Genomic DNA, 56,215 nt, shown 5'->3' with positions numbered 1-56,215 from the left:
CCGTAGGACCGATATCCAGGCTGGCGCAGACCTCGGGAACCGACTGTCCCTCGTCCAGCACCATGCTCGCCGCCTTGAGTTTGAACTCACTGGAATAAGATTTACGCATAGCCAAAACACCTCAGATTTGGGCGCCATCATAGCGCCCGATTGAAGTGTCCAAAATCATTAGGCCAGTTCAGCTTGCTCGCGATAGCGGACCGTCAGGCACCCCTTGTGTGACTGACTAACCGTCATCGCGAGCAAGCTCGCTCCCACAAGGTTTGCGGTGTTCAAACGCTTAACTGATCGGCATTAGGGCTTGCCCGCGATAGCGATGTGTCAGTCGACATCATCTTCGAATGTGAGTCCGTCATCGCGAGCAAGCTCGCTCCCACAGGGTTAGCGGTGATCTCCAGGTTTTTGGGTTTCCTGGACGGTCACAGTAGCAGTAGTCCCCGCCCTCAGTTTGTCTTTACCGGCATAGCCGGCATCGATCTCGATCCGCACCGGCACCCGTTGCGCCAGTTTGATCCAGGTGTAACTGGGGTTGATATTCGCCAGCAAGCGGCCACCGGGCAGGTTTTCCCGGTCGGCAATGGCGAAGGCAATGCTCTGCACTTTGCCGCCGAACGTTTCGCCACTCATCAATTCGATCTTGACCCGGTCGCCCTCCCCGATCCGCGGCAACTTGGTTTCTTCAAAGTAACCGCTGACATAGAACGAATCGCTGTCCACCAACGCCAGCAATGGACCGCCGGCCGAGGCGTAGTCGCCCTCGCGGGTCAGCAGGTTGGTGACATAGCCGGTCACCGGGGAAACGACGTGGGTACGCTGCAAATCGAGTTCAGACTGGGTCAATGCCGCGATGGCCAGTTGCACGTTGGCCTGGGCCAGCACCAGATTGGCCTGATTACGCAGCAAGTCGGCCTGGGCCACCGACACATCGGTGTTGGCTTTTTCCCACTCTTCGCCGGAAATCGCCGAACGATCCTTGAGCGTGCGCCGCCGTTGCTCTTCGCTCTGACGTTGTTTGAGCAACGCTTCGCTGGCGGTAATGGTCGCCTGGGCCTGCCCGAGCGAGGCTTTCGCCACCTCTACGGCACGTTTGGCATGCTCCACCGCCAGGGTGTAACGCGCCGGATCGATCTCCAGCAGCGCCTGGCCTTTATTCACATGCTGGTTGTCCTGCACGGTCAGGCTGACGATTCGCCCCGAAACGTCGGCGGATAAGGTCACCACATCGGCACGCACCCGGGCATCCCGGGTCCAGGGGGCGCGGGTGTAATGCTCCCACGCGAACCAGCCCAGGATAACGGCCAGCAGTACCACCGCCAGCGTCGTGAGTCGGGAAAGGATGTTCTTCAAGGCATCAGGCTCCCATCACCAGGATCAACGTGGCGCAGACGCAGACGTATAGCGCGCCTTCGAACAACGCTTCGTGCCAGACAAACTGCAGCACACCGAGGCGCCGCAACGTCCAGTCCAGCAGCAGGAAAATCGGCACGCCCAGCAGCAGCGCCTGAGCAATCGGGGGCAGGTAGGCACCACCCACTTCCAGATCAATGGGCAAGGACAGGGTCTCCTTCAAGGCCTGCGGGTTGAAAGTAGCCGCGATAGCGCTCGACGAACGACACCACGATCAACAGCGCCACACGCATACGGAACACCGACCACAAGTGCTCATGAACATCGGTATGCAGGGCATCCAGTTCGTCGCCCAGGGTGTGGAGGCTATCGAGCACCTGCGCCACTTCGACCCCGGGTCGACCGGCGACCAGCCTCCCAGTTTCCCGCACTGTCGAAAACAGGCGACTTTGCAGATCCGGACTCAGCAGAGCGTTGTTTTGCCCCTGCTGCCTGAGCTGATTCAAGGCGATACCCAGTGCCATGCAGGCCAGGCTGACCTGGAACCGCTCACGCGATTGTGGCTCCCGGGTCGCCGGCAGCAGCCCCAGCATCATGGTCAGGCGATCGACCATACGGCTCTCGAATGCAAACTGCTGCTCATCGGTCGCCGAGGTTTTCAGCAAGGCGTACACCTGTTCGCAGCTCTCTTTATGGAGCCGGCGCATGCGCAAATCCGGCATGAACGGAAAGATCAACGCATACACACTCAACGCCAGCACGGTCGCGCAGGTATAAGCCCCGGCAAACTCGAACCACTGGCTCGCGGTGTTCTGGCCAATCCCCACGTTCAACGGGCCGAGCAACAGAAAAGTCGTGAGCCCCAGGCCAATGCCGGTACCTGTAGTGGCGGGACTGGCCAGACCCACCGCAACGGCGTAGAGCAAGGGCGCCAGCAACAAGGCAAGCATCTCGAAATTGCTGATCATCGGCACAAACATGAACTGAAGCAGTGCCGAGGCCAACAGCGCCAGCCCGAACCCCCGCGCATAGCTTTGAACGGCCAGCAGCGGCCGGGGAAACGTCGACATCAGCGAACACAGGATGCCCACCAGCACCATCCCGCCTCGCGCACCGTCCCAGCCGGTTTCGATCCAGATAAGGCCGGCGATCAACAGCGCGGAAAAGGCCCGGACGGCATTCATGGTTGCCAGGGTGAAGTCCAGGTGCAGCGGGTTTTCCCGCCCGCGAAACATGCTGCTGGCGGGTCGCCCGCTCTGGATGGCATCACTCAACTCCAGAATCTGCTCAAGCTGCTGCAGCAGGCGTGCCTGCTCCCAGCGCAATGACCAGGCCAGCGAGCGCAAGGTGGCCGGCAGCGGCTCGCTCAATTGTTCGGCCCTGTAGGCCAGCTCATCAAAGCGTTGTTGCAGCGACGTGAGATGATGGCGCTTTTCACTGGACAGCGAACGCCCTTCCCGCGCCAGTTCATCGAGAAAGGCCAGTTCTTCGGCGCGCAGCCGTTGAATTTCTTCAGGTAGCTCGCCTTCCCAGCGCTCGGTCAACAACAGCCGCTGGTGGCGCAAGGCGGTCAGCCGCGCGGTCAACAACACCAATTGATTGCCCAACAGTTGCACCAGTCCGTTGGCACTGCGCAATCGCGGCGCATCGTAATACATGTGCCGGCGCACGCCCTCCAGGCCGCTGATCTGCCCCAACAGCTGCATTTGTCGCTGCTGGAAATCCGCTTCGCTCTCTTCGGTGCGGATGACGGCGCTGGCATGGGTGGCCAGCAACCGGGTGATTTGATCGATCCTGGCGAAGTAGTCCCGTGCCACAGCTTCCGGCCGGGCGGTGAGCAGGCTGACCACGCACACACAGGCAACCGCCAGCAAGGTTTCGGTGAGGCGGGTCACCGCCAGCAAAAAGGTACCGTCCTGATCGGGAATCGCCAGCAATGCAATGACCACGGCGGTGTAGCCACTAAGCACGAATGCTCCGGAGCTGGTGTAGCGCAACAGTGTGCCACCAGCGGTGCACAGCGCCAGCCACAGGGCCAGGGTGGTGATGAACGGCAGCGGTGCCTGCGCAAATATCGCCATGATTGCCACCGCTACGACCGCCCCCATGGTGGTACCGATGACTTGGCCAAAACTGCGCGCCAGCACCATGCCGCCCAGTGGCTGGCTGATGATGACCACGGCCATGATCGACCACTTGGGTTGGTCCAGATCGAACAAAAACGCCAGATACAGTGTCAACAAACCGGCCGCGATGGTTCGCAGGGCAAACAGCAACACCCCGGGCCCGGGGTTGAGCATGGCCTTGAAGTACTGCAACAACGCTTGCATGGGAACACTCGTGGTGACACCTCCAGCAAGCGTAGTCACTGCTGCGGGGCCTCGACAGGTTTTACTGTCGACACCGTTTGCAAGCCCATTGAATCGTCAGTGAACGTCGTCAAGGTTTGACTCAAAGCCTGGCCTGACCGAAGCTGGCGACCTTTGCAAAAGCTCGCCAGCTTCCGGATTCCTGCATGCCCAAGTCCCGCCGCAATCTGTTCATCAGCCTCTTCGCCCTGCTCGTCATCGGCCTTGCGTGGGTTTCCCTGCGCGATACCGAGCCGGTGGTTCCCGAAGCCATACAACATGGCTACAGCGAAGCACTGGCGGCTGCCCGGGGTGGTCAACCCGGTGCCGCACGGGTGCTCTATCAGCAATTGGGCCGCCCGGACCTGTCCCCCAAGCGTCGTGTCTGGTTGCATGCCGAGCTGCCCAACTATCCAAGCTCGGTGGCCCTGAAACTGGCGGCTGTCGACCTGCAGAACGAGTCGCCCGAGGTCCGTATCGCTGCGATCAGGAGTATCAGCGGCCTGGTACCGAGCGGCCAGCGCAGTCTGCTGCTGGGGCCATTGCTCGATGACAGCGAACAAAGCGTGCGCCTGGCCGCCATCAACGCGCTGCTGGGTTTGTCCCCGGATGAACTCGGCTTGTATTTCGGGCCGCTGGAGCAAGCCATCGATGCCTGGGAGCAAGTGCTCAAGAGCGAGCCGCAAAGCGCCGAAAACCAATACCAACTGGCCCGGCTGCACCTGCACAACGCCGAGCTCAAGCAAGCGCAACAGGCGCTGGACAACACCCTGCGCCTGGCACCGGACAACCTGCCGGCGCTGGTGCTGCAAATCGAAGTGCTGGATAAACAGGGCCAAAACGACGCCGCCCGGCAGTTGTTGGCCAGGCAACTCCAGGCACAACCCGATTCGGCCTACCTGCAACATGCCCTGGGGCTCTGGCTGCTGCATCACGAGCAAAGCGAATTCGCCCTGCTCGGCCTGTCCAAAGCCGTTGAACTCGAGCCCAATAACCGGGATTACCGCTACGACCTGGCCACCACATTGCACAGTGAGCAAGAGCTCGACGCGGCGCAGAAACAGTTGCAGGAAATCGTTCAGCGCCATCCGAACGATCGCAAGGCACGGGTGCTGCTGATCAATTACTGGAAGGAAAGCGGCCAACTGCAAAACGTGCAGATCCTGTTGGCCCAACTCGAACAGATGAACCCCGATGATCCGTCATTGCAACAAGGGCTTTGACCCCGCCTGAAATTTCGTTGAACCGTCGTCCCGGCCCAGGGTCAAGTGAACAGGCAGCCCGTTGCGGCAGTGCGCGGCGGGTTTCTCGATCCGGGCATGCAGATGATCACCAAGCCCTTTACCTTCGATCTGTTGACGGCGGAGGTGCGGGAGATGACCGGCGCCTGAATGCTTAAGAAAGCATGTCCTGCATCAGCTCCTGCAATTTATCCAGATCGAAAGGCTTGTCCAGGATCGGCGCCGTGCGGGTGATCGGGCTGTCGGTCTCACGGATTTCCTGGGCATAGCCGCTGATGAAAATCACCTTGAGTTCCGGTCGCAGCTTCACGGCGGGTTCGGCGATCTGCACGCCGGAGATGCCACCGGGCAGGCGGAAGTCGGTGATCATCATGTCCAGGTGCGGTTTGCTCGCGAGGATTTCAAAAGCCTGCTCGCCGTTTTCGGCCTGCAATACGCGGTAACCCTCGCCCGACAGATAAGCGGACAGCACCATCAGAATCGAGGGGTCGTCCTCGACGACGAGTACTACATCTTGTGCATCTTCGCTCATGGGAAGCCTTTGCTCGGTCAATTGCTGCTGATACGACCGTCGGGTCGATCAGAGGTTGCGTTTATCTGGCTGTTTTCCTGCAGCGGCAGACAAACGCGAAACAAGGCGCCTTCGCCAATCCTGCTCTGGACCGTAATAGTACCGCCATGGGCGGTGACAATCTGTTCTGAAATAAACAATCCCAGGCCCAGTCCGGCACCGGTATGTTTGGCCGATACCCGTTCGAACTGCTGGAAAATCCGCTTCTGGTTTTCTTCGCTGATACCGATCCCCTGGTCCTGCACGTCCACCAGCGCCCGGCCCTCTTCACTGTAGACTCTCACCGCGACCAAGCCCTTGGCCCCGTAGCGCAAGGCGTTGGTCAACAGGTTGGAAATCACCTGTTCAATACGAAACTCATCCCAATTTCCGATCACCGGTTGCTCGGCATCCAGCGTGACCGACGCCTCGGCGGCGTCGATCTGTCGGGAAAAACTCTGCAACAACTCGCTGACCAGTGCCGAAAGATCGAAGCGCGTTGGCCGAATCGACAGCTTTCCGGTGCGGATGCGCGAGACATCGAGCATGTCTTCGATCAAGCGTATGAGGCTTTTGATCTGCCGCTCGTCGCGGTCGACCATGGCGTGCATCTTGTCCAGGGTGAAGGCGGCGGCGTTGTCCCTGGCCAGGTGCCTCTTGCGCAGCTGGGTTTCAAGGATCAGGCCGTTGAGCGGCGTGCGCACTTCATGGGCGACCATGGACATGAAGTCATCGCGCATGCGCACCGCCTGCTCCAGTTCCAGCTGAGTATCTTGCAGTTGCTTGAGCAGGGTCTCCTGTTCGCGGCGACTTTGCTCAAGGGCCAGCACTTGTTCCTTCATCGCCTTGCTCTGGCGATACAGGTCGACGAACACATTGACTTTGCTCTTGACCGCGAGGATGTCCAGCGGCTTGTACAGGAAGTCCACGGCACCGCTTTCATAGCCCTTGAACGCGTAGTTCAGTTCACGCCCGGCGGCGCTGACAAAAACGATCGGGATATTCCTGGTTTTCTCCGTTCCACGCATCAATTCGGCCAGCTCGAAGCCGTTCATGCCGGGCATCTTCACATCGAGGATGGCCATGGCGAATTCGTGCTGCAACAGCAGGGACAAGGCTTCGTCGGCACACAGCGCCTTGTACACGATGCAGTCCTCACGCTTGATCAGCGCTTCGAGCGCCAGCAGATTATCCGGCAGATCGTCGACGATCAGCAGTTTGGCCTGGATATTACTCAGCATGCGATTCGTTCCAGCTCGACAGGCAGACGGCTGATGCCACCGGCGGAGGCACCGATCACGATCGCTTCGATCGCCGGCAAGTTCGTTGCACTGTTCATGATTTTCGGTAAATCCGTTCTAGTTTGACCAGCGGCTCGAACTGATGGCCGAAGGCTGAGAATTCCGGGGTTTCCTTGCTGCCCAGCACCAGGAAACCGCGATGGCAGAGGGACTCATGAAACAGTCCTAATGCCCGATCCTGAAGCTTTTTATTAAAGTAAATCAGTACGTTACGACATGAAATTAATTGGGTTTCTGAAAATACGCTGTCCGTTGCCAGACTGTGATCGGCGAAGGTCACGTTCTCGCGCAGGGTCTTGTCGAAAATCGCGTACCCATAGGCCGCCGTATAGTAGTCGGCAAAAGAACACTGGCCACCGGCCTGCTGGTAATTAGCAGTGTAGGCGCGGACATTCTCCATCGAGAAAATTCCTTGCCTGGCCTTTTCCAGCGAGCGCGGATTGATGTCGGTGGCGTAGATGATCGTGCGGTCGAGCAAGCCTTCTTCGCGCAGCACAATGGCCATCGAATACACCTCTTCACCGGTGCTGCATCCGGCGATCCAGATCTTGAGCGAAGGATAGGTTCGCAGCAGCGGTACCACTTCTTTGCGGATGGCCAGGTAGTGCGAAGGGTCGCGAAACATCTCGCTGACCGGAATGGTCAGCAATTGCAGCAATTGCATGAACGCGGTGGGGTCGCGCAGGACCTTTTCCTGTAGCGCCGAGATGGTATTGCACTCGAACTGAGTCAACGCATGGTTGACCCGGCGCTTGATCGAAGCACCGGAGTAATCGCGAAAATCGTAGCTGTACTTGAGGTAGATCGCCTCGATCAGCAAGCGCAATTCGATATCGCTGTTTCGCTCCACTGAAAAATTGCGCTCCACTAGATACGTTCCACCTTCGGTAACCACACACGAATCAGCGAAAACAGGCGGTCCAGGTCGATGGGCTTGGCCAGGTAATCGTTGGCGCCGGCCTGCCGGCAGCGCTCCTGGTCGTCCTTCATGGCCTTGGCCGTCACCGCGATGATCGGCAGCTTGCGCCAGCGCGGGTCCTTGCGGATTTCAACAATGGCTTCGAAACCATCCATCCGCGGCATCATTACGTCCATCAACACCAGATCGATGTCTTGCACCTCATTCAATCGTTCAATCGCTTCGCGGCCGTTGCGACCAATGACCACCGCTGCGCCTTTTTGCTCCAGCGCACTGGTGAGGGCAAAAATGTTGCGCACATCGTCATCCACCAGCAGCACCTTGCGGCCCTCGAAGACCTTGTCGCGGCTGCGAGCGACCTTGAGCATCTTCTGCCGTTCATGGGACAACCGCGATTCGACTTTGTGCAGAAAAAGCGTCACCTCATCCAGCAGCCGCTCCGGCGAGCGTGCGCCCTTGATGATGATCGAACGCGAATACTTGAGCAGTTCAGCCTCTTCATCCCGGGTCAGGTTGCGCCCGGTATAGACGATGACCGGTGGAAAGGAGCAGAGGTCTTCGGTGGACATGCGCTTGAGCAGGTCATTACCGAGCATGTCCGGCAGTTTGAGGTCGATGATCATGCAATCGAAAACCGAGGTCCGCAGCAGGTCCAGTGCCTCCTGCGCCAGGCCAACGGCAGTGATCTCGATGTCATCGTCGCCGATCAGGCGGGCAATGCCGTCGCGCTGCAAGTCGTCGTCCTCGACCAGCAGCACGCGCTTGACCTTCTGGGTCAGTTTGGCCTCGAGTCGCGCAAATACGTCCTTGAGTTCCTCGCGGGTGGTCGGTTTGACCGCATAGCCAATGGCGCCCATGTGCATCGCTGCTTCAACCCGGTCCTCGACGGAAATCACATGCACCGGGATGTGCCGGGTTTCGGCGTGTTCCTTCAGACTTTGCAGCACGGTCAGGCCGGAGTGATCCGGCAGGCGCATGTCCAGCAGGATCGCGTCCGGGATGAACGTCTTGGCCAGGTCGTAGCCTTCGTCGCCGCCATGGGCCACCAGGCACTGATAACCCAGTTCATGGGCAAGGTCGTAGAGGATGTGCGCAAAATCCGGCTCATCTTCCACCACCAGAATGCAGCGGCTGGTGAACGGACCGTTGTTGYGATCGTCGTCGAAACGCGCAATGTCGACCTCGGCCAGCAGTGGCGACAGCGCGGGTGGCACTACGTTCGGCACAGCCGCCATCGTCTCGGCGCGCATCGGTTCGACAGGTACTTCACCCGGTTCCATGTACTGCTGCGGCAGTACCAGGGTAAACGCACTGCCCTGCCCCGGCGTGCTGGTCACGCTGATGGAGCCGCCGAGCAAGGCCGCCAGATCACGGGAGATCGACAAGCCCAGCCCGGTGCCGCCATAACGCCGACTGGTGGTGCCATCAGCCTGGCGGAATGCCTCGAAAATGCTGTCGTACTGCTGCGCCGCAATGCCGATCCCGGAATCACGGACGATGAACGCGATGCCGTCGTTCGGCACCGTGGCGACGGACAGGCACACGCTGCCGCTTTCAGTGAATTTCACGGCGTTGGACAGCAGGTTCTTGAGCACCTGCTCCAGGCGCTGGCGGTCAGTGAACAGCATCAGCGGTGCGCCGTCCTGCACATCCACCTGGAAATCCAGCTGTTTGTCCGACGCCAACGGCTGAAACAGACCGCGCAGGCCTTCGACCAGACGCGCCACACTGGTGTTCTGCGCACGGATCTCCAACTTGCCGGCCTCGACCTTGGAAATGTCCAGAATGTCATTGATCAGGTTAAGCAAGTCATTGCCGGCGGAGTAGATCGATTCGGCGAATCTGACTTGCTCGGCGCTGAGGTTTTGCTCCGGGTTTTGCGCCAGAAGCCTGGCCAGGATCAACGAGCTGTTCAGCGGCGTGCGCAATTCGTGGGACATGTTGGCGAGGAATTCGGACTTGTACTTGCTCGAGCGCTGCAACTCTATGGCACGTTCTTCGAGCTGGATCCGGGCCTGATTGAGCTCGGTATTCTTCAGCTCCATGGTGTCGCGTTGCTCGGCCAGTGCTTGTGCCTGTTCGGCGAGTTGTTCGTTGGTCTGCTCCAGCTCCACCTGCTGGATTTCCAGGTGCGCCTGGGACTCCTTGAGAATCCGCGAATGTTCTTCGAGCTCTTCGTTGGCGGTCTTGAGCTCTTCCTGCTGCACCTGCAATTCTTCGTTGAGTTGCTGGGTTTCGGCCAACACCTCCTGCAAACGCTGACGATAGCGTGCAGCCTCGATCGAGGTGCCGATGTTGCCGGCAATCAGCTCAAGCAATTCAATGTCGCGGTCCGTCAGTGAGCGCAGAAAGCCCAGTTCGATCACGCCATTGACCCGCTCATCATCACTGGTTGGCACCACCAGCACACTGCGTGGCAAACCTTCGCCGAGGCCGGAGCTGACTTTGAAGTAATCAACCGGTACCTCGTCCAAGCGAATCAACCGCGCCTGTTGCGCCACCTGGCCGACAATGCCTTCTTCGCTGTAAATCTGCTGCTCACACTCTTCCTGTTCGCGGGAAAAACCGTAGGTGGCGATGCGCTTGAGGCCGCCGTGGTCTTCGCGCACATAAATAGCCGCCACGGCGGTGCCCAGGTACTGCGCGCAAAACTGCAGGATGTTGCGTCCCAGCAGGCTCAGGCTCAACTGTCCCAACACCTGTTCAGCAAGTTGGGTCTGACCATTACGCAGCCAGGCTTGCTGTTCCAGGCGATGGGCGCTGGCCTGTTGGGCAGCGAGATTGACGCTGTAGCTTTGCGAAAGATTGAGCAAATCGCGGCGCCCGACATACGCCAGCAAGCCACTGACGCCGGCAATGAACAACAGATAGAGGCTGATACTCCACACCGTGGAACGCCGCATGTCGTCATTGCGGGCGGTGCGCAACTGTTGCTCGGTGTCGATCACGTCCTCGAACTGCTTGCGAATTTCATCGGTCAGGCGCTTGCCGCGCCCGGCCTTGACCACGGCGCGATAGTCACCGCTGCTGCGCTGCAAATCGACCAGCGATTGCGCGTAGCTGGCCCATTCCAGCTGCAATGCCTGCAACCGCAGCAAGCGGTCAGTCTGCACCGGGTTGTCGGCGGTCAGCTCGAGCAAGGTGTTGAGGGCCGCGGCAATTCGCGGTTTGGCGGTTTCGTAGGGATCGAGGAAATGTTCGTCACCACTGAGCAGGAAACCGCGCATCCCGGTTTCCAGGTCCACCGTCAGCTTGAGCGCTTCATTGGCGTTATTGATCACCCGGTCGGTGTGTTGCACCCACTGGATCGTCGACAGTAAATAGCTGATCAGCGAAACGAAGAACACCGCGCTGATGAGGCCCAGACCCAACGGCAGGCTGATGTTGCGGCTCAGGAGTTTACGAAATCGTTGCTCATCAACCGTGGACGCGGAGGGCATGGGGCAAGCCTTGTCGAACTGTCGGGATGCAAGGAGTTTGCCGCAAAACTGGCGCATTGATCCAATTTTCTGACATGGTTTCGCACAGGGTCCTACATTCCGCTGCGCCCACGCAAAGTAGCGGGTTATCCTTGCCTGACCTGCGCCCGGTTCTTTTTCGCATTGCGCTGGGAACTTGTCAGGATCCGCCACTTACTCATGCAAGAGGCCGGTGATTTTATTCGCCTGACAACCCATCATTTTCAGGAAAGCCACTATGTCCTCCGCCAAAGCGCCCATTATCCTCGTCGTCGAAGACGATGCCATCGTGCGCATGCTGATCGTCGATGTACTGGAGGAGTTGGAGTTCAAGGTGCTGCAAGCCAATGGCAGCGAGCAGGCGCTGGAGACACTCAAGGACTTGAACCAGCACATTGATCTGATGATGACCGATGTGGGCCTGCCGAACATGGACGGCCGCGAACTGGCCAATGAAGCACGTGTTTTACGTCCAGCCTTGCCGATCCTGTTTGCCAGCGGTTATGCCGAAACCATCGAAGTGCCTCAAGGCATGCACATGATCGGCAAACCGTTCTCCATCGATCAGTTGCGCGACAAGGTCAAAGGCATTCTCGAGTGACCTTGCGATCCGCTGTGGTTTAATGCGCGCCTTTTTCGTCCCTGCCCTGTCTTCGCTTCAAGGAATTCCCGTACATGAATCAGCCCCGCGCAACCAAAGTCCTGGTCATTGGTTACGTCTGGCCCGAGCCCCGCTCTTCCGCGGCCAGCGGGCATGTCATGCAAATCCTCGAGGTTTTCCTGCAACAAGGCTGGGACATCACCTTCAGCAGTCCGGCGGGCTTCGGCGAGCAACGCGCAGACCTGACGGCGTTGGGCATTCGCGAAGTGCCGATCGAGCTGAACAACAGCAGTTTCGACGAGTTCATCAGCGAACTGGCGCCGGACATCGTGTTGTTCGATCAATTCATGATGGAGGAACAGTTCGGATGGCGGGTCGAGAAGCATTGTCCCGATGCCTTGCGTGTGCTCGAAAGTTGCGACCTGCAAAGCCTCAGGCATGGCCGGCATCAACGCCTCAAGGAGCGCTTGAAGGCCAGCGCTGACAACAATGACTTCAGCGGCCTGTTCGCCCAGGCACAGCGTGAAGAATTTGAACACATGGCCAATACCGACCTGGCCAAGCGCGAAATCGCCTCGTTTTATCGTTGTGATTTGACGCTGATGGTTTCCGAAGTGGAAATCGAATTGCTGGTCGAGCAGTTCAGGATTCCACGCAACTTGTTGCACTGGTGCCCATTGATGGTCGATCTTCCGGCCAGCGCACCGGTAGCGTTCGAAGACCGGGCGCACTTTCTGCATATCGGCAACTTTCGCCATGCCCCCAACTGGGATGCGGTGCTGTGGTTGAAAACCGCTATCTGGCCGCTGATTCGCGAACAATTGCCCGGCGCTCAATTGCATATCTATGGCGCCTACACACCACCCAAGGCCACTGCGCTACATAACGTGGCGCAGGGGTTCCACGTAATGAACTGGGCTGAGGACGCCTTGCAGGTGATGTCGGCGACGCGGGTGTGCCTGGCGCCCTTGCGTTTTGGCGCAGGTATCAAGGGCAAAATCGTCGATGCAATGCTCTGTGGCACACCGAATGTGACGACGCCAGTCGGTGCGGAGGCGATGCATGGCGAAGAGACTTGGCCCGGTGCAGTGACCCGTTCGGCACGCGAGTTCGCCGATCATGCCGTGCAACTCCACAACGACAAGACGCGCTGGCTCCAAGCCCAGGCGCACGGGCAAACCCTGCTGGCGAGCCGCTACCAGACATCCGTTCATGGCCCGGCCTTGATCCAGCGGCTGGTCGATTGCCAACGGAATCTGGCAAACATCAGACGCGATAACTTTACCGGCAGCATGCTGCGTCATCACCAGCACAAGAGCACTCAATACATGGCGCAATGGATCGAGGTGAAGAATCGGCTTAATCAGGAGTAGCGCGCCTTGCAGGAGCAGGCTCACAGGCGGTAGTAGCATTATCCATCCGGCTGGAGGCATGATCCGGGTGGGATAACAACATAAGCGCCCTGTCATGACCCGCACCGCCAGAGTCACCGATCCGTCCTATGAATTGATGGACGACCACAACGGGTTGTCCATCATCTACCGCCAGCATGGCTTTCCCTGCCCGCTGGTGCGCTGGCATTTCCACAAGGAATACGAGTTGCACCTGATCGTCGCCAGTTCCGGCAAGGTGTTCATTGGCGATTATATCGGCAACTTCTACCCGCAAACCCTGTTCCTGACCGGCCCCAACCTGCCCCACAACTGGATCAGCCAGGTGGCCGAGGACGAAGTGGTGCCCAAGCGCGACATGCTGGTCAACTTCACCGACGAGTTGTTCGACAGCGGCTATCAGGTGTTCGCCGAACTCAAGACCCTGGCGCCGCTGCTGGAGCGCGCGCAGTACGGCATCGAGTTCCGCTGCAAGCACACCATCGCCCAGGCCATGGACTTGATGCAGCGCATTGCCGATACCACCGGCATTACCCGGCTCGGGCACTTTTTCATTCTGCTGGAGTTGCTCGCGGCCACCGACGACTACCAATTGCTCTCTGGCGCCACGACCCCGCAACTGGCCGACGAGCACAACATCGATCGCACCGACAGGGCGGTGGATTACATCTTTGCCCATTACGCCCGGGAACTGCCGCTGGAAGAAGTCGCCGAGCACCTGGGCCTGAAGCCGACCTACTTCAGCCGAGTGTTCAAACAGGCCACCGGACGCTGCTTTATCGAATTCGTCAATCGCCTGCGCATCAGCAAATCCTGCGAACTGCTGGCCGATGGCGACAAATCGGTTACCGATGTGTGTTTCGAATCGGGCTTCAACAATATTTCCAACTTCAACCGGCGCTTTCAGCAACTCAAGGGCATGACCCCGTCGCATTACCGGCGATTGGTGGTGCAGCGGTTGACCGAACAGAATCTGAATTAACACCTCAAAACCCTGTGGGAGCGGGCTTGCCCTAATGCCGATCAGTTAACGCGCAAAACCTGTGGGAGCGAGCTTGCTCGCGATAGCGGACTGTCAGGCAATGCAGGTGTTAGCTATGCGATCGTCATCGTCGGAACGCCGCCCGGAGCAAGCTCGCTCCCACAGGAGTTGCGGTGTTCGAAGCGTTAACTGATCGGCATTAGGGCAAGCCCGCTCCCACAGGTACTCTGCCAGGCCCTGAAACCTGTACGCTTTCAATACTGCCCCACCGCTGAAAAGCCCTTCCCTGTGTCTACCGCCCTAAACTCCAGTGCAAAATAGTATCGATCAAAGTGCGATGGATGATTTGTCTCGCCCTCGATTGAAGGATGTAATCAGTGCACATTCTTCCCTGCGCAGGAAGACACAAAAACAATAACTGTCCTTCTGTAACCCACCGGGTGCAGAAAAGGAGTGCACGATGCAACCCTCGGTAAAAGCTCTGCTTGCCCTCACCTGCATGACCCTCAGCAGCGTCAGCCTTGGCGCCCAGACGCTGACCATCGCCACCGTCAACAACAGCGACATGATCCGCATGCAAAAGCTCTCGAAAACCTTCGAGGCCGACCATCCGGACATCAAGCTCAATTGGGTGGTGCTCGAAGAAAACGTCCTGCGCCAGCGCCTGACCACCGACATCGCCACCCAGGGCGGGCAGTTCGACGTGCTGACCATCGGCATGTACGAAGCCGCACTCTGGGGCGCCAAGGGCTGGCTGGAGCCGATGAAGGATTTGCCGGCCAACTACGCCCTCGACGATGTGTTCCCCTCGGTGCGCGAAGGCCTGTCGGTCAAAGGCTCGCTGTATGCCCTGCCGTTCTACGCCGAAAGCTCGATCACCTACTACCGCACCGACCTGTTCAAGGGCGCCGGCCTTGGCATGCCCGAGCACCCGACCTGGGAGCAGATCGGTGAATTCGCCGCCAAACTGAACAAACCCGAGCAGGAACAATACGGCATTTGCCTGCGCGGCAAGGCCGGCTGGGGCGAGAACATGGCGCTGATCAGCACTGTCGCCAACGCCTATGGCGCTCGCTGGTTCGATGAACAGTGGCAGCCGGAATTCAACAGCCCCGAGTGGAAAAACGCGCTGAACTTCTACGTCGACACCATGAAGAAATCCGGCCCGCCGGGCGCCTCGAGCAATGGTTTCAATGAAAACCTGGCGTTGTTCAACAGCGGCAAATGCGCGATCTGGGTCGATGCCAGCGTCGCCGGCTCGTTCGTCACCGACAAGGCCCAGAGCAAGGTCACCGATCACGTCGGTTTCACCTATGCGCCGCATCAAGTCACTGACAAGGGCTCGGCCTGGCTGTACTCCTGGGCACTGGCCATTCCCACCAGCTCCAAAGCCAAGGACGCGGCGAAAACCTTCAGCGCCTGGGCCACCTCCAAGGAGTACAGCGCACTGGTCGCGGAAAAGGACGGCATCGCCAACGTACCGCCGGGCACCCGGGCTTCGACCTACAGCGAGGCATACATGAACGCGGCGCCGTTCGCCAAGGTCACGCTGGAGTCGCTCAAGGCCGCGGACCCGAGCAAGCCGGGCGCCAGGCCGGTGCCTTACATCGGGATTCAGTTGGTGACCATTCCCGAGTTCCAGGGCATTGGTACCCAGGTCGGCAAGTCCTTCTCTGCGGCGCTGATCGGCCAGACCACGGTCGACCAGGCATTGGCGGCGGCCCAACAAACCACCGAACGCGAAATGAAGCGCGCGGGTTATCCCAAGTAACCGGCAGTAGCCTGCCCCTGTTCCTTGTGGGAGCGAGCTTGYTCGCGATGAGGCCATGACATTCAACAGTGATGTCGGCTGACAGATTGCTATCGCGAGCAAGCTCGCTCCCACATTGGATCTTCATAGGTCTGAATGAATCGGTTTAACGCCATGAATATTTCAACTGCCAAAGCTCACATGGACATTGTCCAACCCCAGCGCAAAAGCCGCGTGACCAATCCCGGCTGGTTTCTGGTCAGCCCTTCGGTGGCGTTGCTGCTGCTGTGGATGATCGTACCCCTGGGCATGACCCTCTACTTCTCGACCATCCGCTACAACTTGCTCAATCCCGGCGAGAACGCGTTCGTCGGGCTGGAAAACTTCACTTATTTCCTCACCGATTCGGGCTTCCTGCCCGGCGCCAGCAACACGCTGTTGCTGGTGGGCAGCGTGCTGCTGATCAGTGTGGTATTCGGCGTGCTGATCAGTGCTTTGCTTGAGGCCAGTGAGTTTTTCGGTCGCGGCATCGTGCGGGTGATGCTGATCTCGCCGTTTTTCATCATGCCCACGGTGGGCGCGCTGATCTGGAAGAACCTGATTTTCCACCCGGTGTCGGGGATTCTCGCCTACGTCTGGAAGCTGTTTGGTGCACAACCGGTGGACTGGCTGGCGCACTACCCGCTGCTGTCGATCATCATCATTGTCTCGTGGCAATGGCTGCCGTTCGCGATCCTGATCCTGATGACCGCCATGCAGTCCCTCGACCAGGAACAGAAAGAAGCCGCGGGCCTGGACGGTGCCGGGCCGATCGCGATTTTCTGGCACCTGACATTGCCACACCTGGCGCGGCCGATTGCGGTGGTGGTGATGATCGAAACCATCTTCCTGCTCTCGGTGTTCGCCGAAATCTTCACCACCACCAACGGCGGCCCCGGCTATGCCTCGACCAACCTCGCCTACCTGATCTACAACCAGGCGCTGGTGCAGTTCGACGTCGGCATGGCCTCGGCGGGCGGTTTGATCGCCGTGCTCATCGCCAACATCGCCGCGATCATTCTGGTGCGAATGATCGGCAAAAACCTGACCGACAAAGCCTGAGGCCTGCCATGACTCTTCAACAATCCCGTCGCCTGCAAAGCCTGCTGCTCGGTACGTTGGCCTGGGCTATCGCGATCCTGATTTTCTTTCCGATCTTCTGGATGGTGCTGACCAGTTTCAAAACCGAAATCGATGCCTTCGCCACGCCGCCGCAGTTCATCTTCATGCCGACGCTGGAGAATTACCTGCACATCAACGAACGCAGCGATTACTTCAGTTTCGCCTGGAACTCGGTGGTGATCTCCTTCAGCGCCACGGCCCTGTGCCTGCTCATCGCGGTGCCGGCGGCCTACTCCATGGCGTTCTACGAAACCCAGCGCACCAGAGGCACGCTGCTGTGGATGCTCTCGACCAAGATGCTGCCGCCGGTGGGCGTGCTGATGCCGATCTATCTGCTGGCCAAGAGTTTCGGTCTGCTCGATACGCGCATTGCACTGATCGTGATCTACACGCTGATCAACCTGCCGATCGTGGTCTGGATGGTTTACACCTACTTTAAGGACATCCCCAAGGACATCCTCGAAGCCGCGCGCCTGGATGGCGCAACGCTGGCGCAGGAAATGCTCCGGGTGTTGCTGCCCATCGCCAAGGGCGGCCTGGCGTCCACGGTGTTGCTGTCGCTGATCCTGTGCTGGAACGAGGCCTTCTGGTCGCTGAACCTGACCTCGTCGAAAGCCGCACCGCTGACCGCGTTGATTGCCTCGTACTCAAGCCCCGAAGGGCTGTTCTGGGCCAAGTTGTCGGCCGTCTCGACCCTGGCCTGCGCGCCGATCCTGATCTTCGGCTGGATCAGTCAGAAACAACTGGTACGCGGCCTGTCGTTCGGCGCCGTGAAATGAATCCCTGTAGGAGCGAGCCTGCTCGCGATGAACTTTCAGGCGACGCATTCTTCCAGTCAGCCAGCGTTATCGTTCACGCCCATCGCGAGCAGGCTCGCTCCTACAGAAAAGCCCACCCGGTTCAATCGAATAAATACAAACGGAGGCCCATCACCATGGCCAACCTGAAAATCAAGAATCTGCAAAAAGGCTTCGAAGGCTTTTCCATCATCAAGGGTATCGACCTGGAAGTGAACGACAAGGAATTCGTGGTCTTCGTCGGCCCGTCGGGCTGCGGCAAATCCACGTTGCTGCGACTGATCGCAGGGCTGGAAGAAGTCAGCGGCGGCACCATCGAACTCGATGGCCGCGACATCACCGAAGTGAGCCCGGCCAAGCGCGACCTGGCGATGGTGTTCCAGACCTACGCCCTGTACCCGCACATGAGCGTGCGCAAGAACATGTCGTTCGCCCTCGACCTGGCCGGCGTGGCAAAAGCCGAAGTGGAGAAGAAGGTCGGCGAAGCGGCGCGCATCCTCGAACTGGGGCCGATGCTGGAGCGCAAGCCCAAGCAACTGTCCGGTGGCCAGCGCCAGCGCGTGGCGATTGGCCGGGCTATCGTACGCAACCCGAAAATCTTCCTGTTCGACGAACCGCTCTCCAATCTCGACGCCGCCCTGCGGGTGCAGATGCGCCTGGAGCTGTTGCGCCTGCACAAAGAACTGCAAGCCACGATGATCTACGTGACTCACGATCAGGTCGAAGCGATGACCATGGCCGACAAAGTGGTCGTACTCAATGGCGGCAAGATCGAGCAAGTCGGCTCGCCGCTGGACCTCTATCACCAGCCGGCCAACCTGTTCGTCGCCGGTTTCCTGGGCACGCCGAAGATGGGCTTCCTCAAGGGCAAGGTCACCTGCACCGACAGTCAGGGCTGCGAAGTGCAACTGGACGCCGGAACCCGCATCAACCTGCCCTTGGGCGGCAGGCAACTGAACGTCGGGAGTGCGGTGACGCTGGGCATCCGCCCCGAGCATCTGGAACTGGCCAAACCCGGCGACTGCACCTTGCAGGTCACCGCCGATGTCAGCGAACGCCTGGGCAGCGACACCTTCTGCCACGTCCTGACCTCGTCCGGCGAAGCCCTGACCATGCGTGTTCGCGGCGATCTGGCCAGCCGTTATGGCGAAACCCTGAACCTGCACCTGGATGCGCAACACTGCCATTTATTCGATGCCGACGGCGTGGCTCTGACCCGCCCCCTGCGCGTTGCTGCCTGATTTCAGAGAGCCTGCGATGAAACTGAACAAACAGAACCTCAACCGCCTCGCGCCTGAAGTGGTCCTGCCCGCCTACGCGTTGGGCGATACCCGCCAAGGCATCGCGCACATCGGCGTGGGTGGATTCCATCGCGCCCACCAGGCGTTTTACACCGATGCACTGATGAACACCGGAGAAGCGCTGGACTGGGCAATCTGTGGTGTCGGCCTGCGCGCCGAGGACCGCCGCGCCCGTGACGATCTCAAGGAGCAGGACTACCTGTTTACCTTGTTCGAGCTTGGTGATAACGACGACACCGAGGTGCAGGTGATCGGGGCAATTCGCGACATGCTGCTAGCCGAGGACGATGCCCAGGCGTTGATCGACAAACTGACCAGTCCCGAGATCCGCATCGTCTCGCTGACCATCACCGAAGGCGGTTACTGCATCGACGACAGCACCGGCGAATTCATGGCGCACTTGCCGCAGATCCAGCATGACCTGGCGCACCCGGAGGCGCCGAAAACCGTGTTCGGTTTCCTCTGTGCCGCACTGGCCAAGCGTCGCGCCGCCGGCACGCCGGCCTTCACCCTGATGTCCTGCGATAACCTGCCGCACAACGGCGCTGTCACCCGTAAGGCCCTGCTGACCTTCGCCGCCTTGCACGACGGCGAACTGCGCGACTGGATCGATGCCAACGTCAGTTTCCCCAACGCCATGGTCGACCGCATCACGCCGATGACCAGTTCCCGGCACCGCCTGCAGCTGGCCGACCAGCATGGGCTGGACGATGCCTGGCCAGTGGTTTGCGAACCCTTTGTGCAATGGGTGCTGGAAGACAAGTTCGTCAACGGTCGCCCGGCCTGGGAAAAGGTTGGCGTGCAGTTCACCGACGACGTCACGCCCTACGAAGAAATGAAGATCAAGCTGCTCAACGGCAGTCATCTGGCGCTGACGTACCTGGGATTCCTGAAGGGTTACCGCTTCGTCCATGAGACCATGAACGATCCGCTGTTCGTGCGCTACGTGCGCGCCTACATGGATCTGGACGTGACTCCGCAACTGCCTGCAGTGCCGGGAATCAACCTGACCGAGTACAAAGACACGCTGGTCGCTCGTTTCTCCAATCAGGCGATTGCCGATCAGCTTGAACGGGTGTGTTCGGACGGCTCGTCGAAGTTTCCGAAATTCACCGTGCCAACCATCAATCGCTTGATCGCCGATGGCCGAGAGACCCGGCGCGCAGCGTTGGTGGTGGCGGCGTGGGCGTTGTACCTCAAGGGCGTGGATGAGCATGGCGAGACCTATTCGATACCGGACCCGCGCGCAGCGTTCTGCCAGACGCTGGTGGCCGATCATGTGTTGATTACCCAGCGTTTGTTGGCGGTCGAGGAGATTTTTGGTACGGCGATTCCCCGCTCGGCGGAGTTTGTCGCGGCGTTCGAGTGGTGTTGCAACAGTTTGCGGGATGTGGGGGTGTCACGGACATTGGAACGAGTTTTGGCGTAGGCCCTGCGGTGAATCTGCTGCCGCTATCGCGGGCAAGCCCGCTCCCACAGTTTGGTCACTGTTGTTCACAAATAATGTGTTCGCAGATAAACCCTGTGGGAGCGGGCTTGCCCGCGATAGCGGCCTGACCGTCAGCAGAGATGCTGAATGCTCAACGATATCCACCTGACGATCCAAGGATCCTGCATGACAACCCGACAACTCTTCCTCGGCATCGACTGCGGCACTCAGGGCACCAAAGCCATCATCCTCGACGCGGCAAGTGGTGAAGTACTCGGTCAGGGAGCGTCCGCCCACACGATGATCAGCGGCGCCAATGGCCGTCGTGAACAGGACACCCGGCAGTGGCTGGAAGCCTTCACCACCGCCACCCGCCACGCCTTGCTCGCGGCCAGGGTCGATGGCCAGTCGATCCTCGGCATTGGTGTGTCCGGCCAGCAACATGGTCTGGTGCTGCTCGACGATCAGGGCAAGGTATTGCGTGCGGCCAAGCTCTGGTGCGACACCGAAACCACCCCGGAAAATGACCGCCTGCTGGCCCGCTTGGGTGGCGAAAAGGGTTCGCTGGAACGCCTCGGCGTGGTCATCGCGCCGGGCTACACCCTGTCCAAACTGCTATGGACCAAAGAGCAGCATCCCGAGGTGTTTTCCCGCATCGCCCGCATCCTGCTGCCCCACGACTACCTCAACCACTGGCTCACCGGCCGCAGTTGCAGCGAGTACGGCGATGCCTCGGGCACCGGGTACTTCAATGTGCGTACGCGCCAGTGGGATTTGCAATTGTTGCGGGACATCGACCCGAGCGGACGCCTGCAAGCCGCCCTGCCGGAGCTGATCGATGCCCACCAGGCGGTCGGTACGATTCTGCCGGGCATTGCCGAACAGCTGGGCATCAACCCGCGGGCAATGGTGTCCAGTGGCGGCGGCGACAACATGATGGGCGCCATTGGCACCGGCAACATCCAGCCCGGGGCGATCACCATGAGCCTCGGTTCGTCGGGTACGGTGTACGCCTATGCCGATCAACCGAACGTCGCCCCGCAAGCGGCGGTTGCCACGTTCTGTTCTTCAAGCGGTGGCTGGCTGCCTTTGATCTGCACCATGAACCTGACCAATGCCACCGGCCTGATTCGTGACCTGCTGGACCTCGACATCGATCAGTTCAACGAGCTCGTTGCCCAGGCGCCGATCGGTGCCGAAGGTGTGAGCATGCTGCCGTTTTTCAACGGTGAGCGGGTGCCTGCCCTGCCCCATGCCAGCGGCAGCCTGTCGGGCCTGACCATGACCAATCTGACCCGGGCCAATCTGTGCCGCGCAGTGGTCGAAGGCACGACGTTCGGTTTGCGTTACGGACTGGACCTGCTACGCCGCAATGGCTTACAAAGCCGCAGCATAAGGCTGATCGGCGGTGGTTCGAAAAGTGCGGTCTGGCGGCAAATCGTCGCCGACATCATGAATACACCGGTGATCTGCACCGAACAAAGCGAGGCCGCAGCCCTCGGTGCKGCGATTCAGGCGGCCTGGTGCGTATCCCGGGCGAACGGGCACGAAGACAGCCTGGCGGACTTGTGCGAGCGCTGCGTGAAACTCGACCCGGCCAGTGAAACCCTGCCGGTCGCCGACAATGTACAAGCCTGTCAGCAGGCTTATGAACGCTATCAACAGCATGTCGCAACCCTTTGAAGAGTGAACAACTATGTACCTGGTGTGTGGCGAAGCGCTGTTCGATTTTTTCAGTGAAAACGACGCCAGCGGTCTGGCTTCCAAAGTGAACTTCAAAGCCATTGCCGGTGGTTCGCCGTTCAATGTGGCGGTGGGCTTGCGCCGCTTGGGCGTGGACGCGGCGCTGTTGGCCGGGTTGTCCACCGACTACCTGGGCCGGCGCCTGCTGCAAGTGTTGCAAGATGAAGGCGTGCGCCAGGACTTCCTGCTGGACTTCGCCGCGCCGACCACCCTGGCAATGGTCGCGGTCGGGGCCAATGGCTCGCCGCAGTACAGCTTCCGTGGCGAAGGCTGCGCGGATCGACAATTGCAACCGGAGCACCTGCCGGCGCTCGGGCCTGAAGTGCGCGGCCTGCATATCGGCTCGTTTTCCCTGGTGGTGCAGCCGATTGCCGACACGCTATTGGCCCTGGTGCGCCGGGAAAGTAGCAAGCGCCTGATCAGCCTCGATCCGAACGTGCGCCTGAATCCGCAGCCGGACATTGACCTGTGGCGTAACCGGATCGCGACGCTGGCAGAGTTGGCTGACCTGATCAAGGTCAGCGACGAGGACCTGCATCTGCTGTATCCCGACCAGGATCCGGCGCGGATCATCGAAGGCTGGTTGCAGCACCGCTGTCAGCTGGTGTTCCTGACCCGGGGTGGCGAAGGCGCGAGCGTGTTCAGCCGGGCTCATGGCTCGTGGTCGGCTCCCGCCCGTTCGATAAAAATCGCCGACACCGTAGGCGCAGGCGATACCTTTCAGGCGGCGCTGATTACCTGGCTGACCGAACAGCAGCTGGATTCGGTGGACGGTGTGAAGCAACTTGGCCGCGAGCAGATCGACCGCATGCTGAAGTTCGCGGTGCAGGCGGCGGCGTTGACGTGCAGCAAGACTGGGCCGGATTTGCCTTATCGGCAGCAGTTGGAGTTGCACTGACACTGATGTCCTCATCGCGAGCAAGCTCGCTCCCACAGGGTTCCGGGTCGTCCACAGCATTTGTGTCCACCCTTTGGCACTTTGGGAGCGAGCCTGCTCGCGATGACTTTCCATCAGGCGCCCGATGGTCTTAACTGATACACAGGATCGCGCATCCGCAACAGGCGGCGTTTAGCCGGGTTAACCCTCGTTTAACCGTGCGATCCGACACTTCACTGGACCGCACGCCCTCAGACTGTTCTGACGCCCAGTGCGGCAAGTTCGACAAGCCACACATCGAACTGACTTTYCGTCCGCACCGGAGATCGCTGATGAACACTCGTACCCTGCTGGTTGCCACCGCCTTCGCCTGCGCTGCGTTTGCCGGCCTGGCTCAGGCCAATGACACCACTGACTCTCAAGCCGTGCCCTATCACTACGGCATGCCATTGCATGTCAGCAAAGTGATTTCACTGACCGAGCCGGACACCCTTGAGTGCAAAGTGGTAGATGCCCAGATGAAGTACATCGATGACAGGGGAAAACCCGCAGAGATTACCTACCGTAAACTTTCCGACGCCTGCGAGAACCAGAGCTGACCGAAAAGTCTGATTTGCTGGCGGTTGCCGTTGAACTGGCGCTGGGCCTGGCGTTCTTCCAGACCCGGCGCGTGTCCGTGGAACTCGAAACAGCAAGCTAGAGCGCTTTGCCCAGCATCGAGTGTGGCTCGACGTCTACGTGATGCTGTCTGGAGCGCAGTTGGGCAATCAACTCGTTTATTTCCCGACAACCATTGAGCCCGGAGGCATCGATGCCGGTGACCAATAGATCCAGATGATCGGTTTGACCGTCGGCATAGACCTTGACGGTCATGGACAGATCCGGTGACAGCGTGCACTGGCAGCGCTTGGGTAGAAAACTGCTTTCGATGATGTTGCGAATTTCCAAGGCAGAAAGAAACATGGCGACTCCCTCCTATGTGAGACTGCCAATGACGGTCAATGCTCGCTCATATGGAATCCCGGCAAGCTTCAAGGACAGCTACAGCATAAATCATGCTCCGGATTTCGCTGTGCAGTTCATCGGCAATTCATGGGTTCAGGCAAGTCACCTGTAAAGCCTGCCATGCAGTTCGCAATAAACACACCTTGTAACCCTGCAATCTGCATGCTGGGCGCCACGGGTTTGCCTTCACTGCACACGGCAGTGAGAATGCCGACCTTCACTTCAAGCAAGGAGGCAACCATGAGTTCTTTGACTACACACGCGACACTCGGGCTATTCGCTCTCGGACTGACGGGCCTGGCACACGCCGCCAAACTCGAAGACACCGCGCCCTATCCGAAGGCCGAAAGCGGGTTTACCCGCCAGGTGATCCACCTCGCGCCACAGCCCCGGGAAAACGACTTCCAGGTCGAGATCCTGGCCGGCAAGATGATGACAGTCGACTGCAATAACCCGCGTCTGGGCGGCATTCTCGAGGAGAAGAACCTCGAGGGCTGGGGCTACCCGTTCTATCGCCTGGAAAAAGTCATTGGCCCGATGAGCACGCTGATGGCCTGCCCGGACGGCACGCGCAAACAGGATTTTGTACCGGTGGTCGGTGACGGCTTCCTGCTGCGTTACAACAGCAAACTGCCGCTCGTACTGTACGTACCCAAGGACATCGAAGTGCGCTACCGAATCTGGTCGGCATCGAACAAGGTCGAGAAAGCTGTTCAGGAATAACCGGTCATCCGCTATCGGCCTGCCCTCGCGTCATGCCGGAGCGCCACTCAACGCAGCTCGCTCGGCCACATGCCCCAGGCTGTCGAAATTGATGTTGGCACCCGAGTCGATGGCGACCAGGGTCTGACCACGAGCGCCGCTCTGTGCCACGTACTTCTTGATTCCGGCCACCGCCAGCGCACCGGAAGGTTCGGTGATCGAGCGGGTATCGTCGTAGATATTCTTGATTGCGGCGCAAAGTTCATCGTTGCTGACCGTCACCACCTCATCGACGCAAAACCGGCAGACCTCAAACCCGTAAGCGCCGATCTGCGCCACCGCCACCCCGTCGGCGAAGGTGCCGACGCTGGGCAGGATCACTCGCTCACCGGCCAGCAACGCCGCTTGCAGGCACGCGGAATGCTCCGACTCGACGCCGATGATGCGCACCTGCGGTCGCAAGTATTTGACGTAAGCGGCGATGCCCGCGATCAGCCCCCCGCCACCCACCGGCACGAAGATCGCATCCAGCGGCCCTTGATGCTGGCGCAGGATTTCCATGGCCACCGTGCCTTGGCCGGCGATCACTTGCGGGTCGTCGAAAGGCGAAACAAAGGTGCGACCGGTTTCCCGGGCCAGGTCCAGCGCATAGGCCAGGGCAAACGGAAAACTTTCGCCGTGCAATACTGCATCGGCGCCGCGACTGCGCACCCCGATGACCTTCAATTGCGGCGTCGTACAGGGCATGACGATGGTGGCGTCGATCCCCAACTCMCGTGCCGCCAGCGCCACGCCCTGCGCATGATTGCCTGCAGAAGCCGTGACCACGCCGCGAGCCTTTTGCGCTTCGCTCAGCTGCACCAGCTTGTTGTAGGCGCCGCGGATCTTGAAGGAAAAGGTCGGTTGCAAGTCTTCGCGCTTGAGCAGGACCTGGTTGCCCAAGGCTTCAGACAAGGCCGGCGCCGCTTGCAACGGCGTGCGCACCGCCAGTTCATACACCGGCGCGGCAAGGATCTTTTTGACGTAGCGTTCAAGCAGGGCTTGCTGATCGGTTGTAAAACTCATTCTCGTCTCCTGACGTTGATCGGGGCCCGGGAGACAGAAAGTAAAAACCCGCCTCGAGGGCGGGTTGGGTACTGCAGCCGTGAGCTAGCCCGCCAAATGAGGAATGGCGGTAATAATGCTTGGCTGGCAGCGCAATACAGTGGAAGTCATGGCTCGAAATTAGCCGGGTGCTGATGGCAAGTCAATGGCAAGTTTTTGTAGAGGTCTTTAGTCAGCCGGCAGCTTCAACCCGACTTTGTAAACGCCACCGTTCTCCTCATCGGTCAACACATACAAATAGCCATCCGGCCCCTGCCGCACATCGCGAATGCGTTTTTTCAACTCCCCGAGCAAGCGCTCCTCGTGCACGACCTTGTCGCCATCGAACTCCAGGCGGATCAGTTCCTGGCTGACCAACGCGCCGATAAACACGTTGCGCTGCCAGGCCTTGAAACGGTCGGCATCGTAGAACGCCATGCCACTCAGGCCCGGGGATTTTTCCCAGACATGGTTCGGGGCAACGGTGCCTTCGACGGTATCCCCCCTGGCTTCGGGAATCGGTTGACCGGAGTAGTTGATGCCATGGGTCGCCAGCGGCCAGCCGTAATTCTTGCCACGCTCGATGATGTTGATTTCATCGCCACCCCGGGGGCCGTGTTCGTTTTCCCACAGCGTGCCGTTCCACGGGTTGAGCGCCGCGCCTTGCGGATTGCGCTGCCCGTAGGACCAGATTTCCGGGCGCACGTTGGCCTGGCCGACAAAGGGGTTGTCCTTGGGCACCGTGCCGTCCGGGTAGATCCGCACCACTTTGCCTTGCAGTTTGTCGAGGTCCTGGGCGGTCGGGCGGTCGTTGTTTTCCCCCAGGGTTACGAACAGATAGCCGTCGCGATCGAACACCAGCCGCGAGCCGAAATGGTTGCCCACCGAGAGTTTGGGCTCCTGACGCAGGATCACGTGGAAATCCTTGAGCGCCGTCATATCGTCGGAGAGCCGGCCGCGCCCCACCGCAGTACCGGCCTTGTTATCCTCACCACCCCCTTCGGCATAGGACAGATAGACCGTCCGGTCCTGCTTGAAATCCGGTGACAACGCCACGTCCAGCAAGCCGCCCTGCCCCTTGGCCCAGACCGTCGGCACGCCATTGAGCGGTGCTGACAGCTTGCCGTCGGCGGTCACCAGTCGCAGGTTGCCGGGCCGTTCGGTCACCAGCATGCCTTTACGATCCGGCAGGAATGCCAGGGCCCAGGGGTGCTCCAGCCCCGTCACGACGGGGGTGACCTCGAGGGTGCCTTCTTCGCTTTTCATCGTCTGGGCGGGCGCGGCAAGCACAGGAACAGTGGCGCTGATCAATACGCTGGCACAGAGGGCTGCCAATAGGTTTTTGCGCAACATGCAGGATTCCTTTTCCGATGAACATGAGGTTTCGTGAAAAGTAACGGGCAGAGGTGACGCCTGCCACTCATCGGTTGTCGGTGCCGGTGTCTCGCGGGGCAGGATTGGGAATGAATTTCGGTGGGCTGGCGGGAGCGGTCCGGTCGGGATAGCGATTACCGATGCCACCGTTGTCCAGCGTCGGCGAGCGCGGGACCGGCACGGTATTGGGTCCGCGTATGGCCGGGGCGCCGGGTTGAGTGCCTTGCATGCTGTTGGGGTTGGCCCGGTTAATCGGACTGCTGTAAGGATTGTTGTTGGTACGGCCCGGCAGGTTCTGGGCCAATTGCCACGAAACAGAGGCATCGGCCCGGGCCAGTGGGCCCAATACGCCACTCAAGACCAGCACAATGGCGCCAAACACGTATCGGTTCATGGGGTGCCTCTCTACGTCGCGCGGATAAGGACTTCGATACCACGCTACGCCCGGGGTTCGGTTTTGTTAACAAAAACCTCCCCGGCAAGATGTAACAGGCTGGATGTTCCGGCCTCATCGTCGGAACGCCGCCCGAATACACCCTTCAAATCAGAATAAAGACCACCAGCAGCCCGGCAAGGATCGACCACTTTTCGAGGTAGTAAAGCTTGCGGTTGCGCCTTTTCAGCTCCTTGCCGCGCAGGCGAAGCTTGTAGATCTTGCTGAACAGAAGGTTAAGCCCGCCCGTCCTGTCTCCGTCCTCGTTCGGCGCACCTGCCGCCGACATGACAGTGCGGCTGAACCAGCGATTGAATGCCGCTGCCCAGCGATACTTCATCGGCCGCTCGACGTCGCAAAACAAGATGATGCGATTGTGCGCCGTGGTGTTCTCTGCGTAATGAATGTAGGTCTCATCGAACATCACCGCTTCGCCATCGCGCCAATGGTAGTGCTGGCCATCGACATTGATGTAGCAACCTTCAGCGTTGGGTGTGTCCAGTCCGAGGTGATAACGGTACGAACCGGCGTACGGATCGCGATGGCGCACCAGTCTGGAGCCCGGGGGCAGCTCGGCGAACATCGCCGCCTTGATCGAGCCAATGCCCTGCACCAGCTCAGTGGTGCGCGGGCAGAGTTTCATGGCCGACGGGTGGCTGTCGCCATACCACTTGAGATAGAAGCGCTTCCAGCCGGTCTTGAAAAACGAGTTGAAACCGACGTCATCGTATTGATTCGAACGCTTGATCTCGCCGGCGTGAAGCAAGTTCCGGCCTTCGGCACGGATTTCTTCCCAATGCGCCTGCAGCGGGCTCAGGTCGGGAAAGTCGGCCGGGTCGAGATAAGGCTTGTTGGGGGTTTTCGAAAACAGATAAAGAAAGCAATTGATCGGCGCCAAAAACGTCGAGTGATCACTCAACTGGCGACCCAGCTTGTGGCGCACCTGACCGCGCAGGTGGACATACGCAATGGAGACAACGTAGATAACGGCAATGATGAGTTTCACGGAAATCGTCACAGGTTGGAAATAAACAAACAGCGCCCTCCCGGGTCTTGTGCAGCGACTGATTACGAAACAGCGGCCCCTTAGTACAATCGAGCCTTGCCGATGGTCGGTTTCCGGCTGTTGGATGGCATTTTAGCCACAGTTTGTAACCAATAGTTAACCTGCAACTGCGAAAATGTGTCCGCAAAATCCGCCAAAGCGTTGCAGTGATCTCAACGCCCTATCGTTTAAAGAGCCAGACCAGTACAATTGCCGCCAAACTTTACGCGCGACCCAGGTTGAGAGCGGGAAATCCCCTTTCAGCGCACATTGACTCGGGCCAAGCGCGCCACATGCTGCTGTCCACTTAATGCCAGATGGATCTTGCACTGCCGATCGGGATGAATGTCCCGGGGTCCGGACAGTGGAAACCGGTACTGCCGCAACCCTGGCTACTCTGAATGCTTCGCAGGAAAAACCTTTGATTTCTACAGCTAACATCACGATGCAGTTCGGCGCCAAGCCGCTCTTCGAAAACGTTTCGGTCAAGTTCAACGGTGGCAACCGTTACGGTCTGATCGGCGCCAACGGTTGCGGCAAGTCGACCTTCATGAAGATTCTCGGCAACGACCTCGAGCCGTCCGGCGGCCAGGTCATGCTGGAACCGAACGTGCGCCTGGGTAAATTGCGCCAGGACCAGTTCGCCTACGAAGAATTCACCGTGATCGACACCGTGATCATGGGTCACGAAGAGCTGTGGAAGGTCAAGGCCGAGCGCGACCGCATCTATTCGCTGCCGGAAATGAGCGAAGCAGACGGCATGGCCGTGGCCGAGCTGGAAACCGAATTCGCCGAAATGGACGGCTACACCGCTGAATCCCGCGCCGGCGAACTGCTGCTGGGCCTGGGTATTCCCCTGGAACAGCATTTCGGCCCGATGTCCGAAGTCGCTCCAGGCTGGAAACTGCGGGTATTGCTGGCCCAGGCACTGTTCTCCGATCCGGAAGTGCTGTTGCTCGACGAACCGACCAACCACCTGGACATCAACACCATCCGCTGGCTGGAAACGATCCTCAAGGCGCGTAACAGCACCATGATCATCATTTCCCACGACCGTCACTTCCTTAACAGCGTCTGCACCCACATGGCCGACCTGGACTACGGTGAGTTGCGCCTGTTCCCGGGCAACTACGACGAGTACATGACCGCGGCGACCCAGTCCCGTGAGCAACTGCTGTCGGACAACGCCAAGAAGAAAGCGCAGATCTCCGAACTGCAGACCTTCGTCAGCCGCTTCTCGGCCAACGCCTCGAAAGCCAAGCAGGCCACCTCCCGTGCCAAGCAGATCGACAAGATCCAGCTGGCCGAAGTCAAGCCATCGAGCCGCGTCAGCCCGTTCATCCGCTTCGAGCAAACCAAAAAGCTGCACCGCCAGGCCGTGACCATCGAGCAGATGTCCAAGGGCTTCGACGGCAAGACCCTGTTCAAGAACTTCAGCTTCACCGTCGAAGCCGGCGAGCGCGTGGCGATCATCGGCCCGAACGGTATCGGCAAGACCACCCTGCTGCGCACCCTGATGGGTGAGCTGACACCGGACGCCGGTTCCGTGAAATGGACCGAAAGCGCGGAGCTGGGCTACTACGCCCAGGACCACGCCCACGACTTCGAAGACGACGTCAGCCTGTTCGACTGGATGGGCCAGTGGACCCAGGGCGAGCAGATCATTCGCGGCACACTGGGCCGGATGCTGTTTTCCAACGACGAGATCCTCAAGTCGGTCAAGGTGATTTCCGGTGGTGAACAAGGTCGTATGCTGTTCGGCAAGCTGATCCTGCAAAAGCCGAACGTGCTGGTGATGGACGAACCGACCAACCACCTGGACATGGAATCCATCGAGTCGCTGAACCTGGCGCTGGAGAACTATCCGGGCACGCTGATCTTCGTCAGCCACGACCGTGAGTTCGTATCGTCCCTGGCCACCCGCATCATCGAGTTGAGCCCTAACGGCGTAACCGACTTCAGCGGCACCTACGACGATTACCTGCGCAGCCAGGGTGTGGTGTTCTAAGGGCAGCCACAAGCCTTTAGTTGCAAGCTTCAAGTGAAAAGCCCTGTCCTGGTGACGGGGCTTTTTGCATTCCGGGCCAAGGTTTCTTGTAGGTGCATAAATTATCGCGATCCGACTTGCTCGCGATGAGGCCATGAGGAACAGCGATAATGTCACGGCAAAAGTAGTTAGCCTGCTTTCTTTTATCCCAACGCCGCGCCATGATGCAGCTCTCCCAACCGCCGCCCGCGAACGAGCCCTCATGTCTGTGCAGCAAGTGTCTCCGCAAAGCTCCATGGCGATCACCCTGCAGATCGTCTCCATCGTCTTCTATACCTTCATCGCCTTCCTCTGTATCGGTTTGCCGATTGCGGTACTGCCGGGTTACGTCCACGAGCAGCTCGGGTTCAGCGCCATCGTGGCCGGGCTGACCATCGGCTCGCAATACCTCGCCACCCTGCTCAGCCGGCCCATGGCCGGGCGAATGTCCGACAGCGTAGGCACCAAGCGCGCAATCATTTATGGCCTGTCGGGGATTGTATTAAGCGGCGTGCTGACCTGGCTGTCGGTGTTGTTGCAAAGCTTGCCGCTGCTCAGCCTTCTAATCCTGCTCGTTGGCCGCCTGTTACTCGGCATCGCTCAGGGACTGATCGGCGTAGGCACCATCAGTTGGTGCATGGGTCAGGTAGGCGCTGAACACACCGCCCGGTCGATCTCCTGGAACGGCATCGCGTCCTATGGCGCCATTGCCATTGGTGCGCCCCTGGGCGTGGTGATGGTTCAGCAGCTGGGTTTCGCCAGCCTCGGCATTGCCCTGTCGCTGCTCGCCTTGGCCGCACTGCTGCTGATTCGCAACAAACCCTCGGTGCCGGTGGTACGCGGTGAACGTCTGCCGTTCCGGGCGGTGTTCGGGCGCATTGCGCCGTTTGGCGCGAGTCTGAGCCTGGCTTCCATCGGCTATGGCACCCTGACGACCTTTATTACCTTGTATTACGTCAATCGCGGGTGGACGGGGGCGGCATACTGCCTGACTGTGTTCGGCGTGTGTTTCATTCTGTCGCGCCTGCTGTTCATTTCCAGCATCAACCGCTTTGGTGGATTCACTTCAGCCATTGCCTGCATGTGCATCGAAACGGTTGGCCTGGTTTTGCTGTGGCTGGCCCCTTCGACCAGGTATGCATTGATCGGTGCAGGGCTGACCGGATTCGGCCTTTCGCTGGTGTACCCGGCGCTGGGTGTCGAGGCGATCAAACAGGTGCCTAATTCCAGTCGGGGTGCGGGTTTGAGTGCCTATGCCGTGTTTTTCGACCTGGCATTGGCAATTGCCGGCCCGCTGATGGGAGCGGTGGCGTTGAATCTTGGCTATCCATGGATTTTCTTTTTCGCGGCATTGCTGTCAGTGACAGGGTTGGGCCTGACATTGCTGCTATCGCGCCGAGCCGTCGGCATTGCAAGTTAAAACCAATCTAGAATAGTTACGGCTTGTTAAAACATTTCAAAATACATACAGAAGGCAATATCCAGTTTAACTTAATGCACAGTGCCATTATTGTTATAACTATTAATTTTGACAAAATCCAACGAGGTCGCCCCGATAACTAATAAAGGAACAAATAATGCGCATTCTGCCTCTAGCCCTTCTGGCACCCACTCTGATGCTTTCCCTTTACACCACTGCACAGGCGGAAAATACCGCCCAACAACAGATTTGCCACAACGGTAAATGCTGGGACCTTGGCGATATTGGCAGCGAATGCTGTCCATTCAGCGATGAAAAACTGAAAACCAATATCCAGCGCCTGGAAAGCCCGACGGAGAACCTTCTTAAACTTCGCGGTGTAACATTCAACTGGAAACAAAATGACAAAGCTGACATAGGCCTGATTGCCCAGGACGTCCAGAAAGTTTACCCACAGTTGGTGCGCACTGACAACGATCGCCTGCAAGTGGATTATCAGAAACTCGTCGCTCCGCTGATTGAATCGGTCCGTGAATTGAATGCCAGAGTTCAGACTCTGGAAACAGCCTTGGCTAACAAGTAACTCACTTCACCTATTGATCGGCAGTCTGCATCCCGGCCCGGGTTTCCCGACCCAGGGTGCGCGAGAAGAAACTTCCAGCCTCGGAAATCAGATTGCGGTGTATGTCTTGCCGATCGACGCCATCCGCATCGGTGCACAGCGCGGGCATGATCACGATCTGCTCGTCATTGCACGGCGCCATGAAGACGAAGTGCCCTGCCCCGGCCAGTAGCTTGAAGTCAGGCGCCGTCGGCAGTTTGCGCGCCAACGCCGCGGCGTTCTTGTCAAAGGCCACCAGTTTGTCGCCATCGCCGCTGTAAAGCAGTACCGGCACATGCACGTCGGCCAGAGTGTGGCGGCCGAATTTCAGGCTCAACGGCGCCATCAGCATCAAGGCGTGAACGCGAGGATCGGCCACCGGTTGCAGGTCGTCGCGGTCGACAATCAGTTCACCCTGGGTGTTGCAGGCATCGCGGTCATCCGGCCGCTCCTGGCAGTAACGCCGCAGGCGATCCAGATCCGGGGTGGCACCGGACAGAATCAATGCGGTCTCGCCACCGGCCGAGTAACCGATGACCCCCACTTGATCGGCATTGACGAACGGCGACAGCATACGGTCGCCCAAGGTGGCGGTAATGGCTTCGGAAATCTGGATCGGCCGGCCGTACAGGTTACTCAAAGTACCGAGACGACTGTGATCCCTGGAGTTGTCGCCGGGGTGAATCACTGCCACCACGACAAAACCTTTTCGCGCCAGCGACGTGGCGAGATCGTGCAAGGCCAGTGGAGTGCCGGTGTTACCGTGGGACAGCATCAGCATCGGGAACCGGCCAATGGCGATTTTGGTGTCCTCCCCGGCTTCGACGGTGTAACCCTCGAGCTTGCTGGTGTGCTCCCAATCACTGGACGGATAGAAGGCGATGGCGCGCATCGGCTGCAGGTCCAGTGGGTCGAGAAAAGTCATCTCATGGAAGCCGACGCTCCAGTGAGGATGCGGCGCAGGCGCGGCGTGCACTGTATTCAGGCTGCTGAGCAGGCAAATCAGCAAAGTTGCACAAAGACGCACCATGGGATGCCCCACCTGTTACCGGACTTGAGACCTAAGCCATCGACTGCATAAGTCGGGCCACAATCTGAAACGACCAGAAACAAAAAACTCCGTAGCTGGTACTTGCGTAACCAGACTACAGAGTTTTTTGGGGCTTTACCTGAACGGTTGCTTACTTTTACGCAAGCCTTACGCTGCGGCGAACAACTGCTCGCTGATCTGCGTGTGAGCGTCGCTCATGGCTTTGTTGCGCACGTCGTCACCGTAAGCCAGGCCTTCGGCGCGGACGATTTCGATGTCGGTGATGCCAATGAAACCGAACAGCAACTTCAAATACTCTTCGTGGGCAACACCGGTTGCCTGACCGGCGTGCATGCCGCCTGAAGTCGAGACGATCACCACTTTCTTGCCGCCGCACAGGCCTTCAGGGCCGGCTTCGGTGTAACGGAAGGTCTGGCCGGCTACCGCGATGCGGTCGATCCAGGCCTTCAGTTGAGTCGGGATGGTGAAGTTGTACATCGGTGCGGCAATCACCACGGCATCGGCAGCCAGGAATTCGGCCAGGGTCGAGGCGCTCAGTTCGGCTTCGTGCTGTTGTGCAGCGTTGCGCAGCTCAGCGGTGGTGCCTGCAGCGACCAGGGTGGTGGCGGAAAAGTGGCTGAGCGCGTCGGCCGCCAGGTCGCGGTAAGTCACAACAGCAGTAGGCTCGGCGGCTTGCCAGGCTTTGACGACTTCGCCGCTCAACTGACGGGAAGCCGAATTGTCGCCCAGGATGCTCGAATCGATATGCAGCAGTTTCATGTGGGATCTCCAGGTGAGGATCGCCCACAAGGGCGATCTGATGGAACTAATCCTACAGACGAAACCAATAGCTGATTAGACGGCAATAATGCGATAGTTCGTCTCACAGATAGAACAATCAGGCTCACATCATGCAAGACCTCAACGACCTGTATTACTTCGCCAAAGTCGTGGAAGCCGGTGGTTTCGCGGCAGCCGGGCGTGTGCTCGGCATTCCCAAGTCCCGATTGTCACGGCGCATCGCCGAACTGGAAGAACGCCTTGGCGCGCGATTGCTGCAACGCACCACCCGACAACTGAAACTGACCGCGGTGGGCGAGCGCTACCTCAGGCATTGCCAGGCGATGCTGCTGGAGGCGGAAATGGCCGACGAGGCTGTTGCCAGCATGTCCAGCGAGCCCCGCGGGCGGTTGCGGGTGTCCTGCCCGGTCGGGCTGGCCCACGAAATATTGCCGGGGGTGATCAGCGACTTTCTGGAACGGTTTCCGCAAGTCCAGCTGGAGATCATGCTGCTCAACCGGCGGGTCGATCTGGTGAACGAAGGCATTGACGTGGCCCTGCGTGTGCGCGAGCTGGGCGACGAAGACCCGCTGCTGGTCACCCGTCGCCTGCGTCAGGCGCAGATGCTGATGGTCGCCAGCCCCGGTTTCCTCGTTGGCCGTGAGATCAACCATCCCGAGGATCTGAAAAACCTGCCGGTGCTCGGCGCCCTGGAAGCCGACCGTCTGGTGCACATCCGCCTGCTGGATCAAAAAGGCAAAAGTTTTGAACTCGCGCTCGAGGCCCGACTGGGCATCGATGACTTTATCGTGCGCAAGGCCAGCACGCTTTCAGGCCTGGGTTTTACGTTGCTGCCCATGATGTATTGCGAGCAGGAACTGGAGAACGGCTCGCTGGTGCAGCTGCTTCCCGAGTGGTCGTTGCCCGGTGGGTGGCTGCAAGCGGTCTATCCTCATCGACGCGGGGTGATGCCGGCGGTACGCGCCTGGATTGACCATCTGGTCGAATCCTTCAATGCCTGTGGGGAACGATTGTTATGAAAGCCGGACGGATGAGCGAAGAGGATGTCGCGAAGTTTTGCCTCGCCCTGCCGGGAGCGCGGGAAGACTATAAATGGGGAGGCGTACGGGTGTTTTCGATTGCCGGGAACAAGATGTTCGCGTTGCAGGGCCTGCGGGGTGATTCCCTGGCCTTCAAGGTCGACAAGGATCTGTTTCTCGGCCATTGCGACCGTCCGGGGATTCATCCGGCGCCTTATCTGGCGCGCGCCCAGTGGATCATCATGGAGACGCCCTACCCGCTCGGTAGCGAAGAACTGCAGGGATTGCTGCAGCGTTCCCACCAATTGGTGGTGAGCAGACTGCCAAAGCGCACTCAAGTCGGTCTGTTGCTATAGGGCCTTCTTCATTAGAACAAGGCGAACAGGTGTGCGCCGAGGAACAGGTGGTCGATCCAGAACACCTGGTGCAGTAGCACGATGATCCAGAACACCAACTGGTACGAGACTTTGCGGGTTTTGTGCCGAAACGCTTGCTGGGCCAGCAAGGCACCGGGCCAGCCTCCGGCGAACTCCAGCGCATGCAGGACATTCTCCGGCGTCCGCCATTGTTCGGCGCGGGCCTTGCGCTTGTCGCTCCAGTACAGAAAAAACGTCACGACACTGACGATGCCGTAGGCCGCCAGGGGAATCAACGAGACCCCGTGCAGCCATGACGACACCGAACCCGACAGCGGCAACGCGCACAGGATTGCAAACACCAGCCACTTCAACCGTGAATGGCGGATCTGTCCCCCGGGCTGACGCCCGGGGTTATTGCGCGCGCTTGAGTCACTCACGGCTTGGCCGCGCTCCAGTCGACCCAGCCGAATTGCCAGGTCGCCAGGATGATCAGGCCGAACACAATGCGATACCAGGCAAACGCCGCATAGCTGTGGTTGGCGATGAACTTGAGCAGCCCGCGGACCGCGATCATCGCGAAGACGAACGCCGTGACGAAACCGATCGCGAACACCGGGAAATCCGCCGGGACAAACAGGTGACGGTATTTATAGCCCGAGTACACCGCTGCGCCGACCATGGTTGGCATCGCCAGGAAGAACGAGAACTCGGTAGCGGTCTTGCGCGACAGGCCGAACAGCAACCCGCCGATGATCGTCGAGCCCGAACGCGAAGTGCCCGGAATCATGGCCAGGCATTGGGCGAAGCCGACTTTCAGGGCATCTTTCCAGGTGATGTCATCCACCGTTTCGGCGTGTACTTCATGCTGACGGCGCTCGGCCCACAACATGATGATCCCGCCCACGACCAGCGCCGTTGCCACGGTGATCGGGTTGAACAAGTACTTGTGGATCAGGTCAGCGAAGATCACACCCAACACCACGGCCGGCAGGAACGCGATCAACAGGTTCGCGGTAAACCGCCGGGCGCCCGGCTGGGTCGGCAGACCGATGACCACGTCGAAGATCTTGCGTCGAAACTCCCACACCACTGCCAGGATGGCCCCCAGCTGAATAATGATGTTGAACGCCATCGCCCGCTCGCCCCCGAAGCCGAGCAAGTCGGCCACGATTATCTGGTGGCCGGTACTGGAAATGGGCAGGAATTCGGTCAGCCCTTCTACAACCCCAAGAATCAATGCCTGAAAGGCGGTCCAAAGATCCATCAATCCCCCAAAAGGCTATGCGCGTCGGCATGCCCCGTTAGTATTTTTCAAAAGCTTGAATTGCGATTAGCGTAGCTGAAGCACCGCGCATCAAGGATCACCACAGAGCCGTAAAAATCCTGTGAAAAAACAACCCTGATTCGGGTTTATCCGCGCGGGGCCGAAATCCTACCAGACAAGTCCGATTGGCGCTGCCGCGTTATCGGGCGCCAATGAAGCACACCCTGCGCCACGGGATTCTCGACGCCGATCCGGTTACAATCCGTCCCCTTTTCGATTTTACCAAGGAGCCTCCATGTCCGGGCTTGAACTGTTTGCCGCCGCCCTCGGTGTCATTGCCGTCTGGTTGACAGTCAAACAGAACCCCTGGTGCTGGCCCATCGGCCTGGTCATGGTGCTGCTCTATAGCTGGATCTTTTTTGAGGTGAAGCTGTATTCGGACATGCTGCTGCAAGTCGTCTATGCCGCCTTGCAGCTTTACGGTTGGTGGCAGTGGACGCGGTTTGGCGAAACGACCCATGGCCGCGAAGTCAGTCGGCTCGATACCCGGTCCGTGGCGTTGAGCCTTGCCATCGGTGCAATTGGCAGCCTGTTGCTGGGGGCGGCCATGGCCCACTGGACCGATGCCGCACAACCCTGGCTCGATGCGGCTCTGACCGGGTTCAGCCTGGTGGCGCAGGTCTGGATGGCGCAAAAGCGTGTCCAGTGCTGGCCGCTGTGGATCGCCCTGGATGTGATTTTCGTCGGGCTGTTCATCTATAAGGACCTGTACCTGACCGCCACCCTGTACGGCTTGTTCACTGTGATCGCCGTGCAAGGCTGGCGCGAATGGCGTGCCGATCCGGCATTGCACGCATGAAAGTCCTGGTACTCACAGGCCCCGAATCCAGCGGTAAAAGCTGGCTGGCGGCCGAGTTGCAACAGCGCTTCGGCGGGATTCTGGTCGACGAGTATGTGCGCTGGTTCATCGAGCAGAATCCGCGGGACACCACCCTGGCCGACATTCCGGACATCGCCCGCGGTCAATTGGCATGGGAGGACGAAGCACGAGCACAACAACCGCCTTTGCTCATCCTCGACACGCACCTGCTGAGCAATATCCTCTGGAGCCAAACCCTGTTCGGCGACTGTCCCGCCTGGATCGAACAAGCGCTACTGGCCCGGCATTACGACTTGCACTTGCTGCTGTCGCCGGAACACGTTGCCTGGACGGATGATGGCCAGCGTTGCCAGCCCCGATTGAGTGAGCGCCAGGCATTTTTCGACCAGACCCTGGCCTGGCTCGAGCACCACGCACAATCCGTTGAAGTACTGCAGGGAGATTGGGCAGATCGCCGACTCCAGGCACTGAACGCGGTGACCCGATTGCTCGAGGCCTGACCGGCGTTTGGGGCATTCTCCCCCGCCCCCCTGTTTTGGGTGAAAAGTGTCCGATCCTGAAACACCCTTCCTGTCTCAAACCACCCATTTCAGCGCCCTTCATCGTTTGCTCACCGGACTTGTAAAGGCGCTGATACAGCATCGCCAAGACCCTTGTTCTAGAGCGGTGCATCCGCATATCCTGGCTGCCTGCGCAGGGTTTTGTCTCACCGTTGAAACATCCTCGGCAAAGGGCTCCCGGACAACATCCATAAGCCATTGAATCAACACGATATTCAAAAACCGGCACAACTTTCGCTCTCTCCTTTATACAGCTGACCAGGGCCAGCCCACAAAAGAAGGAAAGATGATCGTGGGGATACTCGGTAAAAAAGGCTTTACGTGGCTCTTGGTGATCGCGAGCGCTGCCGGTGCGCTTCTCAGTTTCAATGTTCAAGCCGAAGGCAACGGTGTCATCGTGCTCGATCGAACCATTCACCCAACACCTGTCGGTCGCAGCAGCGGCACAGATCCGAACCCGAACACCGTCAATGCCAACCCGTCGGCCCGAGTTACCGGCGAACTCAGCGATGCCGACATCGCCGGGGTCACCACCGGAACGGCCCTTCGCCACAACAACGGGCAAAGCCTGGGTGGCGTGCAAGGCCTCAACGTCGTCACCAACCCCAACGGTATGCCCGGCATGTCCGTCGGCCAGGGTGGTGGCAGTGGCAGCGCGATTTCCGGGACCATCAACCGTGCCATGAGCAGCGGCCTCGGCTCACTGGGCAGAATGGCGGGAGGCCAATGAGATGAGTCGGTCCCTGCTGCTACTTGCCCTGTTCGGCTGCACCGGCGTAATGGCCGATTCGGGCGTCAGTTCGGTGAACAACGCCACCCTCCAGGATTCCGGTGCTCAATACCGCGGCAACTTCAACGTCAACCAGGCGGCTGGTGAACAACAACAGCAGGCCAACGTCCGCGCGATCGCCATGGGTACCCAAGCCGATGCGAGCACCAGCGTCCAGCAGAAAATCACCACGCCCGCCAATCCGTCGATGGACGCGACGGCCAGTATCGTCGGCACCTCCTTGAGCAATGGCAACGGTGTATTGGGCGTCAACCAGGGTGCCGGGGCCAACAACCAGATGGCCAACGCCATGCGCATCAGCATCAGTGCTGCACCGCAAGCTGTTGACGATAGTGCTCTTTCTCAACAGAACGTGGCGTTGTTACCGAACTTGGGAGCAACTGGCACCCCAAACGGCAGTCGCCAGGTCGTCACAAGCGACCAGGCCTTCACCGGCAGCCGGGGAGTGATCCAGGTGAACCAGAGTGCCGGGGTGGGGAACCGAATGGCTAACACCCTGAGCATCCGGGTCTCTGACTGACCCCGATACAGTGCGATTAGGGACGCACCAACACTTGACCAACTAATGAGCACGGAGATTCACCATGAACCCGACAACTGCTCTCAAACCACTGGCTTTCGCCCTGGCGGCAGTGATGGCATTCGCAGCCCAGGCAGCCGGTCTTGATGATCTCGAGCAGGGCAATGGACAGGGCAACAACCAACAGCCTAATGGCCCGACGCTGGAACAAGTTCTGCAGATTACCGCAGGCGCCGGGGCCGCCGTGCTGGACTCGCAGGAAAGCAGTGGCAGCAGAGTAGTGAACCGGGGCACCAAAAACGACGCTAAAATCGATAACTCCCTGAACAACTCCAACGGCAACATGGGCGCCAACGTTGCAGCCGGTAACGGCAACCAGCAAGACAACGCCGCCGCCCTTGCCACGGCTGACGAAGCCTTCATCTTCGGCAGCGCGATCGCCGTCTCCAGCGCGACTCAGAAGAACACCGGCAACACCGCCAGGAACCACTCCAACACCAACAACACAACGCTCAATAACGCTGGCAACAGCGGTTCCGGCAACATCGGCATCAACGTGACCACCGGCGACTTCAACCAACAGAAAAACAACTTGGCGATTGCCGTTTCGGGTGGCCGTGTAGCAGTAGCGGCGGCGGCGGCTAACCAAAGCACGTCCGGGCTGAACGTCACCAACAACGCCAGGACTGATTTCGTACCCGTGGGTGTACTCGGTCTGTCCGGCATAACCACTCAACAAGTGATGACGCCAGAAGGCTGGAAACCCCCTGTAACCAACAATGCTTCGATGACAGGCTCGATGAACAACTTCTCCGGCAACGGCGGAGCCAACATATCGTCCGGGGTAGGCAACCAGCAAAGCAACTCGCTGTCCATCGCCGCAGGCTGCAAGGCTTGCCGGTAATTGTGATCGCAATGAAAGCACCGGCGACGGGGCTTTTCCACAGTCAGAAGGCGTACCGATCATGCGTAAGACTGCCCTTTTCGCCCTGCTCTGCCTGTCTGGTCTTTCTGGCATGACCCAGGCTGCACAGATACCGGTTGCCGCCCTGCCGGGTGGCGTGCTGGTGTACAAGCACGTGCAGAGTTTGCGTGAGCGCAAGTTCAGCGACATCGTCGAACAGAAAACCGATTTCAGCTGCGGCGCCGCTGCGCTGGCAACGATACTGCGCCAGGCCTATTGGCTCGACGTCGATGAGGAGCACGTCATCAAAGGCATGCTGGTCACCGCAGACCAGGACATAGTGCGTACCCAGGGTTTTTCCATGTTGGACATGAAGCGCTACATAGAGCACATCGGCATGCGCGCCCGGGGCTACAAGATCCCGCCGGAAAGACTCGATGCAGTGACGATTCCGGTGGTGGTATTGATGGAAATTCGCGGCTACAAACACTTCGTGGTGTTGCAGCGGGCGGACAAGCACTGGGTCTATATCGGCGACCCGGTGCTCGGTCACAAACGCTACGCCCATGATGATTTTGTCAAAGGCTGGAATGGCATTATCTTCGCTATCGTCGGTCCCGGTTACGACAAAACCAATGCGTTACGCAGTCCACCGGAACCGCTGACAGCCAAGAACAAGATGGATAACTTCAACCCGGTCAAAGATGCTGAATTGATGGATTTTGGTTTCATACAGAGCGACTTCTTTTAATCGCCAATAAGATGAGAGGGGGCAGGATGCTCCGGGAGCAGCAAATGAAAACCTCGTATTGGGTGGTCGCTGCCTGTCTGGCAGCGAACACTTCAGGTTTTGCTGATGAGTTCAGACCCATCGAAATCAAGGACCAGGAACTGGCCGAGTTGCGTGGCCGGTATGTGATGCCGGGGCGGGTCATCAGCTTCGGTGTCGTCATGAGCAGTACCTGGCGCAATGCCAGTGGTGATCTGATCGGGGCATCCACTTCGATGCAACTTCAAGCCGCAACGGTCAAACCCGAGTTCTATGTTTCAACCATCAAGCAATCTGGTCATGGCGGTACGTCCAGGTCGGGCAGCGGTAACGTGACGGGTGGCGCTGCCCTGAGCACTTCCCGGGGCATAACCCAGGTCACACGGGCCGCAGGCGATGGCAACAGCTCAAACAACAACATTGCCATCAACGTCAAAGAGGCCGGCACGGCCCCGGCACTGGTGCCGAGCCAGGGCCAGGGCCAGGCGCTGATAGCCGGTCAAACCATCACCGGCAGCAATGCCGCAGGCAGTGTCGCCGTTTCCGCGACGAGCGGCGGTGTTCAGGTGGCCATTACCGCCAACAACAACCAGGGCACAAGCCTGCAACAGGTCGCCCAGGGCGGGTTGCTGCAAAACACCCGGTTGCTGGGCAGCAGCAATGTGGTCAACAACATGACTCAACTCAACGTAGTGCTCAACAATAATGGCCCGAGTACCGGCGCATTGGACTGCAATCTGAACCAACTCGCTGCATTACGGACCTTGGGCTATTGAACTACGCTGAGTCTGGACCATTGGGCACAAATGGACGGCTTATTTCATGTACCGATCAGTATCACTGCGTGCAGTTGTCTGCTTGAGTGCTCTACTCCCCGCGGCGATGTTGCAGGCAGCACCTGACCCGGAAATGCAGGCGCTCAAACAAGAGTTGCTGGAGTTGAAACAACGATACGAAGTCCAGCAAAAAGCCCTGGCGGTACTGGAACAACGAATCCGCCAGGTTGAGGACCAGCCCGCTTCTCCTCCCCCTAAACGCCTGGCCAAGTCGCCAGCAGACATGAAAGGCAATCCAAACGTCGCCACCGGCGCCGGTGCGGCGGCCGCTTCAGGGGGGGCCGCCGGGGGCCGCGGCAGCTCGTATGGACAATCGCTGGCCGATGACTCACAACCGGCGCAAAGCGTTTCAAATCTGTATGACGAGGCCAGCGGGTTCTTCGGTGGCGGCAAGTTCAGCTTCGAAACCGGAATTACCTACTCCCGATACGATACCCGCCAACTGATCCTCAACGGCTTTCTCGCCCTGGACTCGATCTTTCTGGGCGCCATCAACCTGGACCGGATCAAGGCCGACACCTGGACGCTTGACCTCACCGGCCGCTACAACTTCAACAATCGCTGGCAGTTCGACCTGAACGTGCCGGTGGTCTACCGTGAATCCACCTACCAGTCCGGTGGCGGCAATAACGGCACCGCCAACGTCACGACTGAAGATACCGTCAAGGAAGACCCGACCATAGGTGACGTCAACTTCGGTATCGCCTACAAATTCCTCGACGAGTCGGTCAACACCCCGGATGCCGTGGTGACCTTGCGCGTCAAGGCGCCGACCGGCAAAGATCCGTTCGGCATCAAGCTGATTCGGGTGGACGATAACTCCAACCTGGCCGTGCCTGAGTCCTTGCCTACCGGTAATGGTGTCTGGTCGATTACGCCGGGGATCTCTCTGGTCAAGACGTTCGATCCGGCGGTGCTGTTCGGCAGCCTGTCCTACACGCACAATCTGGAGGAGTCTTTCGACGACATCAGTTCCAACCCGGCGGTCAAGACACCGGGCAAAGTACGCATTGGCGACAGCTTCCAGATTGGCACCGGTATTGCGTTCGCCTTGAACGAAAAGATGAGTATGTCGTTTTCAGTCTCGGACCTGGTGCAACGCAAAAGCAAGCTCAAGGAAGATGGCGGGGATTGGCAATCGGTGGTCTCCAGCGATGCCAACGCCGGTTACTTCAACATCGGCATGACCATTGCGGCCACCGACAACCTGACTATCGTACCCAACCTGTCCATCGGCATGACGGACGATGCCCCGGACTTTCAGTTCAGCCTGAAACTTCCTTACTACTTCTGACCCGAACAAAAAACCTGCAGCAATTTCAATCGCAGCGTTTTTTTGTTCAAAGCTGCGGTTCAGCGAATCTGGTGCTTGTGCAACAACCGGTAGAAGGTCGGTCGCGACACACCCAATACTTTGGCGGCGACACTCAGGTTATCGCTGTGGCGGCTCAATACGTCACACAATGCCTGGCGTTCGGCCCGGCTCTTGTATTCTTCGAGGGTACCCATCGGCGCGACGATTGTATGCGGACTGATCAACCCCAGATCACGGGCCTCGATCTGCCGGCCTTCGGCCAACACCAGCCCGCGACGAACGCGGTTGGCCAGTTCGCGAACATTGCCTGGCCAGTCGTGTTTGCCCATGGCAATCAATGCGTCTTCGCTGAAGCTGCGTGGGCGGCGCCCGGTTTCATGGCTGTAGAAATGGGAGAAGTGGTTGGCAAGCGTCGCCAGGTCGCCATGGCGCTCGCGCAGTGGAACGGTCGCCACTTGCAGTACGTTCAAGCGGTAATACAAGTCTTCACGAAAGCGTTTCTTCGCGATGGCGGCTTCAAGGTCGACGTTCGTCGCCGCCAGAACCCGCACATCCACCGCAATCGGCTGACTGCCGCCCACTCGCTCGATGTGTTTTTCCTGGAGGAACCGCAACAGGTTGGCCTGCAACTCCAGTGGCAGGTCACCGATCTCATCGAGAAACAGAGTGCCCCCGTTGGCGGCTTCTATCCGTCCGACCTTGCGTTGGTGCGCGCCGGTAAATGCGCCTTTCTCATGGCCAAACAGCTCGGACTGGATCAAGTGTTCGGGAATCGCACCACAATTGATCGCGATAAAGGGTTTGCTGTGACGCTGGGACAGACGATGCAGGGTGCGTGCGACCAGTTCCTTGCCAGTGCCGCTTTCACCCCGAATCAACACCGGAGATTCGGTCGGAGCCAGTTTGCTCAACAGCTTTCGCAGTTCACGGACAGGTTTGCTGTCACCCAGCAATTCGTGCTCGGGCTGGTCAACATGGACCGTGCCCTGCCCGCGCAACCGCGCCATGCCAAACGCCCGGCCCAGCGTGACCTGAACCCTGGACACATCGAATGGCAAGGTATGAAAGTCAAAAAACCACTCACAGACGAAGTCACCGACATTTTGCAGGCGCAGCACTTCCTGATTGAGTACGGCTATCCATTCGGTGCCACTGCGGCTGATCAATTCCTTGACGGCTTCCGGGTGCTCAAGGTGAGAGGGCTGCAAGCGCAACAAGCCCACGTCACAGGTTCGGTCAGTGGCGTTCGCCAGCGTGCAGCTATCAACGTCCCAACCGATAGCGCGCAATCCAGGGAGCAGACGATAGCAATCGTCACAGGGGTCCACCACTAACAAACGTCGTAAAGCAGGCGCATCGCTCATGACTGTTCCTTGGCGCCAAATTTAAGAAATTTTATTAAAAACAGTCATTTGGCAGACCTGACTGTAACATTAGCAAGAATTTGACAGGGCCTTGTACTGTTTGACTATAGCGACGCTGTAAAACCAGTTATAAGTTGTGATTATGTTAGTTACCTAACGACTCTTTCCTTTCATTGCGCTTTCAATGCCAGCCTCATTCTTGAGCCTGTGAAATAAAGTGGAAATTAATTTTGATTGTGTGTGACCCAAGCCCCGGTTGCGGGCATCAGTACAAGTAACCAGCCGAACGGTAAGCCCAACCGACGGCACATCACTTGATTGGGCATACAGAGAGAAGACCCTATGAACGCCCCGCTCCGTATCAACGAAGCACTGCTGATTGCCGACCGCGCATTCAAACCATTCAAATGCGTGGCCTGGGCCCCACAAGACGGTAATGGCGAACTCAGCCTGACCGTTATCGACCGCACCAGCACCAGCATTGGCCGCAAGCAGATCCCAAGCAGTGCCTACTCCGACCCTGAACAGCTTGAACGTCTGCTGGAACAGGCCCGCGCCGAATTGAGCGAGGAAGGTTACACACTGCAGTCGTGGTCGATGCCGCACTAATCGTTTTGCGGATTACTCCGGGGTAGTCCGCACCCTCCCCCCTTGTCATTAGTCGGGTTGATCGTTTTCACCGATCCGCACTCATTTCCCGCACAAATTAGAACTATTGCGCACCCGGTACTTTGCAGGCTTGCCATTGGTTCGAAAAGACACTGTTGTGGCACACAACGACTCTCCGTCTGTGAGTTCTCACCGTTGCGCATCTCATCATTCAGGGATTGAATATTCTCCCTACATAGTCGCCGCCCAAACTTCTGGATCAGGACGACTCGCAAGGAGATGCGGTGCATGTCACGCCAGTCCGCTTTTGCCTTCTCCGCCACCCGGAACCCCCCCGGGACCCTCGATACGACGTTTGCCGCCAACGGCAAAACCCAGGTGTATTTCGTCGACAGCCTTTCCAGCCTCGCCAATGACATTGCGATCGATGCGCAGGGCCGCTTGCTGGTAGCCGCAAAAGTCGCCATGGCCGATGGCAGCCGCTTTGGTCTGGCCCGCTTGCTGGAGGATGGTTGCGCAGACCTCGCGTTCGGCAAGCAAGGTAGTGTCATCGGCCAATTCGAACCGGGATTCGAAGCCATGGGCGCCAAGGTTCTGGTCATGCCCGACGGCAATATCCTGTTGGCCGGGCTGCACTACGAAAACGCGCACCGCACGCTCCCGGCCCTCGCCTTGCTGGATCACCAGGGTCGCCTGGTTCAGAGCTTTGGCGATAATGGCCGCCGCGTCGTGCGACTGCCTGGCGGTCTGTCCCTGGGCATCCGCGATGCCTGGCTGCCACCCGGCGTGCCGGGCGCGGAAGCCTGCGATATCGCCATACAGCAAGACGGCCGGATCCTGATCCTGGCCAACCATCACTACGAACTGGCCGATCACGTCGGCCTGTTGATACGGCTGGATGCCGAAGGCTCGCTGGACTGTTCGTTCAACGGTAGCGGCTTCGTGGTGGTCAGGCACCTGCTGATGAATACCTGGCTCAGCAGCCTGACGGTACAACGTGATGGCCGAATTCTGGTCGGTGGATCGATCAACTTTCCTGAAGAAGGCTTGCTGGCGCGCTATCACGCGGACGGCCGCCTCGATGACCGTTTTGCCGTAGATGGATTCATGGCCTTCAAGGCGCAAGGGCATGGCGCCCGGGTCAGTCAGGTGGTCCAGCAAAACGACGGCGACATCCTGTGTTTTGGCAGCAGCTGCGAGCCGATGCACTGCCTGACATTTAAAATGCGCAGCAATGGCCGACCCGACAATCATTGTAACCGCGGACAACCACAGCGGCTGCAAATCGGTCACAGCGGATGCCAGTGGATCGCCGCGCAGTTACAGCCCGATGGCGGTGTGCTGACAGCGGGTGCAACCATCGGCGGCGTTGAAGCAGACTTCATACTCGGGCGATACCTGCCCAACGGCCATCCCGATCGCCGCTTTGGCAAAGGCTGCGGCTGTACGCGTACTCGCCTGGGCCCCAGCCCGGATACCGCCACCTGTGTCACGGTGCAGGCCGATGGAAACATCGTGGCTGGCGGCTATTCGCTGCAGGGTAGTTACAAGGCAGTCGTCGCGCGCTTTCTGGGCTAAACCGATGGGTTTTTCCTGTGCTTGATCTTCTCGCCCGCTTACGGCAACTTGCGCGCTTCTTAAAACAAGGAGCAGCCGATGTCCGGTTCAATGGCCCAGGCGTTCGCGCACAACTTTCTCGGGAACTCGCCCCGTTGGTATAAGGCCTGCATCGTCGGCTTTCTGATTCTCAATGCCCTGGTGCTGTGGACCGCAGGCCCGGTGGCGGCCGGCTGGCTGCTGGTGCTTGAGTTCATCTTTACCCTGGCCATGGCGCTCAAGTGTTATCCGCTGATGCCCGGCGGCCTGTTATTGATTGAAGCCCTGTTGCTGAAGATGACCACGCCACAGGCGCTGTACGACGAGTTGCTGCACAATTTCCCGGTGATCCTGCTGCTGATGTTCATGGTGGCCGGTATCTATTTCATGAAGGACTTGTTGCTGTACCTGTTCTCGCGCCTGCTGTTGGGGGTTCGTTCCAAGGCCCTGCTGGCCCTGATGTTCTGCTTTCTGTCGGCGTTTCTGTCGGCGTTCCTCGATGCCTTGACCGTGACTGCCGTGATCATCAGTGCCGCCGTAGGCTTTTACTCGGTGTATCACCGCGTCGCCTCTGGTAACGATCCGCGTCTGGACAGCGAGTTCAGCGACGACAAACATCTGCCCACCCTCCATCAGGGTGATCTCGAACAGTTCCGCGCCTTTCTGCGCAGCTTGCTGATGCACGGTGCCGTGGGTACCGCATTGGGCGGAGTCTGCACGCTGGTCGGTGAACCGCAGAACCTGCTGATCGGCCATGAAATGGGCTGGCACTTCTCCGACTTCTTTACCCGGGTTGCGCCGGTATCCCTACCGGTACTGGTTGCCGGGCTGATCACGTGCGTGCTGCTGGAAAAGCTGCGCTGGTTCGGATACGGCACGCTGCTGCCGGATAACGTCCGCGCGGTACTGGCCAACTACGCCGCCGAAGACAATGCCGAGCGCACCGCGCGTCAAAGTGCAGCGCTGCTGGTGCAAGGCTTTGCCGCATTGATTCTGATTGCCGGGCTGGCGTTCCACATTGCCGAAGTGGGTTTGATCGGTTTGATGGTGATCGTGCTGATCACCGCCTTTACCGGCATCACCGACGAACACCGTCTCGGCACCGCGTTCAAGGACGCCATGCCGTTCACCTCATTGCTGGTGGTGTTTTTCGCCGTGGTCGCGGTGATTCACGACCAGCAACTGTTCGCACCGCTGATCCACTGGGTGCTGGCGCTGCCGGCGGACCAACAACCGGGCATGCTGTTCATTGCCAACGGCCTGCTGTCTGCCATCAGCGACAACGTGTTCGTGGCGACCATTTACATCACCGAAGTGAAGCGCGCATTCATGGCGGGTGAGATGACCCGTGAGCATTTCGAGACGCTGGCCATTGCGATCAATACCGGCACCAACCTGCCGAGCGTGGCGACCCCGAACGGCCAGGCGGCGTTCCTGTTCCTGCTGACCTCGGCGATCGCACCGCTGGTGCGCCTGTCTTACGGGCGGATGGTCTGGATGGCGTTGCCGTACACCGTGGTGATGGGCTTGCTCGGGTGGTATGCGGTGAGCTACTGGCTGTAACCGCCGGAGCAAAATGTCGGAGCAGGCTCGCACACAGTTGATCTGTGTCGGACACGAAACCTGTGTACACCCTCCCACAGGAGATACGTGTTATCCGAGGCGGTGCCAGACGCGGCCGTCGCGAGTCAGCAACTCTTCGCCGGCCTTGGGGCCGTTTTCCCCGGCGGCATAGCCCTGCACGCTGGAATCCTGCTGCAAGGCATCCAGGAACGGCTGCACGGCGCGCCAGCCGTTCTCGATATTGTCGGCGCGCTGGAACAGAGTCTGATCGCCCGTCAGGCAATCGTAGATCAGGGTTTCGTAGCCGGTGGACGGCTGCATCTCGAAGAAGTCCTTGTAGGCGAACCCCAGCTCGATGTTGTCCATCTTCAGGGCCTGACCGGGACGCTTGGCCAACAGGTCGAACCACATGCCTTCGTTGGGCTGGATCTGAATGCGCAAATAGGTCGGCTGCAACTCGTCGACCTCGGTATCGCGGAACTGCGCATAGGGCGCCGGTTTGAAACAGATGACGATCTCGGTGTCACGCACGCTCATGCGTTTACCGGTACGCAGGTAGAACGGCACGCCGACCCAGCGCCAGTTGTCGATCATGACCTTGAGGGCCACATAGGTTTCGGTATTGCTGTCGGGTGCGACCTTGTCTTCCTGGCGATAGCCCGGCAGTGCCTTGCCGTCGATCTGACCTGCAGTGTATTGACCGCGCACCGAGTTGGCGCGGGCCTCCTCCACCGTCCAGGGCCTGATCGCGCCGACGACCTTGGCTTTCTCGCCGCGCACCGCATCGGCGCCAAACGCGGCGGGTGGTTCCATCGCCACCATCGCCAGCAGCTGGAACAGGTGATTGGGCACCATGTCCCGCAGGGCGCCGGTGTGCTCATAAAAACTGCCACGGGTTTCCACGCCGACGGTTTCGGCGGCAGTGATCTGCACGTGATCGATGTAGTGATTGTTCCAGAACGCTTCGAACAGGCTGTTGGAAAAACGGCTGACCAGAATGTTCTGCACGGTTTCCTTGCCCAGGTAATGATCGATCCGGTAGATCTGCTTTTCCGTCATCACCTTGAGCAGGCAGGCGTTCAAGGCCTCGGCCGTTTGCAGGTCAGAGCCAAAGGGTTTTTCGATCACGACCCTTCTGAACGCCTCGGGGGTCTCCTCCAGCAAGCCGGCGCTACCGAGGCGGCGTGCCACTTCACTGAAGAAACGCGGTGCGGTGGCCAGGTAGAACACCGCATTGCCGGTTCCGCTGTCGGCGATTTTCGCCGCCAGCGCTTGATAAGTGCTGTCGTCCAGGAAATCGCCCTGGACGTAGCTGATGCCTTTGGCGAGTCTGGACCAGACCGCCGGATCAAGGGTGTGGTCACCCTTGCCAGCCATCTCGTTTCGAATGAAATCTTCGAGCTTTTGCGCAAAGCCTTCATCGCTGATGGCGTTGTGGTCAACGCCGATGATCCGCAGTCCATCCCCGAGTAGCCCGTTGCGCTTGAGGTTATACAGCGCCGGTACCAACAGACGCTTGACCAGGTCACCGTGGGCGCCAAACAGAAACAGCGTCGTTGGTGGTGCGGGTTCAGCCTTGGATTTCCTGCGGATCACATGGGTCATTTTTTCGAGGTCTCCACGTGGCCGCCGAAGCCGAAGCGCTGGGCCGAGAGAACCTTGTCGCCAAAGGTCCCTTGCCCACGGGAGCGGTAGCGGGAGAACAGCGAGTTGGACAGCACCGGTACCGGCACCGCTTGCTCCATCGCAGCTTCGATGGTCCATTGACCTTCACCGCTGTCGGCCACGGACCCGGAGTAACCGTCGAGCTTTGGATCGCTGGCCAGGGCGTCGGCAGTCAGGTCGAGCAACCACGAGGACACCACGCTGCCACGACGCCAGACTTCGGCGATGTCGGCGACGTTCAGGTCGAAACGCTGGTCTGGCGCAAGGTTCTCGCTGTTTTTGGTTTGCAGGATGTCGAAGCCTTCGGCGAAGGCCTGCATCATTCCGTACTCGATGCCGTTGTGGATCATCTTCACGAAATGTCCTGCGCCGGCGGGACCGGCGTGAATGTAGCCGTGTTCGGCACGCTCGTCATCGGACTTGCGGTCCCTGGTGCGCGGGATATCGCCCAGGCCCGGGGCCAGGGTTTTGAACAGCGGGTCGAGGCGCTTAACGGTCTCGGCATCGCCGCCGATCATCATGCAGTAGCCGCGCTCCAGACCCCAGACGCCGCCGGAGGTGCCGACGTCGATGTAATGCAGGCCTTTTTCCGACAGGGTCTTTGCCCGGCGGATATCGTCCTTATAGAAGGTGTTGCCGCCGTCGATGATGGTGTCACCGGCTTCGAGCAAGGTGCTCAGGGTATCGATGGTTTCTTCGGTCGGCGCGCCGGCCGGCAACATGACCCACACCGCACGTGGCCTGGCCAGGCCAGCGACCAGCGCCGGCAGATCGGTGACGCCCGTGGAGCCTTCTGTGGCCAGGGCTTCGACAAAGGCGGTATTGCGGTCAAAAACAACGGTGGTGTGCCCGTTGAGCATCAGGCGCCGCGCAATATTGCCGCCCATGCGGCCCAGTCCAATAATCCCGAGTTGCATGTACTGATGCTCCCTACTACAAATAAAAGTGTGTCAAAGGTTATAGCCCAACGCGACTCATGAGGTTAGTCCAGAGCGTTGGCGTGAAGTTTCCGGGCATTGTGCCCGATCCTGATGGATAACGTCGGGAATCAAACCGAAGACACAACGACCATGAAAAATAAAAAAGTTCCCTTCGGGGGCAAAAGAAATCAAAATTGGCGCCGATAGTAGGTCAGCCGCGGATTTCGAGGCGTACCTACAGTTGAGACACGCCATTTGCGAGGTGAGCAATGGGCACAGTACACACCGCACTGCCAGCACAAACCCTTTACGTCACTATCCGTCGCGATGAATTGCGCCAGTTGAAAGACGAACGCGATCAATTGAAACAGGAGCTGGCGCAGTTGCGACTGCTGCTGCAAGGCAATCAGGTGCAGCCCCTGGCTGTGACGCAACGCGCCCCACTCGCCTGACCCCTCCTTTCAAGCGGGAGCAGTCTGCACTGCTTCCGCGCCGGCTCGCGAACTACTCCGAGCAGGCTTCCCGCGCTAGCCATGAAGGCCGTTGGTGAAGCTGATTCCCATTTAACGGATTCGGCGGATAATGCCATTTCGACACTGCTTCATTGACTCATGGACGAAAGGCATCCGACATCTGTAGTGGGAGGCAAACCATGAAACGCACCGCATTGATCCTCGCCGGCCTGATGGCTTTGGGCTCAACCAGCGCTTTTGCCGAAGGCGGAGCCGAGCGCATGCGCTATTACTACGAAAGCCTGCGACTGGCCCAGCAACAAGCCTTGGGCCACCCCATCCAAAGCACTGAGCTGCGGGTTCCGGACGATCAAACCGCACAAATGACTGAAACCTACAGACCGAAATGATCCATGGACCTCTGACATGTAGTCGGAGAAGACTGTCGGGCGTCTTGATGGACGCCCTTTTTTTGCCTGTTGAGTCAGAGGCTCTTGGTCCAGAACAGCATCCGCCCATGGGCCGGGTCGAACATGCCGGCGGCGAAACCGGCTTTTTCATACGACCCCTGCGCCACGGCATTGCCTTCCAGCACTTCCAGGGTGAGCTTGCAGCAACCACGCTGACGGGCGATGTCCTCGACCTTTTGCAGCATCTTCTGGCTCAAGCCCATACCGCGAAACTTTTTCACCACGCACACATCGTGCACATTGACCAGCGGCCGGCAGGCAAAGGTCGAGAATCCCTCGAAGCAATTGACCAGCCCGGCCGGCTCGCCCCCGACAAAGGCCAGCACACTGAAGGCGTGGGGGCGCCTGGCGAGCTCTGCCGGGAGTTGCGCCAGTACATGGGCTGGCAACGGCTGGCCACCTCCCATCGGGTCCTCGGCGTAGTGGTTCAACACCAGACAAATAGCCTCGGCATGCACCGGATTGGTGTAACTGGCCTGAAGCACAAGAATTTCTGCGGAGTCCATTTCCATCCTCGATCACACATGAAGTAGCCCCCAGCATGTACTTCACGCTGAAGTGCCGGCTGACCATAGCGCGAGCACCATGGTATCGACAATCGCAACCGCAGAAATCTCTGGTGCTCAAGCGCCCCAGATCAAGGCTTCGGTCCACCCCAGTTCGGCAAAATCCTCGGCCCGCAAGTGCGACTCACCGGCACAGAAAAACTCGTCGAGTTGCGGGGGATTGACCGAGGTGCCGCTGAGCATGGCGTGAACCTGTCCTCGATGATGGATCTGGTGTTCGAACAAATGGGACAGCAGGCGCAAGCGACTGTCGTGTTGCGGGGTGTCGCGGGCGATGGTCACGATTTTGCCGAGGTCGGCGTCGCGCATCTGCTCGCAGTAGGCGATCAGCCGACGGTCGACGTGGGCCTGTTCGCGAACGAGGTCCGCCGCCACGAGGCAGGGTTCGTCTTCCTTGAAAAACACCCGGCAATCGGGATGCGGATCGTCGCCGCGCAATTCGCGCTCCAGGGCGTCCACATAAAACCAGTTACAGGTGAGGATGTGATTGAGAGTGGTGCGGATCGTGGGGAAGAAACTGACCCGGGGTGCGGTCAGTTCCTGCGGGCTCAACTGACGCCAGGCCTTGGCCAATCGGTGATTGGCCCAGGCGTTCTGATAGGCCATGGTCAGCAAATGATGCGACAGGGGCTGATTCATGCTCACTGCTCCCGATCAAATCCCGATCAAACTTCGGCAAACCGCTGCAGTTGCATTTCCTGCAATCGGCTGAGGGTGCGGCGGAACGGGAATTCCAGATAACCCTCGGTGTAAAGCGACGCCATTGGCACTTGCGCTTCAAGGTACAGCGGCACCTTGCGGTCGTAGCACTCGTCCACCAGGGCAATGAACCGTCGCACACCGTCGTCATGCACCGACAACTGCGGCAACTCACGATCCCCCGCCACTACCCGCTCGACACCGTCCTCGGTGCCACGGGCAATGCGCCCGGCGCGTTTCTGCGCGCTGAGGCTGGGCACCTCACTCAACAGAATAGCGCTGTAGGTATCGCACAGAGCGATGAAATCCATGGCCGCGAAGGGTTGCTCGCACAGCGCGGCGTAACGGGTCCAGAGCACCGTCGGGCTGGCCTTGACCACCTCAAGTGAGCGGTAACCGACCTGGATCGGGTCGCTCGATATTGACTGGCCGACGCTTAATACCTGGAACACTTCATCCAGTGCGCCGGGCCTGCCGGGCTCGGCCACCCAATAACGCTGCGAACCGGCACCCGGATGCAGGCGATGGTCTTCCCCGCCATCCACTGCAATCACTTGCATATGCTGCTTGATCGCCGCGATGGCGGGCATGAAACGGTCGCGATTGAATCCGTCGGCGTACAAATGGTCCGGCGGCAGGTTGGAGGTGCAGACCACCACCACGCCCTGTTCGAACATCACCTGGAACAGGCGCCCGAGAATGATCGCGTCGCCGATGTCGTTGACGAACAACTCGTCGAAACACAGAACGCGCACTTCTTCGGCCAATTCACGGGCCAGCGCCTTGAGCGGATCGGCGGTGCCGGTCAGTTGAAACGAGCGTTGGTGCACCCAGCCCATGAAGTGGTGAAAGTGCTGGCGCCGCGCCGGCACCCGAAGACTTTGGTAGAACTGGTCCATCAACCAGGTCTTGCCCCGCCCTACCGGCCCCCACAGGTATACGCCGGAAATGGGCGAACGGCCTTCATGCAGCGCTTCATGGCATTTTTGCAGCGCCCACACGGCATATTCCTGGGCCTCGTCCTGGACGAAGCCCTTTTGTTCGATGGCGTGCTGCCAGGCGCTTAAGGGGGAATCGATAGTCATGGGCGGCAGTATGCCATTGCGCATGGAAAACGCGACCGGTGATCGGCGGTTTTGTGCAGGAAAGAAAAGCACCTTGACGCATTAGATTGCTATCATCATATTTAATAAATGTCGCAAACAATCTATTAAATCCTGTCGCCACCCCTCTGGAGTCATCCCATGCATTACAAAGTCTTCGGTCGTAAAACCGGCTTGCGTGTTTCCGAACTGGCGCTGGGCGCCGGTAATTTCGGTACCGGTTGGGGCCATGGCGCCGAGCGTGACGAAGCAAAACGCATTTTTGAGGGTTATCGGGAGGCCGGCGGAAACTTCATCGATACCGCCAACGGCTATCAGGGCGGGCAGTCCGAGGCCATGCTCAGCGAGTTCATCGCCGCAGAACGGGATAGCCTGGTCATCGCCACCAAATACACCCTCGGGACTACACCCGCGGCCGACATTTCCCACACCGGTAACAGCCGCAAGAACATGGTGCGCGCCGTCGAAGAAAGCCTTAAACGCCTGAAGACCGATCATATCGACCTGTTCTGGGCGCACATGAGCGATGGCGTCACGCCCATGGAAGAGATCCTGCGCGGCTTCGACGACCTGGTCAGTGCCGGCAAGATTCATTACGCCGGGCTGTCGAACTTCCCTGCGTGGCGCATCGCCCGCGCCGACCTGCTGGCGCAGATACGTGGCTTTGCACCGATTGCGGCGATCCAGGTCGAGTACAGCCTCGCCGAACGCACCGCCGAGCGCGAACAACTGCCGATGGCCGAAGCCCTGGGCCTGGCCGCGACCCTGTGGTCGCCGCTGGGTGGCGGCTTCCTGACTGGCAAGTATCGCAACAGCGAGGGCGACAACCGCGCGAACAAGCTCGGCGTGCTGATTCATGCTGAAAAAAGCGCCCGGGAAACCGCCCTGCTCGACACCTTGATCGACGTCGCCACTGCACTCGATGCCAGCCCGACCCACGTGGCCATTGCCTGGTTGCGGGAACAGGCCAAACGCTCGACCACGGCGCTGATTCCGATCCTCGGCTCCCGGACTCGTGAACAGCTGGACGCGACGTTGGGCGCGCTGAATGTGCAGTTGAGTGCTGAGCAACTGGCACGACTCGATGGCGTCAGTGACGTGGCCAAGGGCGTGCCGCACGAATCCATCAGCGGTTCATCCGCACGCTTCAGCGGTGGTCAGATCCTCGACCTGCCAATGATTCCGGTAGCCTGACACCCATCAAACCTGTGGGAGCGAGCTTGCTCGCGATGAGGCCATGCCAGCCAACAGAGATGTTGAATGCAAGACCGCCATC

Annotated in this window: 56 protein-coding genes; 33 read left to right on the top strand and 23 right to left on the bottom strand. The window is 59.3% G+C overall.

Annotated features, from left to right (window positions below; all coding sequences use genetic code 11):
• The 4 genes from AC1DRN_RS21035 to AC1DRN_RS21020 all read right to left on the bottom strand — a co-directional run.
• Positions 1 to 109: transposase (locus tag AC1DRN_RS21035; RefSeq protein WP_477786791.1), on the bottom strand; the 109-nt coding region annotated here is incomplete at its 3' end.
• 272 nt (positions 110 to 381) lie between these two features.
• Entirely contained in the window at positions 382 to 1,347 is a 966-nt protein-coding gene (locus tag AC1DRN_RS21030; RefSeq protein ID WP_457265995.1) for an HlyD family secretion protein, read from the bottom strand.
• A 4-nt stretch (positions 1,348 to 1,351) separates the two neighbouring features.
• Positions 1,352 to 1,552, bottom strand: coding sequence for a DUF1656 domain-containing protein (locus AC1DRN_RS21025; protein ID WP_108217534.1), 201 nt, complete (start codon positions 1,550 to 1,552; stop codon positions 1,352 to 1,354).
• Positions 1,542 to 3,677, bottom strand: coding sequence for an FUSC family protein (locus AC1DRN_RS21020; RefSeq protein WP_223458095.1), 2,136 nt, complete (start codon positions 3,675 to 3,677; stop codon positions 1,542 to 1,544). Before AC1DRN_RS21020 ends, AC1DRN_RS21025 begins: the two co-directional genes overlap by 11 nt.
• A 185-nt stretch (positions 3,678 to 3,862) precedes the next feature.
• Between AC1DRN_RS21020 and AC1DRN_RS21015 the strand changes: the two genes are divergently transcribed.
• Positions 3,863 to 4,918: a tetratricopeptide repeat protein gene (locus AC1DRN_RS21015; RefSeq protein ID WP_457265994.1), complete on the top strand. Its 1,056-nt coding sequence runs from the start codon at positions 3,863 to 3,865 to the stop codon at positions 4,916 to 4,918.
• Positions 4,919 to 4,963: 45 nt separating this feature from the next.
• Positions 4,964 to 5,086: a hypothetical protein gene (locus AC1DRN_RS21010; RefSeq protein ID WP_263289608.1), complete on the top strand. Its 123-nt coding sequence runs from the start codon at positions 4,964 to 4,966 to the stop codon at positions 5,084 to 5,086.
• Positions 5,087 to 5,090: 4 nt separating this feature from the next.
• Here the strand turns inward: AC1DRN_RS21010 and AC1DRN_RS21005 are convergent, their stop codons facing one another.
• The 4 genes from AC1DRN_RS21005 to AC1DRN_RS20990 all read right to left on the bottom strand — a co-directional run bounded on the left by AC1DRN_RS21005 (position 5,091) and on the right by AC1DRN_RS20990 (position 11,146).
• On the bottom strand, positions 5,091 to 5,468 hold the full coding sequence (locus AC1DRN_RS21005; protein WP_223458099.1) for a response regulator: 378 nt from the start codon (positions 5,466 to 5,468) through the stop codon (positions 5,091 to 5,093).
• A gap of 17 nt (positions 5,469 to 5,485) precedes the next feature.
• Positions 5,486 to 6,727: a hybrid sensor histidine kinase/response regulator gene (locus AC1DRN_RS21000; RefSeq protein ID WP_223458101.1), complete on the bottom strand. Its 1,242-nt coding sequence runs from the start codon at positions 6,725 to 6,727 to the stop codon at positions 5,486 to 5,488.
• Positions 6,728 to 6,821: 94 nt separating this feature from the next.
• Positions 6,822 to 7,655 (bottom strand): CheR family methyltransferase, encoded by an 834-nt coding sequence (locus AC1DRN_RS20995; protein ID WP_223458102.1) that lies wholly within the window; start codon positions 7,653 to 7,655, stop codon positions 6,822 to 6,824.
• Positions 7,655 to 11,146 (bottom strand): response regulator, encoded by a 3,492-nt coding sequence (locus AC1DRN_RS20990; RefSeq protein WP_477786790.1) that lies wholly within the window; start codon positions 11,144 to 11,146, stop codon positions 7,655 to 7,657. The genes AC1DRN_RS20995 and AC1DRN_RS20990 overlap by 1 nt, the downstream gene beginning before the upstream one ends.
• A 256-nt stretch (positions 11,147 to 11,402) precedes the next feature.
• On the opposite strand from AC1DRN_RS20990, the gene AC1DRN_RS20985 reads away from it, so the two are divergent.
• The 11 genes from AC1DRN_RS20985 (at position 11,403) to AC1DRN_RS20935 (ending at position 23,795) form a co-directional block, all read left to right on the top strand.
• Positions 11,403 to 11,765: a response regulator gene (locus AC1DRN_RS20985; protein WP_223458106.1), complete on the top strand. Its 363-nt coding sequence runs from the start codon at positions 11,403 to 11,405 to the stop codon at positions 11,763 to 11,765.
• Positions 11,766 to 11,839: 74 nt separating this feature from the next.
• Positions 11,840 to 13,138 carry a glycosyltransferase gene (locus AC1DRN_RS20980; RefSeq protein WP_223458108.1) on the top strand — a complete coding sequence of 433 codons (1,299 nt, stop codon included), beginning with the start codon at positions 11,840 to 11,842 and terminating at the stop codon, positions 13,136 to 13,138.
• 94 nt (positions 13,139 to 13,232) lie between these two features.
• Positions 13,233 to 14,138, top strand: a complete 906-nt coding sequence (locus AC1DRN_RS20975) for an AraC family transcriptional regulator (RefSeq protein WP_223458109.1) — start codon at positions 13,233 to 13,235, stop codon at positions 14,136 to 14,138.
• Between the two features lie 460 nt (positions 14,139 to 14,598).
• A complete protein-coding gene (locus AC1DRN_RS20970) occupies positions 14,599 to 15,909 on the top strand; it encodes an ABC transporter substrate-binding protein (RefSeq protein ID WP_223458111.1) in 1,311 nt (436 codons plus the stop codon).
• Positions 15,910 to 16,089: 180 nt separating this feature from the next.
• Positions 16,090 to 16,989: a carbohydrate ABC transporter permease gene (locus AC1DRN_RS20965; RefSeq protein WP_223458193.1), complete on the top strand. Its 900-nt coding sequence runs from the start codon at positions 16,090 to 16,092 to the stop codon at positions 16,987 to 16,989.
• 8 nt (positions 16,990 to 16,997) lie between these two features.
• The gene (locus AC1DRN_RS20960; protein WP_223458113.1) at positions 16,998 to 17,828 is read left to right on the top strand and encodes a carbohydrate ABC transporter permease; all 831 of its coding nucleotides are present in this window, start codon (positions 16,998 to 17,000) and stop codon (positions 17,826 to 17,828) included.
• A 155-nt stretch (positions 17,829 to 17,983) separates the two neighbouring features.
• Positions 17,984 to 19,087 (top strand): ABC transporter ATP-binding protein, encoded by a 1,104-nt coding sequence (locus tag AC1DRN_RS20955; RefSeq protein WP_223458116.1) that lies wholly within the window; start codon positions 17,984 to 17,986, stop codon positions 19,085 to 19,087.
• 16 nt (positions 19,088 to 19,103) lie between these two features.
• Positions 19,104 to 20,576 carry a mannitol dehydrogenase family protein gene (locus AC1DRN_RS20950; RefSeq protein ID WP_457265993.1) on the top strand — a complete coding sequence of 491 codons (1,473 nt, stop codon included), beginning with the start codon at positions 19,104 to 19,106 and terminating at the stop codon, positions 20,574 to 20,576.
• Between the two features lie 186 nt (positions 20,577 to 20,762).
• Positions 20,763 to 22,259: a xylulokinase gene (gene xylB / locus AC1DRN_RS20945; RefSeq protein ID WP_223458119.1), complete on the top strand. Its 1,497-nt coding sequence runs from the start codon at positions 20,763 to 20,765 to the stop codon at positions 22,257 to 22,259.
• 13 nt (positions 22,260 to 22,272) lie between these two features.
• A complete protein-coding gene (locus AC1DRN_RS20940; protein WP_223458121.1) occupies positions 22,273 to 23,217 on the top strand; it encodes a carbohydrate kinase family protein in 945 nt (314 codons plus the stop codon).
• Between the two features lie 311 nt (positions 23,218 to 23,528).
• On the top strand, positions 23,529 to 23,795 hold the full coding sequence (locus tag AC1DRN_RS20935) for a DUF2790 domain-containing protein (protein WP_223458123.1): 267 nt from the start codon (positions 23,529 to 23,531) through the stop codon (positions 23,793 to 23,795).
• A gap of 97 nt (positions 23,796 to 23,892) precedes the next feature.
• Here AC1DRN_RS20935 and AC1DRN_RS20930 read toward each other — a convergent pair whose 3' ends face one another.
• A complete protein-coding gene (locus tag AC1DRN_RS20930) occupies positions 23,893 to 24,159 on the bottom strand; it encodes a DUF1652 domain-containing protein (RefSeq protein ID WP_223458125.1) in 267 nt (88 codons plus the stop codon).
• Positions 24,160 to 24,441: 282 nt separating this feature from the next.
• Between AC1DRN_RS20930 and eco the strand changes: the two genes are divergently transcribed.
• Positions 24,442 to 24,924, top strand: coding sequence for a serine protease inhibitor ecotin (gene eco, locus AC1DRN_RS20925; RefSeq protein WP_223458127.1), 483 nt, complete (start codon positions 24,442 to 24,444; stop codon positions 24,922 to 24,924).
• A gap of 30 nt (positions 24,925 to 24,954) precedes the next feature.
• Here the strand turns inward: eco and ilvA are convergent, their stop codons facing one another.
• The 4 genes from ilvA to lpxO all read right to left on the bottom strand — a co-directional run bounded on the left by ilvA (position 24,955) and on the right by lpxO (position 28,799).
• Positions 24,955 to 25,968 (bottom strand): threonine ammonia-lyase, biosynthetic, encoded by a 1,014-nt coding sequence (ilvA, locus tag AC1DRN_RS20920; RefSeq protein WP_223458130.1) that lies wholly within the window; start codon positions 25,966 to 25,968, stop codon positions 24,955 to 24,957.
• A 207-nt stretch (positions 25,969 to 26,175) separates the two neighbouring features.
• Positions 26,176 to 27,339: a PQQ-dependent sugar dehydrogenase gene (locus AC1DRN_RS20915; protein ID WP_223458132.1), complete on the bottom strand. Its 1,164-nt coding sequence runs from the start codon at positions 27,337 to 27,339 to the stop codon at positions 26,176 to 26,178.
• 67 nt (positions 27,340 to 27,406) lie between these two features.
• Positions 27,407 to 27,754: a hypothetical protein gene (locus AC1DRN_RS20910; protein ID WP_223458134.1), complete on the bottom strand. Its 348-nt coding sequence runs from the start codon at positions 27,752 to 27,754 to the stop codon at positions 27,407 to 27,409.
• Positions 27,755 to 27,899: 145 nt separating this feature from the next.
• Entirely contained in the window at positions 27,900 to 28,799 is a 900-nt protein-coding gene (gene lpxO / locus AC1DRN_RS20905; RefSeq protein ID WP_223458136.1) for a lipid A hydroxylase LpxO, read from the bottom strand.
• Between the two features lie 460 nt (positions 28,800 to 29,259).
• On the opposite strand from lpxO, the gene AC1DRN_RS20900 reads away from it, so the two are divergent.
• The 3 genes from AC1DRN_RS20900 (at position 29,260) to AC1DRN_RS20890 (ending at position 32,867) form a co-directional block, all read left to right on the top strand.
• Complete coding sequence (locus AC1DRN_RS20900) at positions 29,260 to 30,846, top strand: ABC-F family ATPase (protein WP_223458138.1); 1,587 nt, start codon at positions 29,260 to 29,262, stop codon at positions 30,844 to 30,846.
• A 241-nt stretch (positions 30,847 to 31,087) separates the two neighbouring features.
• Positions 31,088 to 32,284, top strand: coding sequence for an MFS transporter (locus AC1DRN_RS20895; protein ID WP_223458140.1), 1,197 nt, complete (start codon positions 31,088 to 31,090; stop codon positions 32,282 to 32,284).
• 157 nt (positions 32,285 to 32,441) lie between these two features.
• The gene (locus tag AC1DRN_RS20890; protein WP_223458142.1) at positions 32,442 to 32,867 is read left to right on the top strand and encodes a tail fiber domain-containing protein; all 426 of its coding nucleotides are present in this window, start codon (positions 32,442 to 32,444) and stop codon (positions 32,865 to 32,867) included.
• Positions 32,868 to 32,877: 10 nt separating this feature from the next.
• Here AC1DRN_RS20890 and AC1DRN_RS20885 read toward each other — a convergent pair whose 3' ends face one another.
• A complete protein-coding gene (locus AC1DRN_RS20885) occupies positions 32,878 to 33,915 on the bottom strand; it encodes an alpha/beta hydrolase family protein (RefSeq protein ID WP_223458145.1) in 1,038 nt (345 codons plus the stop codon).
• A 168-nt stretch (positions 33,916 to 34,083) separates the two neighbouring features.
• Entirely contained in the window at positions 34,084 to 34,695 is a 612-nt protein-coding gene (locus AC1DRN_RS20880) for an FMN-dependent NADH-azoreductase (protein WP_223458147.1), read from the bottom strand.
• A gap of 131 nt (positions 34,696 to 34,826) precedes the next feature.
• On the opposite strand from AC1DRN_RS20880, the gene AC1DRN_RS20875 reads away from it, so the two are divergent.
• Positions 34,827 to 35,735, top strand: coding sequence for a LysR substrate-binding domain-containing protein (locus AC1DRN_RS20875; RefSeq protein WP_223458149.1), 909 nt, complete (start codon positions 34,827 to 34,829; stop codon positions 35,733 to 35,735).
• The gene (locus tag AC1DRN_RS20870; protein ID WP_108217507.1) at positions 35,732 to 36,091 is read left to right on the top strand and encodes an MmcQ/YjbR family DNA-binding protein; all 360 of its coding nucleotides are present in this window, start codon (positions 35,732 to 35,734) and stop codon (positions 36,089 to 36,091) included. The genes AC1DRN_RS20875 and AC1DRN_RS20870 overlap by 4 nt, the downstream gene beginning before the upstream one ends.
• Before the next feature lie 11 nt (positions 36,092 to 36,102).
• On the opposite strand, the gene AC1DRN_RS20865 is transcribed toward AC1DRN_RS20870, so the two are convergent.
• Positions 36,103 to 36,531, bottom strand: a complete 429-nt coding sequence (locus AC1DRN_RS20865; RefSeq protein WP_223458151.1) for a DUF1294 domain-containing protein — start codon at positions 36,529 to 36,531, stop codon at positions 36,103 to 36,105.
• A complete protein-coding gene (locus tag AC1DRN_RS20860; RefSeq protein ID WP_223458153.1) occupies positions 36,528 to 37,358 on the bottom strand; it encodes an undecaprenyl-diphosphate phosphatase in 831 nt (276 codons plus the stop codon). The genes AC1DRN_RS20865 and AC1DRN_RS20860 overlap by 4 nt, the downstream gene beginning before the upstream one ends.
• A gap of 295 nt (positions 37,359 to 37,653) precedes the next feature.
• Here AC1DRN_RS20860 and pnuC point away from each other — a divergent pair, with 295 nt between their 5' ends.
• From pnuC to AC1DRN_RS20820, 8 genes are all read left to right on the top strand, one after another.
• Complete coding sequence (pnuC, locus tag AC1DRN_RS20855) at positions 37,654 to 38,217, top strand: nicotinamide riboside transporter PnuC (protein WP_223457115.1); 564 nt, start codon at positions 37,654 to 37,656, stop codon at positions 38,215 to 38,217.
• The gene (locus AC1DRN_RS20850) at positions 38,214 to 38,738 is read left to right on the top strand and encodes an AAA family ATPase (protein WP_223458155.1); all 525 of its coding nucleotides are present in this window, start codon (positions 38,214 to 38,216) and stop codon (positions 38,736 to 38,738) included. Before pnuC ends, AC1DRN_RS20850 begins: the two co-directional genes overlap by 4 nt.
• A 346-nt stretch (positions 38,739 to 39,084) precedes the next feature.
• Positions 39,085 to 39,528, top strand: coding sequence for a hypothetical protein (locus tag AC1DRN_RS20845; RefSeq protein ID WP_457265991.1), 444 nt, complete (start codon positions 39,085 to 39,087; stop codon positions 39,526 to 39,528).
• Between the two features lies 1 nt (position 39,529).
• On the top strand, positions 39,530 to 40,108 hold the full coding sequence (locus AC1DRN_RS20840; protein WP_457265990.1) for an adhesin: 579 nt from the start codon (positions 39,530 to 39,532) through the stop codon (positions 40,106 to 40,108).
• 64 nt (positions 40,109 to 40,172) lie between these two features.
• Complete coding sequence (locus AC1DRN_RS20835; protein ID WP_457265989.1) at positions 40,173 to 41,012, top strand: heme utilization protein; 840 nt, start codon at positions 40,173 to 40,175, stop codon at positions 41,010 to 41,012.
• Between the two features lie 61 nt (positions 41,013 to 41,073).
• Positions 41,074 to 41,763, top strand: a complete 690-nt coding sequence (locus tag AC1DRN_RS20830) for a C39 family peptidase (RefSeq protein WP_457265988.1) — start codon at positions 41,074 to 41,076, stop codon at positions 41,761 to 41,763.
• Positions 41,764 to 41,789: 26 nt separating this feature from the next.
• Complete coding sequence (locus tag AC1DRN_RS20825) at positions 41,790 to 42,557, top strand: hypothetical protein (protein WP_457265987.1); 768 nt, start codon at positions 41,790 to 41,792, stop codon at positions 42,555 to 42,557.
• Between the two features lie 46 nt (positions 42,558 to 42,603).
• A complete protein-coding gene (locus tag AC1DRN_RS20820) occupies positions 42,604 to 43,911 on the top strand; it encodes a hypothetical protein (RefSeq protein ID WP_223458165.1) in 1,308 nt (435 codons plus the stop codon).
• A 59-nt stretch (positions 43,912 to 43,970) separates the two neighbouring features.
• Here the strand turns inward: AC1DRN_RS20820 and AC1DRN_RS20815 are convergent, their stop codons facing one another.
• The gene (locus tag AC1DRN_RS20815; RefSeq protein WP_223458167.1) at positions 43,971 to 45,296 is read right to left on the bottom strand and encodes a sigma-54 dependent transcriptional regulator; all 1,326 of its coding nucleotides are present in this window, start codon (positions 45,294 to 45,296) and stop codon (positions 43,971 to 43,973) included.
• A gap of 342 nt (positions 45,297 to 45,638) precedes the next feature.
• Here AC1DRN_RS20815 and AC1DRN_RS20810 point away from each other — a divergent pair, with 342 nt between their 5' ends.
• The 3 genes from AC1DRN_RS20810 (at position 45,639) to nhaB (ending at position 49,064) form a co-directional block, all read left to right on the top strand.
• Positions 45,639 to 45,905: a hypothetical protein gene (locus AC1DRN_RS20810; protein ID WP_108217494.1), complete on the top strand. Its 267-nt coding sequence runs from the start codon at positions 45,639 to 45,641 to the stop codon at positions 45,903 to 45,905.
• Between the two features lie 288 nt (positions 45,906 to 46,193).
• Positions 46,194 to 47,483, top strand: a complete 1,290-nt coding sequence (locus AC1DRN_RS20805; RefSeq protein ID WP_457265986.1) for an NHL repeat-containing protein — start codon at positions 46,194 to 46,196, stop codon at positions 47,481 to 47,483.
• 78 nt (positions 47,484 to 47,561) lie between these two features.
• Positions 47,562 to 49,064: a sodium/proton antiporter NhaB gene (nhaB, locus tag AC1DRN_RS20800; RefSeq protein ID WP_223458171.1), complete on the top strand. Its 1,503-nt coding sequence runs from the start codon at positions 47,562 to 47,564 to the stop codon at positions 49,062 to 49,064.
• Between the two features lie 90 nt (positions 49,065 to 49,154).
• On the opposite strand, the gene zwf is transcribed toward nhaB, so the two are convergent.
• Both zwf and gnd read right to left on the bottom strand, forming a co-directional pair.
• On the bottom strand, positions 49,155 to 50,669 hold the full coding sequence (zwf, locus tag AC1DRN_RS20795) for a glucose-6-phosphate dehydrogenase (RefSeq protein ID WP_223458173.1): 1,515 nt from the start codon (positions 50,667 to 50,669) through the stop codon (positions 49,155 to 49,157).
• Complete coding sequence (gnd, locus tag AC1DRN_RS20790; RefSeq protein ID WP_223458175.1) at positions 50,666 to 51,646, bottom strand: phosphogluconate dehydrogenase (NAD(+)-dependent, decarboxylating); 981 nt, start codon at positions 51,644 to 51,646, stop codon at positions 50,666 to 50,668. The genes zwf and gnd overlap by 4 nt, the downstream gene beginning before the upstream one ends.
• Before the next feature lie 272 nt (positions 51,647 to 51,918).
• On the opposite strand from gnd, the gene AC1DRN_RS20785 reads away from it, so the two are divergent.
• Both AC1DRN_RS20785 and AC1DRN_RS20780 read left to right on the top strand, forming a co-directional pair.
• The gene (locus tag AC1DRN_RS20785; RefSeq protein WP_223458176.1) at positions 51,919 to 52,101 is read left to right on the top strand and encodes a DUF6026 family protein; all 183 of its coding nucleotides are present in this window, start codon (positions 51,919 to 51,921) and stop codon (positions 52,099 to 52,101) included.
• A gap of 200 nt (positions 52,102 to 52,301) precedes the next feature.
• Positions 52,302 to 52,511, top strand: coding sequence for a hypothetical protein (locus AC1DRN_RS20780; RefSeq protein ID WP_223457083.1), 210 nt, complete (start codon positions 52,302 to 52,304; stop codon positions 52,509 to 52,511).
• Between the two features lie 74 nt (positions 52,512 to 52,585).
• On the opposite strand, the gene AC1DRN_RS20775 is transcribed toward AC1DRN_RS20780, so the two are convergent.
• From AC1DRN_RS20775 to zapE, 3 genes are all read right to left on the bottom strand, one after another.
• Positions 52,586 to 53,077 (bottom strand): GNAT family N-acetyltransferase, encoded by a 492-nt coding sequence (locus tag AC1DRN_RS20775; protein WP_223458178.1) that lies wholly within the window; start codon positions 53,075 to 53,077, stop codon positions 52,586 to 52,588.
• 117 nt (positions 53,078 to 53,194) lie between these two features.
• A complete protein-coding gene (locus AC1DRN_RS20770; RefSeq protein ID WP_457265985.1) occupies positions 53,195 to 53,776 on the bottom strand; it encodes a DinB family protein in 582 nt (193 codons plus the stop codon).
• Positions 53,777 to 53,802: 26 nt separating this feature from the next.
• A complete protein-coding gene (zapE, locus tag AC1DRN_RS20765) occupies positions 53,803 to 54,921 on the bottom strand; it encodes a cell division protein ZapE (RefSeq protein WP_223458182.1) in 1,119 nt (372 codons plus the stop codon).
• A gap of 159 nt (positions 54,922 to 55,080) precedes the next feature.
• Between zapE and AC1DRN_RS20760 the strand changes: the two genes are divergently transcribed.
• On the top strand, positions 55,081 to 56,133 hold the full coding sequence (locus AC1DRN_RS20760) for an aldo/keto reductase (RefSeq protein ID WP_457265984.1): 1,053 nt from the start codon (positions 55,081 to 55,083) through the stop codon (positions 56,131 to 56,133).
• Positions 56,134 to 56,215 lie beyond the last annotated feature (82 nt).

The sequence above is a fragment of the Pseudomonas sp. P5_B3 genome (genome assembly GCF_056400405.1).
The sequence above is the reverse complement of the archived record's forward strand: the minus strand, read 5'-3'. Positions and strand labels throughout refer to the sequence as shown.

Excerpts from the sequence above, each read along its gene's own strand:
- AC1DRN_RS20940 (WP_223458121.1), top strand. The coding sequence starts at position 22,273 with ATGTACCTGGTGTGTGGCGAAGCGCTGTTCGATTTTTTCAGTGAAAAC.
- AC1DRN_RS20805 (WP_457265986.1), top strand. The coding sequence starts at position 46,194 with ATGTCACGCCAGTCCGCTTTTGCCTTCTCCGCCACCCGGAACCCCCCC.
- AC1DRN_RS21005 (WP_223458099.1), bottom strand. The coding sequence starts at position 5,468 with ATGAGCGAAGATGCACAAGATGTAGTACTCGTCGTCGAGGACGACCCC.
- AC1DRN_RS21000 (WP_223458101.1), bottom strand. The coding sequence starts at position 6,727 with ATGCTGAGTAATATCCAGGCCAAACTGCTGATCGTCGACGATCTGCCG.
- AC1DRN_RS20980 (WP_223458108.1), top strand. The coding sequence starts at position 11,840 with ATGAATCAGCCCCGCGCAACCAAAGTCCTGGTCATTGGTTACGTCTGG.
- gnd (WP_223458175.1), bottom strand. The coding sequence starts at position 51,646 with ATGCAACTCGGGATTATTGGACTGGGCCGCATGGGCGGCAATATTGCG.
- AC1DRN_RS20835 (WP_457265989.1), top strand. The coding sequence starts at position 40,173 with ATGAACCCGACAACTGCTCTCAAACCACTGGCTTTCGCCCTGGCGGCA.
- AC1DRN_RS20950 (WP_457265993.1), top strand. The coding sequence starts at position 19,104 with ATGAAACTGAACAAACAGAACCTCAACCGCCTCGCGCCTGAAGTGGTC.
- AC1DRN_RS20845 (WP_457265991.1), top strand. The coding sequence starts at position 39,085 with ATGATCGTGGGGATACTCGGTAAAAAAGGCTTTACGTGGCTCTTGGTG.
- zwf (WP_223458173.1), bottom strand. The coding sequence starts at position 50,669 with ATGACCCATGTGATCCGCAGGAAATCCAAGGCTGAACCCGCACCACCA.
- AC1DRN_RS20970 (WP_223458111.1), top strand. The coding sequence starts at position 14,599 with ATGCAACCCTCGGTAAAAGCTCTGCTTGCCCTCACCTGCATGACCCTC.
- AC1DRN_RS20975 (WP_223458109.1), top strand. The coding sequence starts at position 13,233 with ATGACCCGCACCGCCAGAGTCACCGATCCGTCCTATGAATTGATGGAC.
- AC1DRN_RS20840 (WP_457265990.1), top strand. The coding sequence starts at position 39,530 with ATGAGTCGGTCCCTGCTGCTACTTGCCCTGTTCGGCTGCACCGGCGTA.
- AC1DRN_RS20860 (WP_223458153.1), bottom strand. The coding sequence starts at position 37,358 with ATGGATCTTTGGACCGCCTTTCAGGCATTGATTCTTGGGGTTGTAGAA.
- AC1DRN_RS20785 (WP_223458176.1), top strand. The coding sequence starts at position 51,919 with ATGGGCACAGTACACACCGCACTGCCAGCACAAACCCTTTACGTCACT.
- AC1DRN_RS20820 (WP_223458165.1), top strand. The coding sequence starts at position 42,604 with ATGTACCGATCAGTATCACTGCGTGCAGTTGTCTGCTTGAGTGCTCTA.
- AC1DRN_RS20825 (WP_457265987.1), top strand. The coding sequence starts at position 41,790 with ATGCTCCGGGAGCAGCAAATGAAAACCTCGTATTGGGTGGTCGCTGCC.
- AC1DRN_RS20770 (WP_457265985.1), bottom strand. The coding sequence starts at position 53,776 with ATGAATCAGCCCCTGTCGCATCATTTGCTGACCATGGCCTATCAGAAC.
- AC1DRN_RS20885 (WP_223458145.1), bottom strand. The coding sequence starts at position 33,915 with ATGGTGCGTCTTTGTGCAACTTTGCTGATTTGCCTGCTCAGCAGCCTG.
- AC1DRN_RS21015 (WP_457265994.1), top strand. The coding sequence starts at position 3,863 with ATGCCCAAGTCCCGCCGCAATCTGTTCATCAGCCTCTTCGCCCTGCTC.
- zapE (WP_223458182.1), bottom strand. The coding sequence starts at position 54,921 with ATGACTATCGATTCCCCCTTAAGCGCCTGGCAGCACGCCATCGAACAA.
- AC1DRN_RS20935 (WP_223458123.1), top strand. The coding sequence starts at position 23,529 with ATGAACACTCGTACCCTGCTGGTTGCCACCGCCTTCGCCTGCGCTGCG.
- AC1DRN_RS20930 (WP_223458125.1), bottom strand. The coding sequence starts at position 24,159 with ATGTTTCTTTCTGCCTTGGAAATTCGCAACATCATCGAAAGCAGTTTT.
- AC1DRN_RS21020 (WP_223458095.1), bottom strand. The coding sequence starts at position 3,677 with ATGCAAGCGTTGTTGCAGTACTTCAAGGCCATGCTCAACCCCGGGCCC.
- AC1DRN_RS20955 (WP_223458116.1), top strand. The coding sequence starts at position 17,984 with ATGGCCAACCTGAAAATCAAGAATCTGCAAAAAGGCTTCGAAGGCTTT.
- AC1DRN_RS20870 (WP_108217507.1), top strand. The coding sequence starts at position 35,732 with ATGAAAGCCGGACGGATGAGCGAAGAGGATGTCGCGAAGTTTTGCCTC.
- AC1DRN_RS20915 (WP_223458132.1), bottom strand. The coding sequence starts at position 27,339 with ATGTTGCGCAAAAACCTATTGGCAGCCCTCTGTGCCAGCGTATTGATC.
- eco (WP_223458127.1), top strand. The coding sequence starts at position 24,442 with ATGAGTTCTTTGACTACACACGCGACACTCGGGCTATTCGCTCTCGGA.
- AC1DRN_RS20830 (WP_457265988.1), top strand. The coding sequence starts at position 41,074 with ATGCGTAAGACTGCCCTTTTCGCCCTGCTCTGCCTGTCTGGTCTTTCT.
- nhaB (WP_223458171.1), top strand. The coding sequence starts at position 47,562 with ATGTCCGGTTCAATGGCCCAGGCGTTCGCGCACAACTTTCTCGGGAAC.
- pnuC (WP_223457115.1), top strand. The coding sequence starts at position 37,654 with ATGTCCGGGCTTGAACTGTTTGCCGCCGCCCTCGGTGTCATTGCCGTC.
- AC1DRN_RS20875 (WP_223458149.1), top strand. The coding sequence starts at position 34,827 with ATGCAAGACCTCAACGACCTGTATTACTTCGCCAAAGTCGTGGAAGCC.
- AC1DRN_RS20895 (WP_223458140.1), top strand. The coding sequence starts at position 31,088 with ATGTCTGTGCAGCAAGTGTCTCCGCAAAGCTCCATGGCGATCACCCTG.
- AC1DRN_RS20775 (WP_223458178.1), bottom strand. The coding sequence starts at position 53,077 with ATGGACTCCGCAGAAATTCTTGTGCTTCAGGCCAGTTACACCAATCCG.
- AC1DRN_RS20890 (WP_223458142.1), top strand. The coding sequence starts at position 32,442 with ATGCGCATTCTGCCTCTAGCCCTTCTGGCACCCACTCTGATGCTTTCC.
- AC1DRN_RS20960 (WP_223458113.1), top strand. The coding sequence starts at position 16,998 with ATGACTCTTCAACAATCCCGTCGCCTGCAAAGCCTGCTGCTCGGTACG.
- AC1DRN_RS20810 (WP_108217494.1), top strand. The coding sequence starts at position 45,639 with ATGAACGCCCCGCTCCGTATCAACGAAGCACTGCTGATTGCCGACCGC.
- AC1DRN_RS20910 (WP_223458134.1), bottom strand. The coding sequence starts at position 27,754 with ATGAACCGATACGTGTTTGGCGCCATTGTGCTGGTCTTGAGTGGCGTA.
- AC1DRN_RS20815 (WP_223458167.1), bottom strand. The coding sequence starts at position 45,296 with ATGAGCGATGCGCCTGCTTTACGACGTTTGTTAGTGGTGGACCCCTGT.
- AC1DRN_RS20780 (WP_223457083.1), top strand. The coding sequence starts at position 52,302 with ATGAAACGCACCGCATTGATCCTCGCCGGCCTGATGGCTTTGGGCTCA.
- AC1DRN_RS20880 (WP_223458147.1), bottom strand. The coding sequence starts at position 34,695 with ATGAAACTGCTGCATATCGATTCGAGCATCCTGGGCGACAATTCGGCT.
- AC1DRN_RS20965 (WP_223458193.1), top strand. The coding sequence starts at position 16,090 with ATGGACATTGTCCAACCCCAGCGCAAAAGCCGCGTGACCAATCCCGGC.
- AC1DRN_RS20850 (WP_223458155.1), top strand. The coding sequence starts at position 38,214 with ATGAAAGTCCTGGTACTCACAGGCCCCGAATCCAGCGGTAAAAGCTGG.
- AC1DRN_RS20985 (WP_223458106.1), top strand. The coding sequence starts at position 11,403 with ATGTCCTCCGCCAAAGCGCCCATTATCCTCGTCGTCGAAGACGATGCC.
- AC1DRN_RS20760 (WP_457265984.1), top strand. The coding sequence starts at position 55,081 with ATGCATTACAAAGTCTTCGGTCGTAAAACCGGCTTGCGTGTTTCCGAA.